46 protein-coding genes (2 of these 46 cut by a window edge) are annotated in these 57,453 nt (G+C 72.1%); 21 read left to right on the forward strand and 25 right to left on the reverse strand.

The features are described from left to right. The 3 genes from DN051_RS05165 to DN051_RS44915 form a co-directional block, all read left to right on the forward strand. A protein-coding gene (locus DN051_RS05165; RefSeq protein ID WP_112438097.1) for a LacI family DNA-binding transcriptional regulator crosses the window boundary here: on the forward strand, positions 1-312 show its 3' end. 708 nt of this gene lie to the left of the window's left edge; the window shows 312 of its 1,020 coding nt (coding positions 709-1,020); its start codon lies off the left edge, out of view; it ends in the stop codon at positions 310-312. 485 nt (positions 313-797) lie between these two features. Then, positions 798-1,559, forward strand: coding sequence for a hypothetical protein (locus tag DN051_RS05170; protein WP_112438098.1), 762 nt, complete (start codon positions 798-800; stop codon positions 1,557-1,559). Between the two features lie 209 nt (positions 1,560-1,768). Beyond that, on the forward strand, positions 1,769-1,918 hold the full coding sequence (locus DN051_RS44915) for a hypothetical protein (RefSeq protein WP_159053869.1): 150 nt from the start codon (positions 1,769-1,771) through the stop codon (positions 1,916-1,918). Between the two features lie 523 nt (positions 1,919-2,441). On the opposite strand, the gene DN051_RS05180 is transcribed toward DN051_RS44915, so the two are convergent. The 6 genes from DN051_RS05180 to DN051_RS05205 all read right to left on the reverse strand — a co-directional run bounded on the left by DN051_RS05180 (position 2,442) and on the right by DN051_RS05205 (position 8,762). Next, positions 2,442-3,092, reverse strand: a complete 651-nt coding sequence (locus tag DN051_RS05180; protein ID WP_053756160.1) for a DUF4360 domain-containing protein — start codon at positions 3,090-3,092, stop codon at positions 2,442-2,444. A gap of 421 nt (positions 3,093-3,513) precedes the next feature. Beyond that, a complete protein-coding gene (locus DN051_RS05185) occupies positions 3,514-4,767 on the reverse strand; it encodes a vanadium-dependent haloperoxidase (RefSeq protein ID WP_112438100.1) in 1,254 nt (417 codons plus the stop codon). Then, complete coding sequence (locus DN051_RS05190; protein ID WP_112438101.1) at positions 4,764-6,101, reverse strand: LLM class flavin-dependent oxidoreductase; 1,338 nt, start codon at positions 6,099-6,101, stop codon at positions 4,764-4,766. Before DN051_RS05190 ends, DN051_RS05185 begins: the two co-directional genes overlap by 4 nt. Further along, on the reverse strand, positions 6,098-6,856 hold the full coding sequence (locus DN051_RS05195; protein WP_053756157.1) for an ABC transporter ATP-binding protein: 759 nt from the start codon (positions 6,854-6,856) through the stop codon (positions 6,098-6,100). Before DN051_RS05195 ends, DN051_RS05190 begins: the two co-directional genes overlap by 4 nt. Then, positions 6,832-7,689, reverse strand: a complete 858-nt coding sequence (locus DN051_RS05200; protein ID WP_053756156.1) for an ABC transporter permease — start codon at positions 7,687-7,689, stop codon at positions 6,832-6,834. Before DN051_RS05200 ends, DN051_RS05195 begins: the two co-directional genes overlap by 25 nt. After that, positions 7,686-8,762: an ABC transporter substrate-binding protein gene (locus DN051_RS05205; protein ID WP_112442078.1), complete on the reverse strand. Its 1,077-nt coding sequence runs from the start codon at positions 8,760-8,762 to the stop codon at positions 7,686-7,688. Before DN051_RS05205 ends, DN051_RS05200 begins: the two co-directional genes overlap by 4 nt. Before the next feature lie 369 nt (positions 8,763-9,131). On the opposite strand from DN051_RS05205, the gene DN051_RS05210 reads away from it, so the two are divergent. Both DN051_RS05210 and DN051_RS05215 read left to right on the forward strand, forming a co-directional pair. After that, positions 9,132-9,980 (forward strand): DUF817 domain-containing protein, encoded by an 849-nt coding sequence (locus DN051_RS05210; RefSeq protein ID WP_112438102.1) that lies wholly within the window; start codon positions 9,132-9,134, stop codon positions 9,978-9,980. A 75-nt stretch (positions 9,981-10,055) separates the two neighbouring features. Continuing rightward, positions 10,056-10,361 (forward strand): hypothetical protein, encoded by a 306-nt coding sequence (locus tag DN051_RS05215; protein WP_159053868.1) that lies wholly within the window; start codon positions 10,056-10,058, stop codon positions 10,359-10,361. Positions 10,362-10,459: 98 nt separating this feature from the next. On the opposite strand, the gene DN051_RS05220 is transcribed toward DN051_RS05215, so the two are convergent. The 5 genes from DN051_RS05220 to DN051_RS05240 all read right to left on the reverse strand — a co-directional run bounded on the left by DN051_RS05220 (position 10,460) and on the right by DN051_RS05240 (position 18,243). Then, the gene (locus DN051_RS05220) at positions 10,460-11,833 is read right to left on the reverse strand and encodes a cryptochrome/photolyase family protein (RefSeq protein ID WP_112438103.1); all 1,374 of its coding nucleotides are present in this window, start codon (positions 11,831-11,833) and stop codon (positions 10,460-10,462) included. A 95-nt stretch (positions 11,834-11,928) separates the two neighbouring features. Beyond that, positions 11,929-13,515: an SDR family oxidoreductase gene (locus DN051_RS05225; RefSeq protein WP_112438104.1), complete on the reverse strand. Its 1,587-nt coding sequence runs from the start codon at positions 13,513-13,515 to the stop codon at positions 11,929-11,931. Positions 13,516-13,868: 353 nt separating this feature from the next. Next, a complete protein-coding gene (locus tag DN051_RS05230) occupies positions 13,869-14,474 on the reverse strand; it encodes a DUF998 domain-containing protein (RefSeq protein WP_112442079.1) in 606 nt (201 codons plus the stop codon). A 122-nt stretch (positions 14,475-14,596) separates the two neighbouring features. Next, entirely contained in the window at positions 14,597-15,673 is a 1,077-nt protein-coding gene (locus DN051_RS05235; RefSeq protein ID WP_112438105.1) for a substrate-binding domain-containing protein, read from the reverse strand. Next, positions 15,670-18,243, reverse strand: a complete 2,574-nt coding sequence (locus DN051_RS05240) for a SpoIIE family protein phosphatase (protein WP_112438106.1) — start codon at positions 18,241-18,243, stop codon at positions 15,670-15,672. Before DN051_RS05240 ends, DN051_RS05235 begins: the two co-directional genes overlap by 4 nt. 744 nt (positions 18,244-18,987) lie before the next feature. Here DN051_RS05240 and DN051_RS05245 point away from each other — a divergent pair. From DN051_RS05245 to DN051_RS05255, 3 genes are read left to right on the forward strand one after another with little or no spacing between them, the layout of a single operon-like run. Next, positions 18,988-20,076, forward strand: coding sequence for a sugar ABC transporter substrate-binding protein (locus DN051_RS05245; protein WP_053756151.1), 1,089 nt, complete (start codon positions 18,988-18,990; stop codon positions 20,074-20,076). Between the two features lie 41 nt (positions 20,077-20,117). Then, on the forward strand, positions 20,118-20,888 hold the full coding sequence (locus tag DN051_RS05250; RefSeq protein WP_053756150.1) for an ATP-binding cassette domain-containing protein: 771 nt from the start codon (positions 20,118-20,120) through the stop codon (positions 20,886-20,888). A gap of 14 nt (positions 20,889-20,902) precedes the next feature. Continuing rightward, on the forward strand, positions 20,903-22,165 hold the full coding sequence (locus DN051_RS05255) for a sugar ABC transporter permease (RefSeq protein WP_053756149.1): 1,263 nt from the start codon (positions 20,903-20,905) through the stop codon (positions 22,163-22,165). 37 nt (positions 22,166-22,202) lie between these two features. Here the strand turns inward: DN051_RS05255 and DN051_RS05260 are convergent, their stop codons facing one another. After that, entirely contained in the window at positions 22,203-22,676 is a 474-nt protein-coding gene (locus DN051_RS05260) for a hypothetical protein (RefSeq protein WP_112442080.1), read from the reverse strand. A 253-nt stretch (positions 22,677-22,929) separates the two neighbouring features. Between DN051_RS05260 and DN051_RS05265 the strand changes: the two genes are divergently transcribed. The 3 genes from DN051_RS05265 (at position 22,930) to DN051_RS05275 (ending at position 26,150) form a co-directional block, all read left to right on the forward strand. Further along, positions 22,930-23,376, forward strand: coding sequence for an SRPBCC family protein (locus DN051_RS05265; RefSeq protein ID WP_112442081.1), 447 nt, complete (start codon positions 22,930-22,932; stop codon positions 23,374-23,376). Positions 23,377-23,479: 103 nt separating this feature from the next. Beyond that, positions 23,480-24,511, forward strand: coding sequence for an endonuclease/exonuclease/phosphatase family protein (locus DN051_RS05270; RefSeq protein ID WP_162624859.1), 1,032 nt, complete (start codon positions 23,480-23,482; stop codon positions 24,509-24,511). Positions 24,512-24,671: 160 nt separating this feature from the next. Then, on the forward strand, positions 24,672-26,150 hold the full coding sequence (locus tag DN051_RS05275; protein ID WP_112438107.1) for a glutamate-cysteine ligase family protein: 1,479 nt from the start codon (positions 24,672-24,674) through the stop codon (positions 26,148-26,150). A gap of 26 nt (positions 26,151-26,176) precedes the next feature. Here DN051_RS05275 and DN051_RS05280 read toward each other — a convergent pair whose 3' ends face one another. From DN051_RS05280 to DN051_RS05290, 3 genes are all read right to left on the reverse strand, one after another. Then, positions 26,177-26,794 carry a GOLPH3/VPS74 family protein gene (locus DN051_RS05280; protein WP_053756147.1) on the reverse strand — a complete coding sequence of 206 codons (618 nt, stop codon included), beginning with the start codon at positions 26,792-26,794 and terminating at the stop codon, positions 26,177-26,179. 267 nt (positions 26,795-27,061) lie between these two features. Beyond that, on the reverse strand, positions 27,062-27,433 hold the full coding sequence (locus DN051_RS44920; RefSeq protein WP_162624708.1) for a hypothetical protein: 372 nt from the start codon (positions 27,431-27,433) through the stop codon (positions 27,062-27,064). A 1,273-nt stretch (positions 27,434-28,706) separates the two neighbouring features. Next, complete coding sequence (locus DN051_RS05290) at positions 28,707-29,399, reverse strand: CAP domain-containing protein (protein WP_425471730.1); 693 nt, start codon at positions 29,397-29,399, stop codon at positions 28,707-28,709. 745 nt (positions 29,400-30,144) lie between these two features. On the opposite strand from DN051_RS05290, the gene DN051_RS05295 reads away from it, so the two are divergent. Both DN051_RS05295 and DN051_RS05300 read left to right on the forward strand, forming a co-directional pair. Then, positions 30,145-31,653 carry a M1 family metallopeptidase gene (locus tag DN051_RS05295; RefSeq protein WP_234388585.1) on the forward strand — a complete coding sequence of 503 codons (1,509 nt, stop codon included), beginning with the start codon at positions 30,145-30,147 and terminating at the stop codon, positions 31,651-31,653. Positions 31,654-31,881: 228 nt separating this feature from the next. Then, positions 31,882-33,867: an N-acetylmuramoyl-L-alanine amidase gene (locus tag DN051_RS05300; protein WP_079000239.1), complete on the forward strand. Its 1,986-nt coding sequence runs from the start codon at positions 31,882-31,884 to the stop codon at positions 33,865-33,867. Positions 33,868-34,071: 204 nt separating this feature from the next. On the opposite strand, the gene DN051_RS45735 is transcribed toward DN051_RS05300, so the two are convergent. Together DN051_RS45735 and DN051_RS05305 are read right to left on the reverse strand one after the other, a co-directional pair. Then, positions 34,072-34,248, reverse strand: coding sequence for a hypothetical protein (locus tag DN051_RS45735; RefSeq protein ID WP_199314893.1), 177 nt, complete (start codon positions 34,246-34,248; stop codon positions 34,072-34,074). A gap of 72 nt (positions 34,249-34,320) precedes the next feature. After that, complete coding sequence (locus tag DN051_RS05305) at positions 34,321-35,193, reverse strand: hypothetical protein (RefSeq protein WP_112438109.1); 873 nt, start codon at positions 35,191-35,193, stop codon at positions 34,321-34,323. Positions 35,194-35,675: 482 nt separating this feature from the next. Here DN051_RS05305 and DN051_RS05310 point away from each other — a divergent pair, with 482 nt between their 5' ends. Next, complete coding sequence (locus DN051_RS05310; RefSeq protein WP_063797202.1) at positions 35,676-36,209, forward strand: hypothetical protein; 534 nt, start codon at positions 35,676-35,678, stop codon at positions 36,207-36,209. A 665-nt stretch (positions 36,210-36,874) separates the two neighbouring features. Here the strand turns inward: DN051_RS05310 and DN051_RS05315 are convergent. Beyond that, on the reverse strand, positions 36,875-39,334 hold the full coding sequence (locus DN051_RS05315; RefSeq protein WP_112438110.1) for a SpoIIE family protein phosphatase: 2,460 nt from the start codon (positions 39,332-39,334) through the stop codon (positions 36,875-36,877). Positions 39,335-39,646: 312 nt separating this feature from the next. On the opposite strand from DN051_RS05315, the gene DN051_RS05320 reads away from it, so the two are divergent. From DN051_RS05320 to DN051_RS05330, 3 genes are all read left to right on the forward strand, one after another. Next, positions 39,647-41,755, forward strand: a complete 2,109-nt coding sequence (locus DN051_RS05320) for a SpoIIE family protein phosphatase (RefSeq protein WP_112438111.1) — start codon at positions 39,647-39,649, stop codon at positions 41,753-41,755. A 189-nt stretch (positions 41,756-41,944) separates the two neighbouring features. Further along, positions 41,945-42,667, forward strand: coding sequence for an FAD binding domain-containing protein (locus tag DN051_RS05325; RefSeq protein ID WP_112438112.1), 723 nt, complete (start codon positions 41,945-41,947; stop codon positions 42,665-42,667). Positions 42,668-42,804: 137 nt separating this feature from the next. Then, the gene (locus DN051_RS05330; RefSeq protein ID WP_053756284.1) at positions 42,805-43,950 is read left to right on the forward strand and encodes an amidinotransferase; all 1,146 of its coding nucleotides are present in this window, start codon (positions 42,805-42,807) and stop codon (positions 43,948-43,950) included. 69 nt (positions 43,951-44,019) lie between these two features. Here the strand turns inward: DN051_RS05330 and DN051_RS05335 are convergent, their stop codons facing one another. The 5 genes from DN051_RS05335 to DN051_RS05355 all read right to left on the reverse strand — a co-directional run bounded on the left by DN051_RS05335 (position 44,020) and on the right by DN051_RS05355 (position 51,160). Next, on the reverse strand, positions 44,020-47,394 hold the full coding sequence (locus DN051_RS05335; protein ID WP_053756139.1) for a pyruvate carboxylase: 3,375 nt from the start codon (positions 47,392-47,394) through the stop codon (positions 44,020-44,022). A 286-nt stretch (positions 47,395-47,680) separates the two neighbouring features. Then, complete coding sequence (locus DN051_RS05340; protein WP_112438113.1) at positions 47,681-48,922, reverse strand: cytochrome P450 family protein; 1,242 nt, start codon at positions 48,920-48,922, stop codon at positions 47,681-47,683. Next, complete coding sequence (locus tag DN051_RS05345) at positions 48,919-49,941, reverse strand: amidohydrolase family protein (RefSeq protein WP_112438114.1); 1,023 nt, start codon at positions 49,939-49,941, stop codon at positions 48,919-48,921. The genes DN051_RS05340 and DN051_RS05345 overlap by 4 nt, the downstream gene beginning before the upstream one ends. Next, on the reverse strand, positions 49,938-50,825 hold the full coding sequence (locus DN051_RS05350; RefSeq protein ID WP_053756136.1) for an NAD(P)-dependent oxidoreductase: 888 nt from the start codon (positions 50,823-50,825) through the stop codon (positions 49,938-49,940). Before DN051_RS05350 ends, DN051_RS05345 begins: the two co-directional genes overlap by 4 nt. Further along, a complete protein-coding gene (locus DN051_RS05355; protein WP_053756135.1) occupies positions 50,822-51,160 on the reverse strand; it encodes an antibiotic biosynthesis monooxygenase family protein in 339 nt (112 codons plus the stop codon). Before DN051_RS05355 ends, DN051_RS05350 begins: the two co-directional genes overlap by 4 nt. Before the next feature lie 418 nt (positions 51,161-51,578). Here DN051_RS05355 and DN051_RS05360 point away from each other — a divergent pair, with 418 nt between their 5' ends. Further along, complete coding sequence (locus tag DN051_RS05360) at positions 51,579-52,493, forward strand: UTP--glucose-1-phosphate uridylyltransferase (protein ID WP_053756283.1); 915 nt, start codon at positions 51,579-51,581, stop codon at positions 52,491-52,493. A 184-nt stretch (positions 52,494-52,677) separates the two neighbouring features. Next, a complete protein-coding gene (locus DN051_RS05365; RefSeq protein WP_053756134.1) occupies positions 52,678-53,256 on the forward strand; it encodes an AMIN-like domain-containing (lipo)protein in 579 nt (192 codons plus the stop codon). 110 nt (positions 53,257-53,366) lie between these two features. On the opposite strand, the gene DN051_RS05370 is transcribed toward DN051_RS05365, so the two are convergent. Both DN051_RS05370 and DN051_RS05375 read right to left on the reverse strand, forming a co-directional pair. After that, entirely contained in the window at positions 53,367-54,728 is a 1,362-nt protein-coding gene (locus DN051_RS05370) for a M28 family peptidase (protein ID WP_112438115.1), read from the reverse strand. A gap of 249 nt (positions 54,729-54,977) precedes the next feature. Beyond that, positions 54,978-55,295 carry a hypothetical protein gene (locus tag DN051_RS05375; RefSeq protein WP_053756132.1) on the reverse strand — a complete coding sequence of 106 codons (318 nt, stop codon included), beginning with the start codon at positions 55,293-55,295 and terminating at the stop codon, positions 54,978-54,980. Between the two features lie 277 nt (positions 55,296-55,572). Between DN051_RS05375 and DN051_RS05380 the strand changes: the two genes are divergently transcribed. Continuing rightward, positions 55,573-57,297 carry a hydrogenase maturation protein gene (locus DN051_RS05380; protein ID WP_053756131.1) on the forward strand — a complete coding sequence of 575 codons (1,725 nt, stop codon included), beginning with the start codon at positions 55,573-55,575 and terminating at the stop codon, positions 57,295-57,297. A 54-nt stretch (positions 57,298-57,351) separates the two neighbouring features. Continuing rightward, a protein-coding gene (locus DN051_RS05385) for an NADH-quinone oxidoreductase subunit B family protein (protein WP_053756130.1) crosses the window boundary here: on the forward strand, positions 57,352-57,453 show its start. The gene runs 987 nt beyond the window's last position; 102 of the gene's 1,089 nt are visible here — the first part of the coding sequence; it begins with the start codon at positions 57,352-57,354; its stop codon lies beyond the right edge, outside the window.

The raw sequence follows: 57,453 nt of genomic DNA on the forward strand, positions 1-57,453 counted from the left end.
GCGATGGCCCGGCTGCTGCGGGAGCACCCCGGGCTCGACGGGGTGTTCGCCGCGAACGACCTGATGGCGCTGGGCGCCTGCCAGTACCTGCGGGAGCGCGGGGTGTCGGTGCCCGGTGACATCGCCGTGGTGGGCTTCGACGACTCCAGCGCCGCGACGGAGTGCGGTCCCCCGCTGACGACCGTGCGCCAGCCCGTGGAACACATGGCGGCGGCCATGGCGCGGCTGCTCGTCGAACAACTCCAAGGCGTCGGTGCGACATGCTCATCGGAGATGTTCGAGCCGCTATTGGTGGTGCGCGAGTCGGCCTGATCGGCGGCACATGATCCGGTCGGTGACGTATCGGAACCCATGTGCGGTTCATCTCATCGAAGCGGGGCACGAATCGTGACTCGGGATGTTGTGAAGTCCGCTCCGGCACGGCCGGGAAGTCAATCCAGCAGGTCCTTCCAGCACGGGAATCCCAGCACGCAATCCAATCCCTTTGGCAGGCTGGGGCTTTACGCGATTGACTCCGCTTCCCCGGTTCGACATCGCCTTTCAGCCGCGTCGCCGGGCCTGTCGTTCAGCCGCTCCACCGCCCCGCGGAGCGACTCCGGAACAGCACCGCCAAACAACTGAACAGCGCTCAAGGTGAACAATTGGCGCCAGACAACCGTAGTATCGCTGTCCACCACCCTCCTGGGTGCAGGTGTGGCCAAGACACACACGGCGCGAGCCCGAGCCAAATCGTTCTCCGGTTCGCCCACGGGACTGCACGGGACGGTCGAAGGCAGAACCACAGAAAGGTCAGCACAATGTCCGACAACACCACGGCCACCGGCGACTTGGCGGCCCAGTACGCCGCCCAAGTGATCGGCGATCTGGAACGCAACATCAAGGAGCAGGAGCGTATCGGCGCGGAAATCGTCACTCTTCAAGAGCAGTTGGCCACGCTTCAGCAGGACCACTCGGTGCTGGTGAACATGCAGCAGGCACTCGGTATCAACGCCGCGGACGCCCAGCCCACCCCGGCCGCCGCTCCTGCCGCTACCGCCGTTCCCGCGCCGCGCGGCAAGGCCGCACCCGGCTCGGGCGAGAAGAAGACGCGAGCCAGGAAGCCGGCCGCCGCACCGAAGAAGTCCACCGTCACCGCGAAGAAGTCCGCGGCCGCGGCCGCGCCCAAGAAGTCCACCACAGCGCCGGGCCGCCAGAAGGCCGCCAAGGTCACCGCGGACAAGCCCCAGCCCAAGGCGGCGGCGGCCGACAAGGCCGCGCAGCCCACCCTGGTCGACCTCGTCCACGACCACCTGAGCGCGCAGCGCGAACCGCGGTCCGCCGCGGAGATCACCACCACCCTCGACCAGGCACATCCGGATCGGCGCATCAAGACCACCGTCGTGCGCACCACGCTGGAGAACCTCGTGGCCAAGGGCCGCGCCCAGCGCAGCAAGCAGGGCAGTTCCGTCTTCTACACCACTCCCGACCGGGCGCCCGGGGCCGAGGCCCGGTCCGAGGCGAAGTCCGACACCGGTGCCGAGGCGCAGTCCGAGCCGGCGGGGCAGAACGCCGCGGGTTGACGACACACTCCCGCGTCGCACCGACAGGGCGCGTATGTGTGTCGCTCAGGGACGTGCGGGCGGTCCGTCACGGCGATCCGGTGACGGGCACGTCCGGCATCCCGGCCGTGGTGGCGGACGGGCCGCGCGCCGGTGCCCGCGCGTGTCCCGGGTCGGCGGTGGTTCCGGCACCGGTGGCGTCAACCCGGCGCCCGTCGTCGGGGGGTGAGATGTGCCGACGCCGGCTGACGGTGCGCGATGCCGTCCCCTCCGGCGGCGCGCACCTGGCGCCCGTGCCGGCGGCGGGGCGGGACAGGCCGCCGGAACTCTTCGCGGAGGTCGGCCATGTCGACGACCGGGTGGGCGGGGCCGGGGCGTAACCCACGGTGCCGTGGGACGCCACCCGCCGGGTGGGTGTCGACCTCATGTGTCGGTGGTCCACCGGTGCGAAGGTGCCGGGCGCGTGGGGATGAGGTCGCCCCTGGCAGCGCTCGGTGGGGCCGGTCCATGGGCGGCGTTCCACCGGACGGCGGCCGATGTCGCACCACACACCGGATCCGATGCCGGCCGCACAGATTCCGACCGCGACCACACAACCCGCTCGCCCCCAGCGGGCCGACGGCCGTCCGGACCCGCACCGTCGCGAGCGGACGGCGTTCCAGCGGTTCCACTTCGACTTCGCCGTCACGTTTCCCGACCGGGCGCGCAGCCCCTTCCAGGAACCTGCGCGGACAGGCGGGGCGACCAGCCGTGTCGGCACCGTTCGCGGGTCCCGACCGAGCCGTCCGGGCGTCCTCTCCGCCCGGCATGGGGCTGACGACTTCGCGCCCCGGTGGCGACATGTGTCGCCACCGGGGCCGAATTCGTTCCCCGGTCACGGGGTTGCCCGGGCGCCGGTGGGCGTCAGGACTCGGGGCACTCCTTCCATGCGAGTTGGTAGACGGTGCTGATGTCCCCGTCGGTCGAGTCCATCGTCATGAAGCTGCTCTTGGTGGGGTCGGACGTGCCCGCGCCGACCCGGATCTCGGTGTTGATGTTGAAGTTGCGCTGGACACCGCACGGCGACCAGACCAGTTGGGCCCACTCGGTGGTGTCGGTGGCCTGCCAGTTGTCGCTGTAGGGGCCGCGGAAGGGGTGGTTCTTGAAGACGGTGTTCGAGGAGCCCTGGAAGTAGTACGACGCCCGCTGAACGGCGTTGGCACCGGGCTGGAGCGAGGCGAAACCCCGGTAGTCCGCGCTGGCGATGGCGTAGGTGAAGCCCTGCGGCACGTGGACGATCAGATTGAGCTGACAGTTCTTGCGGAACGCCGTGGGGTCGGCGTTGCCGCCGATCTGGGCGAGGTAGTCGCTGTAGGTCACGGTGAACGCCGTGTTGTCCGGCGACACGGCGACGGCGGCGGTGCCCTGCGGGCAGCCGGATCCGTTCACCGTGGCGATCTTGATGACGATCCGGTCCGGGGGCGGGTCGACGATCCCGGTCGACGGGTCCGTCGCGGGGACCGCGGTGGCGAACAGAGCGGCGATCGCACTGCTCAGCAGCAGACCAGCAGCCATGGTTCTCCCTTCTGGTGCTTCCATGCGGGGGGGGTGGCGACCATGCACTCCAGGCATGCACATGCCAATCCACACATGACGATCCAGACAGCCTGACTCGTCCGGATCTCACGGAGAAACCGTGGACATTCTGTGAACACCTCGAGCGCTCGCAGCGTACGGACCCCCGCGTGGACGGACCAGAGCGATGTCCGGCCATTCCCGGGACGGGTGCGAAAGTGGAAAGGGTGCGACATCGGGACATCGGAAGGGTGCGACATCGGGACATCGGGACGAGCGGAACGCGGGAAAGGGCGCGACACCGGAAGGACCGGGACACGGCAACGGGTACGACGCCGCAACGACCAGGACATCGGAAAGGGCGGGACATCGGAACGGGCGTGCCGCCGTCCCGGTGTCCCGCCCCGCGGGCGGACGCCGCTCAGACGGGCCCGCGGGCGAACAGCTCCCGTTGGTGTTCCAGTGCGAACCGGGCCACTCGCGCGCCCAGTTCGATGCCCGCCTCGTCGGCCGACCGGGTGTGGATGCCGGACAGGACGCGCGCCTCGACGTTCTCGTCGGACAGCTGCCGCCAGGCGGTGTAGGTCCTGGTCACGCCCGGCGCGGTCGGGCTGGTCAGGTCGAACGGGGCGGTGCGGGCACCGAAGAACGCCGCCAGGACGACCTCCGCCGCCCCCGAGTAGGTGTTGTGGCCGCTCGGGTGGTCGGGGTGGGCCGGCGTCGTGTGCAGCGGTGTCCAGTCCGGGTCGGGGTCGATGGAACCGGTACGGATGGCGGTGACCGGGCGCCACCGCTCATGGGCGTACTTGCTGTCCGAGGTCGCCACCTGTGTATCGACCAGCGCGACATGGAACACGGCGACATCCCGCGCCAGCTCGGCCGTTGTGTGCCGCGAGCGGAACAGCGCCACCCGTAGCGGCTCGGTGTAGAGGGTCAGGGAGGAGCCGTACCAGAAGTCGGCCGTCTCCGTCTGGTGCGGGCTGCGCACCGTGCTGTCCACGGCGCCGTAGGCACGTACCTCGGCGAGATCGGCGGCGTAGCGGCGGGAGTCGAGAGCCGGCGGCGGACCCGGTCTCAACTGGCTCGGGGAGCGGAGCAGGAACGGCCTGGCGAGCCGGTTGCCGTACTGCGCGGCGGGCGCGAAGGACGGTGGTGTCGGCTGCCACACACCGGGGGCGGGGGCCGGGACCGGATAGGGCGCGTTGACGGAGGCGGGGTCGAGACCGTCGCCCTGCCGGTGGGCGAGGACGTGCCCGGCCCGGCGCCGTCCGGCCGCGACCCCGAGGTCCCGTGCCCGTCCGGGAGGCAGCGAGGCGAGGGTCTGCCGCAGCGTCGTGTCCAGCTGCTCGGCTCGGCTCGGCACCAGGGAGACCAGCACGTGGTGCACCGCCGCGGCGAGCGCCGCCTCCTGGTGGGTGGCCCGGTGGACGCCGGCGGGCACGTCTCGGGTGGCGCGGGCCGCCGCGAGCCAGGCGATGGCCCAGGTGCGGCTGTTGGTGACCTGTGTGGTGGCGCCGGCCACGGCGATGGTCTCGGCCGTGGCGTCGTACCAGGTGAGGACCGTGGACGGGCGTGCGGCCGCGGCCCGCGGGGCGATGCCGAACGCGGTGGCGGCGGTGGCCGCGCCGACGGCGAGAAGGCTGCGGCGGGCGGGCCGGGATTCTGGCGGGGTCACGCGTACTCCTTGGACGAGGCGGGGGCGGAGGCGGGGCGTGGCAGTCCGTAGTGCTCGCGCAGGGTGGTGCCGTCGTACGCCGTGCGGAACAGGCCGCGTGCGCGCAGGATCGGCACCACCTGGTCGACGAAGACGTCGAAGCCGCCGGGCAGCCAGGGCGGCATGACGTTGAAGCCGTCGGCGGCGCCGTGCTCGAACCACTCCTGGATCTGGTCGGCGACCTGCTCGGGGGTGCCGGTGACGACACGGTGTCCGCGGGCTCCCGCAAGACGGTGCAGAAGCTGTCGGACGGTGGGCTGTTCGCGGTCGATGATGTCGAGGACGAGCTGGAAGCGGCTGCCGTTGCCGCGCTCGCCGCCGGTCTCGATGAGCCGGCGCGGCACGGGTCCGTCGAGTTCCTCGGCGGTGAGCCTGAGGCCCAGCAGGCGGTGGAGGAGTTGGAGGGAGTACTCGGGCTGGGTGAGTTCGTCGAACTCCTCGTGCAGTGCGCGTGCCTCCGCCTCGGTGGAGCCGATGAAGGGGCTGATTCCGGGCAGGATCAGGATCCGGTCGGGGTTGCGGCCGAGGGTCGCGGCGCGGGCCTTGAGGTCGGCGTAGAAGTCCTGGCCGCTGCGCAGCGTCTGGTGGGCGGTGAACACGGCCTCGGCATGCGCCACCGCGAAGGCCCGGCCGTCCTGGGAGGATCCCGCCTGCACGTAGACGGGGCGGCCCTGCGGTGAGCGAGGCAGGTTGAGCGGTCCCCGCACCTTCAGGTGCCGCCCGACGTGGTTGATCTCGTGGATGCGGTCGGTGTCGGCGAACAGCCCGCTCTTCTGGTCGGCGACCAGGGCCTCGTCCTCCCAGCTGTCCCACAGCCTGGTCACGACGTCGACGAACTCCCGGGCCCGCTCGTAGCGTTCGGCGTGCACCGGGTGTGCGTCGAGGCCGAAGTTGCCGGCTGCCTGCGGAGCACCGGTGGTGACGATGTTCCACCCGGCGCGTCCCCCGCTGAGGTGGTCCAGCGACGCGAACAGCCGTGCCAGGTTGTACGGCTCGGTGTAGGTGGTGGAGGCGGTGGCGATCAGCCCGATCCGCCGGGTGGCGGCGGCCACGGCGGACAGCCAGGTGAACGGCTCCAGCCGGAACCGGCTGGCGTAGCGCACGTTGTCGGCCAGGGACGGGCCGTCGGCGAAGAACACGGCGTCGAACGCGGCCTGTTCGGCCCGGCGAGCGAGGTCCTGGTAGAAGCCGATGTCCAGGAGGTGGCCGGGATCGGTGCCGTGGTGGCGCCAGGCGGCCTCGTGGTGGCCGCCCGGGTAGACGAACAGGTTCAGGTGCAGCTTGCGGGCGCTCATGCGGCGCTGTCCTCCTCCACGAGGTCCACTCCGAGTTGCACGAGCAGCCGGTCGCGCAGGGACGCGTACTCGGTGCTGCCGTGGCGGCGCGGTGCGGGCAGCACCACGGGGATGTCCGCGGCGATCCGGCCGCGGTCGAGCACGACGACCCGGTCCGCGAGCACGATCGCCTCGTCCACGTCGTGCGTGACCAGGAGCACGGCCGGCCGGTGCCGCTCGCACAGGCGCTTGAGCAGTGTGTGCATCCTGATCCGGGTGAGCGCGTCCAGCGCGCCGAAGGGCTCGTCGGCGAGCAGCAGCTGCGGTTCGCGCACCAGGGAGCGCGCGAGGGAGACCCGCTGCTGTTCGCCGCCCGACAACTCGACCGGCCAGGCCTGCTCGCGGCCCGCGAGGCCGACCTCGTCGAGGGCCGCCCTGCCGCGCTCCTCGGCGAGCGGTCCGTCCAGCCCGAGGACGACATTGTCGAGCAGCCGCTTCCAGGGCAGCAGCCGGGCGTCCTGGAAGACGACGGACACATGCTCGGGGGAGGTGAGGTCGCCACTGCCCGCCACGTCGTGGTCGAGTCCGGCCAGCGCGCGCAGCAGCGTGCTCTTGCCCGATCCGCTGCGTCCGAGCAGGGCCACGAACTCTCCGGGCGCGATGGTCAGGTCGAGGCCGTCGAGCACCGTGCGCTGCCCGAAGGAGCGCACCACGTTCCGGATCCGGACCGCCGCGGCGCCTTCGGCCTCGGTCAGCCCGCCAGAGTGCGTCGCCATGACAGGGCCCTCCTCTCCACGAGCCGGACGAGGGTGTCGGAGACGAGGCCGAGCAGACCGTAGACGACGAGTCCGACGATGATGATGTCGGTCTGTCCGTAGGTGCGGGCGAGCTCCATCATGTAGCCGATGCCGCTGGTGGCGTTGACCTGTTCGACGACGACCAGCGCGAGCCAGGCGGCGGTCACCGCGAACCGCATGCCGAGCAGGAAGCCGGGAAGGGCCCCGGGCAGCACGACGTGGCGGACGAAGCCGAGCCTGCTCAGCCGTACAGTCTCGGCGAGTTCCGCGTAGCGGTTGTCGATGGTGCGCAGACCGTTGTGCGTGTGGATGTAGACGGGCACGAAGACGCCCAGCGCGATCGTGATCACCTTCATCGTCTCGCCGATGCCGAACCAGAGGATCAGCAGCGGGATCAACGCCAGTGACGGAATGGCCCGCTTGATCTGGACCGGGCCGTCGATGACCGCCTCGCCGAGTCGGCTGAGCCCGGACACGAGGGCGAGGGCCAGCCCGGCGACCACTCCGAAGAAGAGGCCGAGCAGGGCGCGTCGGGCGGAGGTGGTGAGGTGGGACTGGAGCCGCCCGTCGGCGATGAGGTCGCCGGTGGTGCCTGCGATGGTCCACGGTGCGGGAAGGCTGCGGGCGTCGATCAGGCCGAGGCCGGAACCGGCCGCCCAGAGGGCGAGCAGCAGCAGCGGGCCGATCGCCCAGCCGTAGGGCAGGGCCCTGCCCGGGCCGAGCCGTTTCCGGCCGGTGCGCCGGCGCCGTACGGCGGGGGCCGGGGTGTGCACGGCCGGCACCGCCTGCCGGTCCACGGCGGTGCTGCTCATGACGACGTCCCTTCCGCGGCGACGGCCTCGGCGGCCACCGACTCGTAGCGGCGGTCGAACAGCAGGTCCGCCTCGAAGGCCTCCCGGCTCTGCTCCTCGGCGAGCAGGTCGATGGTCTGCTGCTGCCTGCGGATGGCGGCCGTCCAGTCCGCGGGGATGTCCGGGTGGCCGACGCGCGTGACGAGGTATTCGCCGTCCTCGCGGCTCAGCCCCTGGTCCTCGACGTAGTAGCCCTCGACCCATTCGTCGGGGTGCCGGTCGACCCAGATCTGCGCCCGCGCCCAGAACTTGATGAGTTCCCTGATCGCGGCCGACTTCTGCGCGTCGCTGACGGATTCGGTGAGCGCCCACAGGTGTGCGGGGTCGTCCCGCAGCCCGTGCTTGATCGTCGTGGCGCCGTCCTTTCCGTATTTGGTCAGATAGCGCTTGATGTTGACGTCAGCGATGGGAGCGGCATCGACCTGGCGGTTTCCGAGGGCGGTGGGATAGACGTCGCCGGTGCTGGCGATTTCGACGAGTTGCACATCCTTCTGGGTGAGACCGGCCTTCTCGAGGATGCGCAGTACGAGGGCGCCCTGGGCCTGTCCCGGGCTGTAGGCGATCTTCTTTCCGCGCAGGTCCGCGATGGTGTCGACCTCCGCGCCCGGGGCGATTCCCAATTCGTATATCGGGTTCTTGACGGGGTCCTTGCGGAATTTCGCCGCCACCAGTTTGGTGTCGAGTCCCGTCCAGTGGGCGTTGATCGACGGGATCTCGGCGGCGGAGCAGATGTCGAGCGCGTCGGCGCGGAAGGCCTCGGAGCACTGCGGGCCACCGCTGATGTTGGCCCACGTCACCTTGAAGGGCAGCTTGTCGATCTGGCCCGAGAGCTCCAGGGCGACCTTGAGGTCCGGCGCGCCGACGGTGAGGGTGGTGTCGGGGGAGACCTTCGCCGGGATCCGCTCGGCGGAGACGTCCTTGCTGCTCGCCGCGGTCTGCGCACCGTCCACGCACGAGGTGAGCAGAAGTGGGAGAAGCAGAGCGGTCGCGACGGTCGGGCGCCGAAATCCGGGCATGCGCATACGAATGGTCATGATGGCCTTCACAGAGAGTGGAGAAACCGCCCTGGAAAACGGATCGCGACACCGGAAACGGTGCGACGGAAAACGGAGACGGGCGGGACGGGCAGTGGGACGCGGTTCAGCTACACACCGCGGTGGCGACGCGCATCAGATCGATGGCTCGCCTCTTTCGGAACTGCCGGGACTTCCGCATGGCGACGAAGCTAGCCGTACGTCAAAAACCGGTCAAGAAGCGAGTGTTGCCACGGGCCTCACTGCAATGACAGCTTCGTGGGCGCGCCATATGTGCGTAACAAAGCGGCCCCGCCCGATGCCTGCCGGGCGCGGATCGGTGGGCGGGCGGCAACCGAACCGGCCTCGGACGGACTCCTACAGGGCACCATGGCCACCTCGAACACGCTCCGCCCCTGGGGCTCGCCGCTGCGCCAGTTGCTGAGTTTCGCCTGGGCGCAGACCCGGGCCTGCGCCTTCGCCATCGCGCTGTTGTCGGGTGTGGCGGTGTCCGCCGCGCTGCCCCCGCTGCCGCTCGCGCGCTACGACCTCCTCGTCGCCTACGGTGTGCTCCTCACCACGGTGTTCTGGCTGCGGGGCTGGGAGAGCGGGCGGGACGTCGCCGTCATCGCCGTGTGCCACGTCATCGGCCTGGCCTTCGAGCTGGTGAAGGTCTCGCTGGACTCGTGGAGCTACCCGGAACCGGCGGTCCTGAAATTCGCCGGCGTGCCGTTGTACGGGGGCTTCCTGTACGCGGCCGTGGGCAGTTACGTCTGCCGGGCCTGGCGCCTGTTCGACCTGGAGCTGGTCGGCTACCGTCCCCGCCGCACGGCGGCGGTGGCCGCGGCCGTCTACCTCAACTTCTTCAGCCATCACTGGCTGCCCGACGCCCGCCTGCCGCTCGCCGGGCTCCTGCTGGCCGCCACCGCGGGCACCTGGGTGCGGTACACCGTGCTCGGTGTACGCCGGCGCATGCCGCTGGCGCTGTCGTTCGCGCTGATCGGCTTCTTCCTGTGGGTGGCGGAGAACCTCGCCACTTACCTCGGCGCATGGCGCTACCCGTACCAGCTCGACGGCTGGCAGCCCGTCAGCATCCACAAATTCGGTGCCTGGGCGCTGCTCATCAGTGTCACCTTCGTCCTGGCCGCCGCCACCCGGCCCGCGCCGCGGGCGGCCGGGGAGTCCGCCGGTGCGGCGGGGCCGCGGCACACCGGCGCCGACGGCCTCGCCGGGCGATAGCACGAACGGGTTGAGTTGTCCGTCGAAGGTGCTGTCAGCCTTCCTCCCGGCGCCCCCTCCGCACACAGTGTGATCATGAAGATTTCATCCATGCACCGTCTGCCGCGATCCATCGCGCACTCGGCCGCTGCCGCCGTCGTCTGCCTGGCGGCAGCCCTGACCTCAGCCTCTCCCGCACTGGCCGACACGGCACCGCCGCCCGACCTCAAGGGGGTCGCGGACTCGCAGTGCGTGGTCCGGGTGGAGAAGAAGCAGGGTCTCGACGGAATCATCTGGACCCTGATGTTCGGGACCGAGTCGACGCGGCAGGAGAACTGCTCGGCCGAGGCCGAGGCCGAGGCCCAGGACCCGTCGGTCGCGGACGTGGCACGGATGCCTTGATTCGCGGGGGCCGGCCGTGAAGGCCGGCCCCAACCGGCCCGTCAGGGCCTGCCCCCTCGCGTTCACCGTCACCCGCTCCAGGGGCGCGCGGCCGGCCGTCAGTCCCCGCCCCGTGCCCGCCGGAAGCGGTCGAGTCCGTCGGCCAGGGACACGATCGGATCGGGGTAGCCGCGTGCGGCCCGTTCCTCGCCGGACAGCCGCCACGGCTCGTGGACCTCCGGCGCCCCGAGCCCGGCGAGTTCGGGCACCCAGCGACGGACGTAGGCGCCGTCGTGGTCGTAGCGCTTCGCCTGGATCAGCGGGTTGAGGACCCGGTTGGGCCGGGTGTCCGTGCCGGTGCCCGCGACCCACTGCCAGTTCAGCTGGTTGTTGGCGACGTCGCCGTCCACGAGGAGGGCGAGGAAGTGCCGGGCCCCCTCACGCCAGTCGAGGTACAGCGTCTTGGTCAGGAACGAGGCGGTCAGCAGACGGCCCCGGTTGTGCATCCAGCCCTCGTGCGCGAGCTGACGCATCGCGGCGTCCACGACCGGATACCCGGTACGGCCCTCCCGCCAGGCCCGCAGGTCCCGCTCGGCACCGGCCCCGCGCCGCCAGCGGTCGTGCCGCGGCCGGTAGTCCTCGGTGGCGGCCTCGGGGCGCGCGGAGAGCACCTGCTGGTGGAAGTCCCGCCAGCACAACTGCCGTACGAACGCCTCGGCGCCGGCGCCGCCCTTCGCCCGTGCCCGGTGCACCACCTCGCTCGCCGACAGGGCTCCGAAGTGCAGATACGGCGACAGCCGCGAGGTCGCGTCGGCGGCGAGGTCGTCGTGGCCCTCCTCGTACGACGCGGCGTACCGGGACAGCCAGTTCGTCAGCCGGCGGCGGGCGGCCCGCTCACCGCCGGCGGCCAGGCCCTCGGACACGGACGCCACCTCGGCCCGCGTGGGCAGCGGCTCGCTGCCGACGGTGTCCGGCACACGCACCGTGCGCGGCGCGGCGAGCGGTGTGCGCACCGACCGGGCGGCCCAGCGCCGGTGGTACGGCGTGAACACGGCGAAGTGGTCCGAACCGCTGGGCGTCACCTCACCGGCGGGCACGACGGTGGCCACCGCGTCGTGCACCCGCAGCCGGCGCCCGTCGGCCTCCAGGGCCCGCCGCAGCCGTTCCTCGCGGGCGCGCGCGTAGGCGCTGTGACCGGCCGCCATGTGCACTTCGGCCGCGTCCGTCCGCCGGACCACGGCCAGGACCTCGCCGGCGGTGTCGCCCGTCCGTACGACGAGGCGGCCGCCGCGCTGCCGCAGACCCTCGTCCAGGTCGGCCAGACAGTCGGCGAGGAAGGCGAGCCGGTTCGGCGCGGCGAAGCCCGCGCGGTCGACGGCCGGATCCCGGACGAACAGCGGCACGATCTCGTCCGCGGCCCGCAGCGCGGCCCGCAGGGGCGGGTGGTCGTGGAGCCGTAGATCCGAGGTGAACAGGACTACCGAGACGTTCACGGAACCCTTTCTGGCGATCGGTCACCCGGGGCGCCGCGTCGGACGACCGGGGAACCGCTGCGTGGTGCGGCGGTCTTCATGGCCTCGTGGGCGCGTCACTGGTGGCGTGCGCCGGCCCGGTGCAGTCCGGGCGCCGCTCCCCCGGCCGCACTCCGGCCGTCGGGGCCGGTCGACTTCTCGGCGGTCCGCGCGATCCTGCGGGCCATGCCGCCGAAGACGACCGCGTGGAACGGCGCGACGCTCCACCAGTAGAAGTGCCCGGCCAGGCCTCGGGGGTGGAAGAGGGCCCGCTGCCGGTAACGCGTCCGCGGGGCACCGTACGGTCCGGACCCGTCCGGCTCGGCGTACATCTCCAGCCAGGCGAGACCCGGCAGCCGCATCTCGGCGCGCAGCCGCAGCAGCCTGCCGTGCTCGATCTCCTCGACCCGCCAGAAGTCCAGCGCGTCACCGGCCCGGAGCCGGGTGGCGTCCCGGCGGCCCCGGCGCAGGCCGACGCCGCCGACGAGCCGGTCCAGCCAGCCCCGTACGGCCCAGGCGAGGGGGAAGGAGTACCAGCCGTTCTCGCCGCCGATGCCCTCGATGACCCGCCAGAGCGCCTGCGGGCTCGCCTCGACGATCCGCTCCCGCTCGTCCGTGTAGAGGCTGCCGCCCGCCCAGTCCGGGTCGGTGGGCAGCGGGTCGCTGGGTGCGCCGCGCACCGAGGCGTTGGACCAGCGGGTCGTGACGTTCGCGTCGCGGACGCGCTGAACGGCCAGCGCGAGGGCCCGGTCGAAGGGCAGGGGGGCACCGGGCGGGTCGGGGACGTGCGCGGCGATGTCGTGTTCGCCGCAGACGACCTCGTGGCGCAGGGACTGCGCGAGCGGTCGCGCCAGGCCCGCCGGTACGGGCGTGACCAGCCCGATCCAGAGGCTGGACAGACGCGGGGTGAGCATCGGCACGGGCACGATGAGCCGCCGCGGCAGTCCGGCGACGGCCGCGTAGCGCATCATCATGTCGCGGTAGGTGAGGATGTCCGGTCCGCCGATGTCGAAGGTCCGGTTGACGTCGGGCGGCATCCGCGCGCTGCCGACCAGGTAGCGCAGCACGTCGCGTACGGCGATGGGCTGGACGCGGGTGTGCACCCAGCTCGGGGTGACCATGACGGGCAGCCGCTCGGTGAGGTAGCGCAGCATCTCGAAGGAGGCGGAACCGGAGCCGATCACGACGGCGGCGCGCAGCACGGTGGTGGGGACACCTGAACGCAGGAGGATATGGCCCACCTCGGCGCGGGAGCGCAGATGCGGGGAGAGCCGCTCGGCGGGGACGTCGCGCGGGGTGAGCCCGCCGAGGTAGACGATGCGCCCGACGCCCGCGGCCCTGGCCTCGTCGGCGAAGATGTGCGCCGCCCGGCGGTCGGTCTGCTCGATGTCGCGCCCGGAGCCCAGGGAGTGCACCAGGTAGTAGGCCACGTCCACGTCCCGCAGCGCGGGGCGCAGGCTCGCGGCGTCGGTGACGTCCCCGCGCACGATCTCGACCCGCTCCGACCAGGGCAGGTCACGGAGGTTGGCGGGGGTGCGGGCGAGGCAGCGCACCCGGTGCCCGGCGTCCAGCAGTTCGGGTACCAGGCGGCCCCCGATGTACCCGCCGGCGCCGGTGACCAGGCAGCGCGGCGCGGAGGTCGGCTCGGCTGAGGAGGTCGCCATGGGCGGATGCTCCGTTTCCGCCCCCGAGGGGGCGCTGTCGCGACGGATCGCGGTGGACTTGCTACTGGTCATTCCCCGTTCGGGGTCGGTGCGGATGCACGGGGCAGGGGGCACGGTCGGGGCGGGTGGGGCGCGCACCCCGGGGCGCGCGGCCGACCGGCCCGTGGAGATCCCTCCGATACAACGTGCCACGGGAACGGCATCGCCTCATGTCGGCGCGGCGCCCCGCCGCCGGACGGACCCGTGCGGGCGGCGGGCGAGGCGCGGTGGGTGAGGGCGTGGAGGGTCGGTGGATCGAGGGCCCGGCGGGTGAGGGCGCGACGGGCGCGGGCCCGTTGGGGTGGGTCGAACGGTCACGGTGACGGGGCCGGCGCGGCGTCCTCGGCGTGCCGGAAGCAGGAGGCGACGACCACGAAGGGCCACAGGGACTGCATGGACGTCACGAAGCGTTCGGCGATGCCGGGGGCACCGCCCTGGCCCACTTCGTACACGAACCATGCCGCGCCCAGGCACATCAGCGCGGTCGCCAGGATCGAGGGCAGCGGGCGCAGTCCCCACGGCGCGGTCCCACCGCGAACGGTGGCCAGCACCGGCCACGCGGCCAGGAGAGTGAAGCCGACCGCGACCGCCGAACCGTGGCGCAGGGAGCCTCCGCTGCTCGGCGCCGGGACCAGGACCACCACGAAGGCCGACAGCCCCCCGGCGGCCAGCGCGGCGCGCCCGGGCAACGCGGCCGGGCGCAGCCCCCAGGCGGTGAGGAGATGGCAGATGCCCAGGGCGAGCAGCGCCGCGGTCATCACCCAGAAGCCCTCGGCCCCGTGGGCCGCCAGCACGCTGATCGTCTGGGCGGAGGCGTCGTACGAGGGCCCTTCGAGCCGTGCCGCGATCGCCCAGCCGGCGATCATCAGAACAGGCGCACACCCCGACGAGAGCAAGGCCCACCTGGGCACAATTCGCATCAAACCACCGTAGGACATGTGATCATCCCGCCCTCGCGCACACGCGGAGGAGCCGCTGCCCGAACGGGGCGGTGGGTGACGCCCGGCCGGACGCCGAACGCTCGGCGTCCGGCGTCCGACCGCTACGGAAGTCCGGCCCTGTCGCAGGCGGACCGGATGTCGGGGGTGCAGATCTGGTCGACGGTGAACACGCCGTCCTTCACGAGCGTCGGCTCGATGTTGCCGACCGTGACCGCCTCCGGGGTCAGCAGCACCGACGGGACACGCTTCGTGGTGGGGCTGTCGGTCGCCGTCTCGGCGATGTCGCCGACGTCCTCGCCGCGCCCCAGGGCGACGGCCATGGCGACGGCCGCGGCGGCCTCCGACCTGAACGGTTTGTACACCGTCATGTACTGCTCGCCGGTGACGATGCGCTGCACCGCTTCGAGGTCGGCGTCCTGACCGGTGACGGGAGGCAGCTCCCGGACCCCCGCGCTCTTGAAGGCGGAGACGGCGCCCGCGGCGATCGCGTCGTTGGCCGCCAGGACACCGCCGATCCGGTCCGGCCCCAGGGCGGAGATGGCGGCGGACATGTTGGCGTGGGCGTTGTCCGTGCTCCACCCCCGGATCTCGTACGACTTGCCGATCTTGGCCCTGCCCTTGAGCACGGACAGTGCGCCGCTGCGGTACCAGGCCGCGTTGGGGCTGGTCGGATCGCCGTTGAGCATGACGACGTAGTCCTTCTCGGCCTCGGGGCCCATTGCCTTCAGGAGCGCCTCGCCCTGGAGGCGGCCGACCTCGGCGCCGTCGAAGCTGACATAGCCCGAGATCGGGCCTTCGGCGAGCCGGTCGTAGGCGATGACCGGGACGCCGGCCTCGCGCGCCTCCTGGATCGAGGAGCGCAGCGCCTTGGTGTCGGCGGCGTCCAGGATCATGACCCGGACCCCGTTGGCGATCATGGACATCATCTGCTGCTGCTGTCGGGCGGCGTCGTTCTCGGCGTTGGCGTACTCCAGGGAGCAGTCCGGGCACAGCTCCTTCAGCCGCTTCTCGATCAAGGGCCTGTCGGAGTGTTCCCAGCGGGGGACGGCTCGGCTGGGGAGCAGCAGACCGACCGTGAAACTGTCGCCGCCCGTGTCGTCCCGGGCCCCGCAGGCGGCGGACATGGTCATGAGGCCGGCGGCGAGCGCCGCGGAGACCTGCCGTGCACGGGTGCTCATGGCGGTCCCTCTCGTTCCGTGCCGGGCTCCGCGTCCCCGGGAACCGGTTCGGACCGCCGTACGACGATCTCGCACCACACCTGCTTGCCGCCGGCCACCGGCACGGTGCCGAACGATTCCGACACCGCCTCGACCAGCAGCAGGCCGCGCCCACCGGTCGACTCCCAGTCCACGATCACCGGTTTGGCGGGGGCGCGCGGCGAGGAGTCGGTGACGCTGACCCGCAGCCGGTCGCCGCTCAGCACAAGGTCGACGCGGACCTCGCCGGGGGTGTGGATCAGGGCGTTGGTGACCAGTTCGGACACGACCAGCAGCACCGCGTCGGCTCCGTCCTCGACCTGCCACCGGCGCAGCGTGCGCGCGGTGAACCGGCGGGCGTGCATGACGGCGTCGGGCAGCCGCCACACCGCCCAGCCGGCCCGCGTCGGGCGGCTCGCCATCCCGTCGTAGCGCAGCAGCAGCAACGCCACGTCGTCCTCACGGCGGCCGGCGTCGCCGAGCAGCGCGTCGGCCATCCTGCCCGGGTCCGACGGATCGGCGGCGGCGAGCGCCGCGCCCGTACGGCGCATGCCCTCGTCCAGCGGCAGTTCGGCGGACTCGACCAGTCCGTCGGTGACGAGCGCGAGCACCGCGCCGGGAGCCAGTTCGAAGGCGGTCATGGGGTACTCCGCGTCGGCGAGGACACCCAGCGGCGGCCCGCCTTCCACCTGCACCTCCTCGGTACGGCCCTCCGGGAGGCGCACCAGCGGCGAGAGGTGCCCCGCCCGGACGAACAGGACGTTGCCCTCCTCCATGTCCAGTTCGGCGTAGCAGCAGGTGGCGAACAGGTCGGTCTCCATGCCGACGAGGAGGCGGTTGGCGTGCGAGACCACCACGTCGGGCGGGTGCCCCTCCACCGCGTAGGCCCGGACGGCGGTGCGCATCTGGCCCATGATCGTGGCGGCTCCGGCGCTGTGTCCCTGGACGTCGCCGATGACCAGCGCCACCCGTTCCGCCGAGAGGTCGATGACGTCGTACCAGTCACCGCCGACCTGGAGCCCGCTCCGGGCGGGGACGTAGCGCGCGACGGCGGTCCCGCCGGGCAGTTCGGGCAGTCGCCGCGGCAGCAGGCTGCGCTGGAGCATCGTCGCGAGTTCCTGCTCCGCGTCGTGGGCGTGCGCCCGCTTCAGGGCCTGACCGGCGAGTGCCGCGACGGCGGTCAGCAGGGACCGCTCCTCGGGGAGGAAGGCGTGCGGCCGGTCCCAGCCCACCAGGCACACCCCGGCCACGCTCCCCCGGGCCGGCAGCGGGAGGACGGCGAGACCTCCGGTGCCGACCCCGGTCAGTTCGGGTTCGAGGGAGCTGCCTGCGGGCCACAGGTCCATGCGCCCGTTCCGCACCGCCAGCTGGACGCTGGGCAGCGCGCCGACGGGCGCGTCGGGCCACTCCGATCGCCACTGCGAACGCCACGCGGCCGGCCAGACGGAGGGCTGCGGCGGGTCGAGCACGGTGACCATGAGCCGGTCGTCCTGCAGTACGGCCAGCGCCACCCGGTCGGCGCCCAGCGACTCGCGCAGCGCGGTGACCATGACCCGGCTGACGTCGCGCACGGTCGTGACATCGTCGAGTGCCGCCGTGAGCCACTGGATCCTGGACACGTCGTCGGTGCAGCGCAACCGGACCGAGGTGGCCGACACCACGCCCAGCACCTGCTCCGGCCGGCCGTCGGTGCCGGCCAGCACCCGGCTGCTCAGGCTCAGCCAGCGCAACTCCCCCGTGGGACAGCGGACCCGGAACTGGAGTTCCCGTCGTCCGGTCCACCGGGCGGACGGCTCCAGGACCGACATCAGCGCGTGCATGTCGTCGGGGTAGGCGTGCGCCAGCAAGGTCTCCGCCCTGCCGTCGAAGTCTTCGGGCGTGATGCCGACCAGCGTCAGCAGGGTCTCGTCGCCGTCGATCAGTCCGGTGTCGGGGACCAGGACGAAGGAGCCGACGCGCAGCCTGCGCAGGGCGCGGCTGAGCAGCGACGACGGTGTACGCCGGCCGGAACCGTCCTGGCGCGTGCGGGAACCGTCCTGGCGCGTGCCGGAGCCGTCCTGGAGCGTGCCGGCGACCACCTCGGCGAAACGCTCCAGGAAGTGCTGCTGGTCGGCCTCGAAGCCGTCCGCGGACGTCCCCACCACGACGAGGCAGCCGTGCCGTCCTCCGCCGGTCCGCAGCGGCAGCGCGCCGAGCGAGGTGTCCGCGCCGCGCGGGGTGGGGCCGCCCTCGGGGTAATGGGCGAGTGCCGCGGAGTCCAGCCACAGCGGCCGGTCCGTGCGGAAGACGTCGGTGGCGGGCGAACCACCGGAGCCGGGCAGATGCTCCGGCAGCGTGAACCGGGCGGTGCCGCTTCCGGCGCTGTCCACCAGGCGGAGCCCGCCGTTCGCGGTGTCGGGCACGTAGACCGCCGCGAGTGCCGCCCCGGCGAACGTCAGGGCCCGGTCGCTCACGGCGGCTTCCGGCACCGGCGGCGAACCCCACACCGGGGCGCCGGACCCGTCCGCCCGCAGCTTCGTGTCGCCGGACCGGGCACGGCCGTCATGAGGCATGTGGGCCACCTACCTCCCGTCCATGCCGCAGATACCGACAGGTTCGGGCCACGTCATTACCAGCGTCGCATACGGGGACCGACCCGACAGGAACCTGTCGGCGCCGTCGGATCCACCCCCGCGAAGGGCGCCCTGACCGGCCGCGGCGCTGCGTTCGCAGATCACGGCAGCCGGTGTCAGACTGGCGGCGTGGTCGCCTCGCCGCCACCACGCCGTCCGTTCCGGGCGGAGGTTCGGCCCCGTCGACGTGACCGTCCGACGGACACCGCACTCCAGCCGGACCGAACGCGGGGGCGGGGTGAGGAGGCCCGGATTCGTGCTGCTCGAAAAGGTGGCCACCGGTGCCGGAGCGCTCGGGCCGCGGTCCCGGTTCGACGTGGCCGGCGACATCGCACCGCGACCGCCGCGGCCACGACCGGGCCGGGACGTGCCCGCCGACTCCCCCTGGTGCCACCCGGCTCGTTCCGACGCCCGGCGCCGTCCGTGCGCCACGGGCCCCGGCCGGACCGCGCACGAACGGCCGCGCCACCAAGCACCTTCCCTGTCCTCTCACCCAGGTCGAGCGTCCGCCCCGTCCACAGTGAGCGACCGACCGGTCCCCGCCGGTCCCGCGTCACCCGGCCGTCGACGACGGGCACGGGGCCAGGAGGCGGGGACGACGGGACCCCGCACCCCGTTGCGGACGCGTCGCGGACCCGCGAGGGCGCCCCACCGCGCCGGGTGAAGGACAAGGAGGTCCCTCGGATGAAGACCGGCACACGGGGCGCGGCTGTCGTCATGGCGGCCGTCGCCCTGGTCCTCGCTCTCGCGGCCTGCGGTGGGGAGACCGGGAACGGCCCCGGAGGCGGAGGCGGTCCGACGATCGGGCTGCTCCTGCCGGACGCCGTCACGGCTCGCTGGGAGACACAGGACCGGCCTTTGTTCGAGCAGCGGATCAGAGCCCTGTGCGACGACTGCCGGGTCGAACACGCCAACGCCGACGGCAGCGTGGCCGCTCAGCAGCAGCAGGTGGATGTCATGATCACCACGGGGGTGGACGCGCTCGTCCTCGTGGCCGTGAACGCCAGGTCGCTCAGCACGGCCGTCGACAAGGCCGCCGCCGCGGGCATCCCCGTGATCGCCTACGACCGTCTGGCGGAGGGACCGATCTCCGGTTACGTCAGCTTCGACGGTGTGCAGGTCGGCCGGCTCCAGGGCACCGCGCTGCTCCGCGCGATGGGCGACCGGGCGGACGGCGGGCAGATCGTCATGATGAACGGCGACCCCACCGACCCCAACACGGCCCTGTTCAAGGAGGGCGCGCTGTCCGTGCTCGACGGCAGGGTGCGGATCGGCAAGTCGTACGACACCTACCAGTGGCGCACCGAGACGGCGAACGCCAACATGTCGGGCGCCATCGCCGCCCTCGGCCCCGGCAACATCAACGGGGTCTACGCCGCCAACGACAGCCTCGCCGCCGGCAGCATCTCCGCGCTCAAGGCGAACAAGGTCAAGCCGTTGCCGCCGGTCACCGGGCAGGACGCCGAACTCGGGGCGCTGCGCCGCATCGTCGGCGGCGATCAGTACATGACGGTCTACAAACCCTTCGGTCCCGAAGCGTCCGCCGGCGCCGACATGGCCCTGGCCGCGGCACGCGGCGAAAACCTCGACCGGACGGCCCCGGACAGGGTGCGGGCCAGCGACGGGCAGCCGGTCCCGGCCGTGATGCTGACCCCGGTGTCGGTGACCGCCGGCACCATCAAGGACACGCTCGTGAAGGACGGCGTCTACACCGTCCGGCAGATCTGCACCCCGCAACTCAGGGCCGCCTGCCACGAGGTGGGACTGACCTGACGCACCGGTCCCCACCGGGCCCCGCGAAGGAGGTGGTTTCGGTGCCCGCTCCGTTGCTGGCGCTGCACGGGGTGTGCAAGCGCTACGGCGTCGTCGACGTCCTGACCGACATCGAGCTGGAGATCCACGCCGGTCAGGTCGTCGCGCTGCTCGGTGACAACGGGGCCGGCAAGTCCACCCTCGTCAAGGTGATCTCCGGCGTGGCCCCCGCGGACAGGGGCACCATCCGGTGGCGGGGCGGGACGGTGCAGATCAGACGCCCGCACGACGCCCGGGACCTCGGCATCGCCACCGTCTACCAGGATCTGGCGCTGTGCGGAAACCTCGACGTCGTCGGCAACCTGTTCCTCGGACGGGAGATCCGCAGGCTGGGGTTCCTCGACGAGATGGAGATGGAGCGCCGCACCCGGGAACTGCTGGAACGCCTGACCAACAGCGTGCCCGATCTGCGCGCCCCCGTCGTCTCGCTGTCCAGCGGCCAGCGGCAGACGGTCGCCATAGCCCGCTCGCTGCTGGGCGGACCACGGGTCCTGCTCCTGGACGAACCGACCGCGGCGCTGGGCTTCGAACAGGCCGCCGAGGTGCTCGACCTCGTCGACCGACTGCGCGACGCGGGCGTGGGAGTGCTGCTGATCAGCCACAACCTCGGCGACGTCAAAGCCCTCGCGGACCGCGCCGCCGTACTCAGACTCGGACGCAACAACGGCTTCTTCGACGTGAACACCGCGTCCCAGGAACAGATCATCTCGTCCATCACCGGCGCCACCGAGAACGTGCCCCGCCGGCCGGCCCCGCGGGAGGCGAGGTGGTGAAAGGACCGCACACCATGGCGGACAACAGCCCGGCACGGACCACCGCACCGGGCACCGAGTCCCGTCAGCCGCCGCACCGGCAGGCCGTCGCCCGGGTCCTGGAGGGGTGGGGCCTCCTCTTCCGGCACAAACTGAGCGCCGGTGAACTGGGCGCCCTCCCGGTCGTCCTGGTCCTCGCCGCGGTCTGGATCGTCTTCCAGTGCCTCAACGAGAACTTCCTCTCCCCCCGGAACCTGTCGAACCTCAGCGTGGACATCGTGGGGACGGGGCTGATCGCGGTCGGCATCGTCTTCGTGCTGCTGCTCGGCGAACTCGACCTGTCGGTCGGCTCGATCAGCGGTCTCGCCGCGGCCGTGTTCGCCGTCCTGAACGTCAACAACGGGGTGCCTGAGTGGCTCGCCCTGATCGTGGCCGTACTCGCCGGCACGGCGGCCGGCACCGTGCAGGGCTACTCGTTCGCCAGAACCCGGGTGCCCGCCTTCGTCGTCACCCTGGCGGGGCTGCTCACCTGGAACGGCCTGATGCTCTACATCCTCGGTACCAGCGGCACCGTCAACCTCAACGAACGCGGCCTCGTCGCCAGGCTGACCAGTTACTACTTCCACGACGACGCCGCCGCGTACGCCGCGGCCGCGGTCAGCGTGGGCACCGTCTTCCTGGTGTCGTATCTGGCCAGACGGCGCCGCCGGTCCGTCGGCATGCCGCACCGCTCCCTGCGGGCCGTCGCACTGCGCACGGGCGTCGTTGCGGTGATCGCGTTCGCGACGGCGTACCTGCTCAACCGGTTCCAAGGGCTGCCCCTCGCCCTGCTGATCTTCCTGGTCGTGGTGGCCGGGCTCGACATCGTCCTTCGGCACACCCGCTACGGGCGGCAGGTCTACGCGCTCGGCGGCGGTGTGGAGGCGGCCCGCCGCGCCAGTCTCAGGGTGACCAGGGTGCAGACCGCGGTGCTCGCCGTCTCGGGGACCATGGCGGCGATCGGCGGCCTGTTCCTGGCCTCGCGCATCACCTCGGTGAGCCAGAGCTCGGGGTCGGGCGTGCTGCTGCTCAACGCCGTCGCGGCGGCCGTGATCGGGGGCACCAGCCTGTTCGGCGGACGGGGTACGACCTGGTCGGCGGTGCTCGGCATGCTGGTGATCCAGTCGATCGCGTCCGGCATGGCGATCACGGACACCCCCGCCGCCGTCCAGTTCATGATCACCGGCGGTGTGCTGTTCGCCGCGGTGGTGATCGACTCGCTGGCGCGGCGCTCGCAGGAGGCACACGGACGGGCCTGACGCTCCTCTCCCCCGGCCGGTGTGCCCCCTCGCACGGTCAGGTCGCGGCGGGGTCCGCGGGAACGGCCGGATCCGCCGGAACGGCGGGGTCCGCGGGAACGGCAGCATCCGTGGCAACGGTGGGGTCCGCAGGAGCGGGGCGGCGCTGTCCGTCGTAGCGGAGAGCCGCGCCCGTCGCCAGCGCGCCGAGTCCCTCCCACACCCCGACGCCGAGGAAGCAGGACGGCGCGCGGCCGCCGAGGACGGCGAGTGTGAAGACCGTGCAGGTCAGCAGGCGGAAGGGGACGGTCCAGCGGAAGAACGCGGTCCAGTCGGAGAGGGAGGCCAGCACGTAGTAGACGCCCATGTTCAGTGCCGCCATGGAGGAGGCCGTCACGAACACCGGCGTGTGGTCGCCCTCGGCGCGACGGGAACCCGTCACCGGGGTGAAGCCCATCACGGCGAGCAGCGCGTCCGGGGCGATCAGCCCCACCACGCCCATGACGGCGGCGAGCACACCGAACACCGCCATGGTCCAGCCGGACAGGGAGCGGGGCAGCAACTGCACGAAGTCCTCCGTGAGTCAGGGGAGTCGAGACCTGTCGTACCCCTGCATACCGTGCCGGCCCGTCCCCGCGTCCCCTCGGGTCTCCGATCGGTCTCCCCGGCGCCGTACCGTGCGGGCCCCACCCGTACGGACCTGTTCCGACTGCGCGCGCGGTGCGGTCGCCGCGACGCTTGGGGGCATCCCCTGTCCCCGTGCCCCACCGAAGGACGTGACCAGCGTGGCCCGCAACCGCCGTCTGATCCTGAGTTCGCCGTCCGAGGTCTGGGAGCTGCTGTCCGACGGCCACCGCTACGGGGAGTGGGTGACGGGAACCCGGCAGGTCCTCGCCGCCGACCCGCACTGGCCGCAGGTCGGCGCCCGCCTGAAGGTCCGGGTCGGCGCCGGCCGCCTGACCCTCGACGACACATGTGTGGTGCGTGTCTGCGAACCAGGGCGCCGGCTGGAGCTGGAAGCGAAGGCCGACCCCTTCGGCGCGGCCCGCATCGCCATGAACCTCCTCCCCTGGGGTGAGCACACCCTCTTCGTCCTCGACTGGCATCCGCTCCGCGGCCCCGGCACGCGCATGCACGGGCTGCCCGTGGACTACGTCGTCGCGGTCCGCAACGGCATGATGCTCACCAAGCTGGCCCGCATCGCCGTGCGCGAGCACAACGTGCACGCCTGACGCGTCGTCACCGTCGCCGGTGGTACCGAACCCGCCGTGGACCCGGCAGAACCGCGAGCGCCGGGTGTCCGTCCCTGTGGGGGAGGTCGAACGGACGGGAGCCATGACGGATCAGGTGGACAGCGGCGCGGCGGCGCCGGCGAAGGCGGCGGCGCCGAGCTGGGCCGTACGGCGGACTTCGAACGGGAAAGGACAGCGGGACGCCGCGTCGCCGTGGCGGCGGGGACGCGCGCTCGCCGCGATCGCCGTCCTCACAGCGGGGCTGCTGGCCTTCCCTCGCGCCGTGCCCAACATCGCGGGTCGCCCCGGGAGTTTGCTGGAGTCGTTCCTGCCGTGGCTCGGGGCGGTGGTCGTCGTGCTGCTCGGATCGGCGCTGTGGCGCCGCTCGGCGATCGCGCTGCTCGCCCTGCTGCTGCCGGTGGCGGCCTGGACGTACCAGTTCGGCGGGCTGCTGCCGCCCGGCGCGACGGGCGGTGCGCGCGGCCTCGTCGTGGTGCAGCACAACGTGAGCGACACGAACACCGACCCGGCGGGCACGGCCAGGGCCCTCGCCGACGCGGAGCCCGACCTCATCGCGCTGGCGGAACTGGTGCCCCCGGCGCTTCCGGTCTACGCGGCGGCCCTCGCCCCGGAGTACCCCCACCACGTCGTCCGGGGCACCGTCGGACTCTGGTCGAAGTACCCGCTGACCGGGACCCGGCTGCTCGACATCAAACCCCGGGGGATCACGGAGGCCTGGAGTCGCGGGCTGCGGACCGTGGTGAGCACACCGCACGGCGACATCGCCGCGTACGTCGCGCACCTGCCCTCGATCCGCGTCTCGGCAACCGGGCTCCGGTCCGCCCGGCGTGACGAGAGCGCCGTGCTGCTGGGCGAGGCCGTCGCCGCCGAACGGCTCGGCACGGTGATCCTCCTCGGCGACCTCAACGGCACGGTCGACGACCGCGGTCTGATCCCGCTGACCTCGCAACTGAACGTGGCCGAACGGGGCTTCGCCTTCAGTTTCCCGGCGCCCTTCCCGGTGGCCCGGATCGACCAGGTCATGGCCCGCTCGGCGACCGTCGACCACATCCGCACGCTGCCCGCCACAGGCAGCGACCATCTCCCGGTCGCGGCCCGGATCACCCTGGGCTGAGTCCGCGGTGCCGTACGCGACCGCCCGGCCGGCGAGCCCGCGCGCCGCGGTCCCGACCGGGCCCCGGCCCACCGGCGGCCCGGATCCCGCCTGGTCAGGGTCGCCCGGTGGTGCGACGCTGGTGTGGAGAGGTGTCCGAGGAGGGAACCCGGGAGGGCCGATGGGACGGGACGTCCCGGCGCAGGTCTTCACCCGCGAGGACCGCCGCCGGTACCGGATCAAGATGCAGGAATGCCTCGACACGTTCGCGCAGATGCTGCGCGAGTCACGGTTCGAGTCCGAGCGGCCCCAGGTCGGGCTGGAGATCGAGCTGAACCTGGTCGACGACGCCGCCGAACCGACCATGCGCAACGTGGATGTCCTGGAGGCGATCGCGGACCCGGCCTGGTCCACCGAGCTGGGCCGCTTCAACCTGGAGATCAACGTCCCGCCCCGCCGGCTGACCGCGGGCGGTCCCGACGCCTGGGAGTCGGAGATCCGTCGCGCCTTGAACCACGCGGAAGAACGCGCCAGGTCGGTCGACACACGTCTGATCATGGTCGGCACGCTGCCCACGCTGCGGCCCGACGACGTCGGCGAGGCGGCGCTGTCCGAGAACCCCCGCTACCGACTCCTGAACGACCAGATCTTCATGGCTCGCGGCGAGGACCTGCGCATCGACGTGGACGGCGTCGACCGGCTGCGGACCTACGCGGACACGATCACCCCGGAGGCCGCCTGCACCAGCACCCAGTTCCACCTCCAGGTCTCCCCGGAGGAGTTCGCCGGCTACTGGAACGCGGCGCAGGCGATCGCCGGTGTCCAGGTCGCCCTGGCGGCCAATTCGCCCTTCCTGTTCGGCAAGGAGCTGTGGCACGAGACCCGTATCCCGCTGTTCGAGCAGGCCACCGACACCCGTCCGCAGGAGATCAAGGTGCAGGGGGTGCGGCCCCGGGTGTGGTTCGGAGAGCGATGGATCAACAGTGTCTTCGACCTGTTCGAGGAGAATCTGCGCTACTTCCCGGCGTTGCTGCCCCTGTGCGACGAGCAGGACCCGGCGCAGATGCTGGACTCCGGCGACATCCCGGAACTGGCCGAGCTCACCCTGCACAACGGCACCATCTACCGCTGGAACCGTCCCGTCTACGCCGTCGCGAACGACAAGCCCCACGTGCGGGTGGAGAACCGTGTGCTGCCGGCCGGCCCGACCGTCGCCGACACCCTCGCCAACGGCGCCTTCTACTACGGGCTCACCCGCGCCCTGGTGGAGGAGGACCGGCCGGTGTGGTCACGTATGTCGTTCGCCGCCGCCGAGGACAATCTGCACACCGCGGCGCGGCACGGCATGGAGGCACGGCTGTACTGGCCCGGGATGGGCGAAGTTCCGGTGCCCGAGCTGGTACTGCGGCGTCTGCTGCCGCTGGCGCACCAGGGTCTGGAGCAGTCCGGGATGGACGACGCCTGGCGCGAGCCGCTGCTCGGCATCATCGAGCAGCGGTGTGTCACCGGGCGCAACGGCGCGATCTGGCAGAAGGAGATGTTCCACCACATCGACGCCTCCAGCCACGCCGGCCGTCATGAGGCGCTGCGCCGGATGACGCAGCTGTACATCGACTACATGCACCTCAACGCCCCCGCGCACACCTGGCCGGTGGACTGACCCGGGGGCGAGTGCGCACCGACGTCCTATTCACCCCGCCAGATGTTGTCGAAGGCCGCCTGCTCGATGGCGCGCCGCTGCCGGATGGCGTCCAGTTCCGTCAGCGCTTCGTGGACGGCGGCGACGACGGTGTCCACGGTGTCGTCTCCGGTGCTGCGTGAGTCCTCCTCGTCGTCCCCGCCCGGGCCCGGGATCCCGACGGCCGTCGCCAGGGCCACCAGAGTGGGCTCGGCGGACGCCCAGCGGCTCGCCGCCGCACGATGGTCCGCGGAGTCGGTCAGCACGGCGGGGCCGGACCGGAAGGACAGCCCTCGGCGGGACTGCCTGGTCAGTTGCCCTTCTGCCTTGAAGGCCGCCACATAAGTGCTGGACAGGTCGCGGCCCCGGCGCCAGAGCCATGCGTCGACCGATTCGTAGGGCGCCTGGCGGACCAGTGACGACGCGGCCTGTTCCAGCAGGGAATCGGAGGTACTCGGCTGGTCACCCGGCACGACGCGTTCGTCGTCCAGGGTGACGGTCCGTGCGGCGAGGAGGTCGATCAACTCGGCCCCCGCGAGGGCGAGGGACAGATCGCCCCGGTCGACCGGCCGGTCGGGCGCCTCGTCCTCCATGGCGATGATCATCAGATGCCGTGCTGTGGTCATGGATCCATAGTGCCCTGAAGCGGCACGCCCGGCCGGGGGCGCCCCTCGGCCGGGCGCTCCGTACGGCCGATGCCCGACGGCTCTTGAACGTCCGGCAGGAACCGGGCCGACATCGCACGGCAGGCAGGTCGACCCGTCGGCCGCGGGTCCCGAAGCCCACGTGGGTTTCCGCCACCCGTCGGTCCGCGCGATGCGCGGCTCCTGGGGCAGGAGCCGCGCACGCGGTGTTGCTTCTGTGACTTTCAGAGGGGGTGTACCCCGGCTGTGTCAGTGGCCGCCCCCACCGCCGCCACCGCCGTGACCGCCGCCGCCACCGCCGTGACCGCCACCACCGCCGCCGTGGCCTCCGCCACCGCCGCCGTGCCCGCCGCCATTGCCGTGGCCGCCGCCACCGTCGTGGCCGTTGCCGCCGTAGCCACCGCCGTCGTGGCCGTTGCCGTAGCCGCCGCCGCCGTAGCCATCGTCGTCGTCGTCATCGTCGTAGCCGTTGTAGCCCCAACCGTCGTCGTCATCGTCCCAGTCGTCCGACCAGCCGTCGTCGCTGTAACTGAAGTCGTGGTTGGTGGGAACGGCCGAAGACGCCGTGCCCGCTGTGCCGATCGCGGCGCCACCCGCCATCAGAACGGTGGTGGCTGACATCGCGATGAGGCGCCTCGCGCGATGTGATCGCATAGGTATACCTTTCCTTCCATCTGTCTCGCGCGTCTGACACACGAGATGGATGGCCGCGGCTACAAATGTGTGAACGTGCAGCGCGGTCATAGGCGTCGCCGCATGACTATGAGAAGCACTCTCGGCCGCCGGCGCCGCTGCTCTGCTGCCACGCGATTTCGCGTGGGCGCGGCGCTACGGTCACGGAGCTCGCTGTGCAGGAACTTCGCCAGCCGGGGCGTGCCCCCGGTTGCGGCTCTCACTTGTAGACACTAGTCGCGCACCCGGGATGCGGCATCTTGAAACGAACAGCTCCGGCGGCACCCGGTGAAGTGCCCGCGCCGCGCACGACTCCGAGGCACCGATTTCTGAGCGCCGGATCAGCGCGAGTACCGCACCTGCGCCGCGTCGCCGACCCGGCCCCGCAACCAGGGAGCCGCCGCTGGTGACCTCAACTCCCCTGCGTCTCACCATTTCTGACAAGGCGTCGGGCACGGCGGGGAAACCTCGGCCCGCAGGACCCATGGCCGCACACCCGGCACGGCGGGTGGCACGTCCAGGGGCCGCCGGACCGACCGCACCTGCCCACGGCACAGTCCGCGGTACACACGGCCGAGGTTCCCGGCGTCCCCGTTCGCGGCGTTCACACATGGGGGCGGTACAGCTCTACCGGCGGCCGTCGCGGCGCACACATCCCCCGGATGGAGCATGCCGCCCGCTCCGGCTTGCCGCCGCAGCACGGCGGGGTCCCGACCTGCGCGGATCCGACCTGCACACGTCCGATTTGCACGTGCCCGACCGGTGCGTGTCCGACCTGCACATGTCCGACCGGTGCGTGTCCGACCGGTGCGGCTCGGCACCCGGGAGCCGGCGGCCCGCCGGTCTCCGCGGCCCCACCGGGGTCCAGGGCCGCTGCCGCACCGAGCGGGCCCGCCGCGGATCGCTCCCTGTATCCGGCACGAAGGACCGGGTCGCCCCTGCCGGCCCCGGTGACCGCGTGACCACGCCGCGCGCCCGGACCGCGCCGCCCCTGCCGGTACGCGGCGAGGCGGCCACGCTGTGTGCGCGCCGTCCCGCCCCCAGCCGGGCCTGTGCGAGCCGCCCTCAGCGGGCTCGCCCGCGCCCCCCCCCCCCCCCCCCCCCGCCGATCCGCACCGTCACAGCACCCGTCCGCCCCACCCTCGGGCGCGGAGCCGAGGACGGGGCGGACGGACCTGTGGACGTGGCACCACGTCCCGGGCGCGGAGGACCGGCCGGTCGGTCAGCGGGCGGTGCCGAAGTTCTGCGTCCAGTAGTTACCGGGCTGCGCGAGCCCGACACCTATCTCCTTGAATGCACAGTTCAAGATGTTGCGCTTGTGGCCGGGGCTGGACATCCAGCCCGCCATGACCTGCTCGGGGCTGGAGTAGCCGTAGGCGACGTTCTCCCCGTAGGTCTGCCACTGGTAGCCGGCCCGCGTGATCCGCTCGCCCGGGTCCGAACCGTCGGAGCCCGTGTGCGACATGTTCCGCTGGGCGGCCATGTCCGCGCTGTGGTCCTGGGCGGCCTTGGACAGCTTCGCGTTCAGCTTCACCGGTGAGCAACCGGCCTTGCCGCGCTCGCTGTTGACCAGGTTCACGATGCTCGCCACGGCGCCGGACGCCGGGGCCGCCGCGCCGTCGGTGCCCGGGGAAGCGGCGGGAGCATCGGGCTCGGCGGCCTCCGGCGAGGCCGGCTGGGCGGGTGCTTCAGGGGCCGGCGGAGCGGGGTCCTCGGAAGCCGGCGGAGCCGGTGCCTGCGAGGCCGGCGGCGCGGTCCGCTCACCGCCCTTCCACCGCTCCTTCGACGCCGCGTTCTTCCACTGCCCCCACTGGCCGGGGGACGACGGGGCGGCCTCGGCGCTCGGATCGTCGAAACAGGCCATGGCGGCGGTCGGTACTGCCAGCGCGCTCAGCGCGACGGCAGCGATGGCCATGTGCCGATGGCGGGTCTTCCGGCGGTGCTTCCTCATGTGGACCTCGCTCGGTCGTCGCGGTGGGTCTCCGACGGGCTCGGCGCTGCCTGAATGCTGGGCCTGACCTGCGGGGACGCCTTCGGGGGCCGTCATTGTTAAAACCTGAGTGAGCAGCGGGCAACGAGCACCACTACTACCCGGCCTCGTAGTCACCGAAGGCTCTTGAAGCGGGCGCGCGAGTGTGCCGACCCGGCTCACCGGAGCGCGGCGTGAGCTGACAGCCCCTCAGGACGCCCCGGAGGAAGGGCGTACGGCATCAACGCACCGGGCGGCCCGCACACCCTCGAACGATGTGCACCATTTGCCTGGTTCAATGCGGCAAGTCCCGCAATATCACCCAGAGATCAAGTACTACCGAGCCACGTTGACGCCCGAAGCGCACGTGACGGATGCCACTTCGATCCCTTGCAACCATTTCCAGAACGGGGGTCGCCAAGCAGAGGACGGCGGTCACGTAACGGACGACTCCCCGCACTTCCGCCACCCCGGCGAGGCCGCCACCTGCCCCACTAGCCCGAGCGGGCGGGACACAACGGGACATACAACACGATGAGCTGACTTACTGTCATAGTGCGGTCATGAAGATCACGACTGCCGGCAGCCGGGACGCCTTCCGGCCCTCGCGGTGACGGCGCCCTTCACGCGCCCACCGCGGGAGCCGGCGCGGACGGAGCGCCCCCCACGTGGGCTCCGCACGCGCCGGACCGTGCTCGCCGTCGCCGTCACCGGTGTCGTCGCGATCACCGGGGCCGTCGTGATCTCCGGAGCCCTCTCGCACGAGGGCGGACGGTCCCCCGCGCACCGCGGCACCGGTGCCCCGGGGCCGTCCGGCGCCTCGTCGGGCCCCGCCCCGTCCCCCGGTGCCGCGGGCATCGGGGACCCGCTCGTGCCGCTCGACGGCAACGGCGGCTACACGGTCCGCCACTACACGCTCGACTTCGACTGGAAGGCACCCAGGACACCCTTCGACGCCCGCACCACCATCAGCGCGACCGCCACACACGCCCTGTCCCGCTTCAACCTCGACTTCGCCGGCAACACCCTTCGCACGGTCACCGTCGACGGCGCACCGGCGACCGCCGTACGCGACGGCGACGAACTCGTCATCACCCCCGACCAGCCCATCCCGCACGGCCGGACCTTCACCGTCCAGGTCGCCTACACCGCCGACCCCACGCAGCAGCGGCAGCGCAGCGACGCGATCCAGACGTACGGCTGGGTGCCGACGCCCGACGGCACCGTGCTCTGCCTCCAGCCCAATGGCGCCAAGATGGTCTTCCCGGCCAACGATCACCCCAGCCTGCGGGCGCCGGTCACCTTCCGCATCACCACCCCACCGGGTCTCAGCGCGGTCGCCAACGGCCGGCTCGTCGAGCGCCTCGGGCAGCCCGGCGGACGGGTCCGGTGGACGTACGACTCCGAGAACGCGATCGCCGCCCAGCTGCTCCAGGTCGCGATCGGAAAGTTCACCTTCGTGGACAGCACCGGCCCCCGCGGGCTGCCCGTCCGGGACGTGGTCCCCGGCGGCCTGGTCGGCGGCACCGAGTCGTACCGCGCCCTGACCGCCGAGCACCTGGCCTGGCTGGAGCAGCGGCTCGGCCCGTACCCCTTCCGCCGCTACGGCGTCCTGGTCGGGGACACCGACCTGCCGGTGGCCCTGGAGACCCAGTCGCTGTCCGTCGTACCGAGGGCGAACCTGCTGGGCGACAAGGTCTACGCGGAACGCGACCTGGTGCACGAGCTGGCCCACCAGTGGACCGGCAACAGTGTCGCCCTCCGGCGCTGGTCGGACCTGTGGCTGAGCGAGGGACACGCCCGCTTCTACGAACGTCTCTACTCCGACACGCACGGCGGGGACAGCTTCGAGGCCGCGATGCGGGCGGCGTACCAGCAGCACGACCAGTGGCGCCACGACGACGGGGCGCCCGCCGAACCCGGCGAGCAGACCCTGTTCAAGCGGATGCGGTACGACGGTTCGGCGCTGGTGCTCTACGCCCTGCGGGAGAAGGTCGGCGAGAAGACCTTCGACAAGATCGAACGGACCTGGGTGACGAAGTACCGCGGCCGGGCCGCCGGCACCCGCGACTTCATCACGCTCGCGTCGGCGGTGGCCGGGCAGGACCTGACCCCGTTCCTCACCCCGTGGCTGCACGGGCAGCGCACACCGCCCATGCCGGGGCACCCCGATTGGCAGGTGGACCCCGTCGAGGACTGAGCCGTCACACCGCCGGTGCGAGGACGCACCGTGCGGTGCTTCGCCGTGCGCCGACACACCGTCACCGAAGCCCGCGGACTGCCGCCGACCGGGTGGCCTCTGCCGCGCCGCTGGTCCAGGCCGGTGACGCTCGGCGCGACGTGGCGTGTCGGGCACGGAAACGTACGAGGGGTGTGAAGGGCAACTCCGTTGTCCTGGTTGCGACGAGCGTGCTCGGAGGCCCCTGCCATGAACAAACGTGCCGCCCCCCGTATCCCCGACGCCCTGCGCGGGCACCGCCCGGTCATCTGCGCGACGGCGTCGGCTGCGCTGATGGTGTCGCTGCTCGTGCCGCTCCTCAGCGGCCCGTCGGCCGACGAGACGGCGGACGAACGGCGCCTCCAGGAAGCGTTCAAGGACGCCGCGCGGGAGTATCACGTACCGCCCAACGTCCTCATGGGCGTGTCCTACCTCCAGTCCCGCTGGGACTCCCATCCCGGCGCGCCGAGCGTCGTCGGCGGCTACGGACCGATGCACCTGGTGGACGCCCACCCGCCCAAGAACACGGCCGCACCGCGCGACGGCGACACGAGCGCGTACGCGGGTCCGCCGGCCTCCCGCGGGGCGAAGGCCGACGGCGGCCGCGCGGATGCCACCCTGCAACGCGCCGCCCGGCTGACCGGTGTGCCGGCGGAGAAGCTGCGCACGGACGTCACCGCCAATGTGCGCGGCGGCGCGGCACTCCTCGCGGCCGCGCAGCGACAGCTCGGCAAACCGCTCAGCGCCGACCCGACCGACTGGTTCGAGGCGGTGTCGCGCTTCCCCGGCACCGACGACACGGCGTCGGCCAGAACGTACGCGAACGACGTCTTCTCGGTGATCCACCGGGGAGCGCGCCGCACCACCGACGCGGGGCAGCTCGTCTTCCTGCCCGCCAGCCCGAAGGTGCTGCCGCGCCCGCAGGAGCCGCGGCGCCCGAAGGAGGTCGAGTGCCCGAAGGAGCTGGCCTGCTCGTGGCTCGCCGCGCCCTACGTCGAGATCGGTGACGACGAGTACGGCAACTACGACCCGTCGGACCGGCCCGAGGACCAGAAGATCGACTACATCGTCATCCACGACACGGAGGCGCGGCTGGCCTCCATGCTGCAGACCGTCCAGGAGCCGACGGAACCGTCGTGGCACTACTCGATCCGCTCCAAGGACGGTCACATCACACAGCACGTCAGGACCAAGGACGCGGCCCGCCATTCCGGCAGCCAGTTCGTCAACGCCCGCTCGATCGGCATCGAGCATGAAGGTTTCCTCACCCAGCCCGACACCTGGTACACGGAGCAGATGTACCAGTCGTCGGCCCGTCTGGTGCGCTACCTGGCGAAGAAGTACGACATCCCGCTCGACCGGCAGCACATCTTCGGCCACGACAACGTCCCGTCCCCGACCGCCTCGACCATCCCCCACATGCACGACGACCCCGGCCCGTTCTGGGACTGGCAGCACTACTTCGAACTCCTCGGCGCCCCGCTGCGCGCGACGGCCGGTCAGAACAGCGACATGGTGACCGTGCTGCCCGACTTCCACAGCCACAAGCCCCTGTTCACGGGCTGCACCGACAGTGGCGCACGGTGCGCCGCGCACGGCTCCAGCGCGGTCCGCCTGCACACCGAGCCGCGCGACGACGCCGACCTCATCCAGGACCCGGGCCGGCGCCCCGACGGCGAGGACTCCACGGAGGACGTCAACGACCTGGGGTCGCGCGTCTCCACCGGCCAGAGCTTCGCGGTCGCCGAGCGCCGGGGCGACTGGACGGCGATCTGGTACCTGGGCAACAAGGCCTGGTTCAAGAACCCCAAGAACAGCCCGACGGCCGTCGGCGCGTCGGGCCGGATGGTGACGCCGAAGGAGGGCTCGGGCGAGATCGCGGTCTACGGCCGCGCCCACCCGGAGGGCGACGCCTACCCCGACGACGTGTCGGAGCCGCCCATCTCCCCGCTCCCGTACAGCTTCCCGGAGGGCCAGCGGTACGTGACGCAGGACCGCATCGTCGGCTCCTACGTCGAGAAGGCGGCCGCGAACGACGGAGGCAATCTCGTGGTGGAGGGCGACGACGAGTACTACGAGATCCAGTTCGGCCACCGGCTCGCCTACGTCCTGGCGAGCGAGGTGGACGTGGTGAACGTGACCGCCACCGCCGGAGCCCCGCCGTCGGCGCCGGCGGCGCGCGATCCGCTGCGCTGACCCCGTCCGGGCACCGGCGGGCCACCGCGGCCGCCGGTGCCGAACAGCCCGGGACACGGGCCTGGCCCGTCACCACGGGGGGAGTGACGGGCCAGGTCTGCGTCCACAGTGCCATACGCGCCCCGAACGCGCCCGGTTCGCGGGCGAATTCGTCATGTCCGTGAACATGTTCGCTGCCGGGCGTCCACGACGTCCGCGGATCGTTCAGCCTCCCGTCGAAACGTCGTCGATCCGCTCGCCCTCGGCCTGGGACGGTTCGGTCCTGGGCACATCGGGGTGCTGTTCCGCGCTGCGCTCGCCCGGTTCGTCGCGTTCACCCTCGGCCTGCGAGGGGGTGTGGGAGTAGACCCACTGATCAAAATCCGAGGCTCCGGATTGCATGACGGGCCTCCTTTGTCCGCTGTCCCCATCCTCCTCCCTGGGCCGTACGGGTGCGAGCCCTCGCCCAGGCCCTCAGGGGGACAGCCGATCGACCGCCGCCGCCGCGGTCCCGGCCTGCTTCCTGGCCTCGCGGACACGGCGGTCGGCGAACCTGACCCGTTCGCGTGCCTGGCCTTCGGCGGTCCGGGCCTGCCGGTGCTCCTCCTGCGCACGGCGCAGTTCCTCGGTGAGGTCGCGGACCCGCTGCTGAAGCCGCTCCACCCGCTGCCCGGCCTCCTCCGCCTCGTGGCCGACGCTCTCCGCCTCCTCCTCGGCGGCCCGCAGCGCTCGCTCGGCGTCCTGCCGGGCGCGGTCGAGCCGCCGCCTGCGCCGCTCGTCCGCCGCGCCGGCGCGCCGGGCCTCGGGCGAGGGCTTCTCCCGAGCCGTGGAGGCGGCAGCGGCGGTGGTGCGTCGCACGGCCGCCCGGTCCACGTCCGGAAATCCGACGGCCGCGGTCAGCGGCCTCACCAGCCGGCCGGTGGCCCACTCCTCGGCGGCCCCGGGATCGGCCAGCACGGCGTGCAGCGTGCTCTCGACCTCCCGCCGCGCCCCCTCGCCGATCGGGTGCCCGGCCTGAGAGGCGAGCTGTCCGGCCAGCTCGGACAACGTACGGATCAGCACCCGCTGCCTGCGGCCGAGCTCACGCAGCTGCGCGCCGTCGAGATCTCGATGCGCCTGCCGCAGCCCCTCCCCCAGCCTCAGCAGCGGCTCGACCTCACCGGGCCGCTCACGGACGAGGAGATTGCCGGCCCAGGCCGACAGGCTGGGGCGCCGCAGTGCGCCGATCGCCCCGGCGAGCGCGCGGTCCCCGGCCTTCCGGGCCGCCGCCGCACGTGCGTCGCGGACGGCGGTGAAGTCCTCGGGCCGCAGCCCGTACAACTCTTCGGCAACCGCATCCAGGTCCACCAGGACCCCTCTTCTCGCGCCGTCCCCGCGCTGTCGTAGCGCCGTCGCCGCGCCCTCGTGGCCACGGTCGCGCCCCGTGGCCTCGCCTCGGTGTTCGCACTTCACAGTGTTCGTGTGGCGGGGTGCTCCCGCCTCCCCGGAACCGGCGCCCGGCCCGCCGTCGGCGCCCGGCCGCATCCGTCAGTGCTCGTCAGCGCCGGTCGCGGACCCGTTCGCGCTCGTCAGCACCCGTCCGTCCCCGTCGCGTCCGTGCCTGCGTCCGCAGCCGCGCCGCGCGACGATCGGCGTGGCCTGCGGCGCCCGTTTGTCGCCCCTGGAACAGGGGTTCTCGGCGCACTTCTGCATATATCTGCGCCCTGCGTGCGCCCAGACACCGCGTCCCGTCCTTCACCGCCCTTCCCGCCCGTCCGGCCGAGGGCCAGGGTGGTCGCATCAGCCGTCGACCCGCGGCTCACAAAGCCCGCACGTGCAGGAGGTTCGCGATGGGACTGACCCAGTGGACGAAGGCGAACGAATGGCTGGCCGCCGCCGCGGAGGACCCGCACGCCTACAAGGGTGACTGGCAGCGTGGCGGTGCCGGGATCCATCTGCTGGCCGCCGGGCGTCTGTGGGACGTCCTGATCGTGCCCGCATGTCTGGGCCTGCGCGCCGCGGACATCCTCGACGATCTTCCGCGCACCGGTACGGGCCCCGTGCTCCTGGACGGCAGACGACGCGAGATCGGCTTCTTCCTGCCACCAGATCCGGCACCGACCTGGGTGGGCGACGCGAGCCGCTACATCACCCGGGGAGGCTGGATCGCCGCCCCGGCTCCCCACTGCCGGTGGGGCGACCTGCGCTGGCTCGTACCGCCCGACGGAAGCGGCGCGCTGACCACGGCAGACACCATGGAACTCGCCCTGTACCGGGCGACCCAGGAACTGGCCCACTGCCACGGCGCCCCCGCACACGCCTGCCGGCCGCCGCACCGGAGCACACCCGTCACCGCCGGCGCTCCGGTCCTCCGGGAGAGATGAACCGGCACCGCCGCGACGGCGGAGCCGACAGCGCGACGGGAGCGGTGCACCGCACGTCGTACGACTGGGGAACGGACCACCGCGCACGGCACGACGGCGGACCCAGCAGACCGACCCGAGCGATGCACCGCAGTCCGGACGAGTGAGGGACGGACCACCGCATCCCGGACGAGTGAGTGAGCGACGGACCGCCGCGCGCACCGGACGACCGGAGATGACCGCGGTCCCGTGCCACGGGCCCGTCGGCACCGGCGGGTCCTGGAGCGGTCGCCGCGCGGTGGCGACCGCTCCGGCAAGAGGCTCCCGCCGCCCGCGCCGGCGTCACCGGTCGGGCCCGGCGGGGCGGGGCGGCAGGCCCGGCGGGACGATCCAAGGGGCGGGCGAACCGTTTCCCCACGCCGATGCGCGGGCGATGCCCGCGTCGGCCACCCGCAACTGCGCACACCGGGGGCAGGTGTCCGCCTCGTGTTCCCGAGGAGCGGGCCCCTGCCCGTGATCACGCCCGTCGTCCCGAGTCGGGCTCGGAACAGGGCCGAAGGCATCCATGTCCGCCCCAACGACTCCGCCCCCCGTACGGGAACGCCGGTCCGGTCCGGGCAGCCGCATCATCACCCGTTCGCCGCAACGCCGCGGCCTCCGGGCGGCCCCTCACCGGTTCGCCGGGCTCAAGGGATCTCCAGCTCGGCCCAGATGATCTTTCCCTCGGCGGTGTGGCGCGCACCCCAGCGGTGGGCGAGCTGGGCCACCAGGAACAGTCCGCGTCCGCCCTCGTCCATGCTGCGGGCATGCCTCAGCCGCGGCGACGCCCTGCCGGCGTCGGCGACCTCGCAGGTCAGCCGGGAGTCGCGGAGCAGCCGCAGCCGGATCGGCGGTGCGGCGTACCGGATCGCGTTGGTGACCAGCTCGCTCACGATGAGTTCCGTCGTCATGGCCAGTTCGCCCAGGCCCCAGGCTTCCACGCAGCGCGTCGCACCGGTCCGCACGTCGGCGACCGCGGCGGGGTCGGAGGGAACGTCCCAGGAGGCGACATGGTCGGCGCCCAGCGAGTGGCAGCGGGCCAGGAGCAGCGCGATGTCGTCCGGCTGCGGCACGGGCACGAGCCGCCGGACCGCGGAGGTGCACAGCGTGCCGAGGTTGCGGCCCTGCCGGGCCAGCAGGTCGCCGAGCCGGGACATGCCCCGCTCCATGTCGCGGTCGTCGCCCTCCACGAGCCCGTCGGTGTAGAACCCGATCAGACTGTTGTCGGCGAGTTCGATCTCGGTGGACTCGAACCCCATCCCGCCCAGTCCGAGGGGAGGTCCGGGGGCGAGCTCCGGGAAGTAGAACCGCCCGTCGGGCGGGACGACCACGGGCGGCGGATGTCCGGCGCGTGCCATGGTGCAGCGCAGCGTGACGGGATCGTAGACGGCGTACAGGCAGGTCGCCCCGAGCAGGGCGGTCGTGCTCTGGTCGGCCTCGTCATCGGTCCTCTCCTCGCTGAGCCGCAGCACCAGGTCGTCGAGGTGGGCCAGCAGTTCGTCGGGCGGCAGTTCCATGTCGGCGAGGGTCTGCACCGCGGTGCGCAGGCGGCCCATCGTCGCCGCCGCGGTGAGGCCGTGGCCGACCACGTCGCCGACGACGAGGCCCATGCGGGCGCCGGACAGGGGGATCACGTCGAACCAGTCGCCGCCGACCCCTCCGGTCGGGTCGGCCGGCAGGTAGTACGAGACCACCTCCAGCGCGGTCCCTCCGGTCAGGGCCTGCGGCAGCAGGCTGCGCTGGAGGGTGACCGCCGCCGCGTGTTCGCGGGTGTAGCGGCGGGCGTTGTCCACGCACAGCGCCGCCCGTGCCACCAGTTCCCGCGCCAGCAGGACGTCGTCGGGCTGGAAGGCGACGGGGTTGAGCGACCGCAGGAACGTGGTGAGGCCCAGCACGGTGTTGCGCGCCCGCATCGGTACCGAGATCAGGGAGTGCAGTCCGAACTCGCGGATGCTCGCCGCCCGCTCGGGTTCCTCGGCCACCCACAGCTCGTCGGAGGGGTCGAGGACCGGGATGAGGACCGGCTCGCCGTGGATGAGCAGCGTCGCGTCGTGCGACGGGGGCAGGAAGTCCACCCGGTCCCCCACCCGCGCCACGGCCTCCGGGCAGCCTTCCCGTACGGAGCTCAGGCCGGCGCGGCGCATCGCCGGCCGGGCGGGGGCCGGCCCCGCGTCGGTCAGCCACGCCCCGTGTCCCTCGGTGCTCAGGACCGGCTCCAGGAGATCGACCATGACGAAGTCCGCGAAGCGGGGCACGGAGAAGTCGGCGAGTTCCTGCGCCGTCTCCATGACGTCGAGGGTCCGGCCGATGCTGGTCCCGACCTCGTTGACCAGGGTCAGCAGCCGGCGGGCGTTCCACCGCTCGGTGACGTCCAGGACCATGTAGCAGACCCCGCTGACCGACTTGCCGGACTGCACCAGGGGGAAGAAGGAGGTGGAGTAGGCGCGTTGGCGGTGCGGGTCGGCCCAACTCCACCCGACGTACTCGTAGTCGGTGACCGGGACTCCGGTCGCCAGCACCTTGCGCATCAGCGCTTCGAGAGCCTCGGCCTGCAACCCGGGCAGCAGCTCGCTCATACGGCGTCCGAGCCGCTGCTCGCGGGGCACACCGCCGAGGCGCTCAAGGGTGTCGTTCAGCCACACGTACCGCAGGTCCAGGTCGACCACCGCCATCCCCACCGGGGAACGTGTCAGGAACCCGTCGAGAACACTCCGCCCCATCGTCCACGGCTGCCGCCGTTCGCGCGCCGAGACCAGGAAGCACTCGTCCGCGCCCATGCGGAAGGCGGCGGACACCCGCAGATCGACCTCCCTGCGGCTGCCGTCGCGGTGCCGGACGAAGATCAGGCCGTTCCATCCCATGCCGGCGCGGCACCGTTCCGCGATCCGGGCCACCCGCTCCGGGTCCTCCGGCATGTCCAGCAGACGCGCCCCTCCGGCACCCATGATCTCCGGCGCCGGGTAGCCGAGGAGATCCTCGGCGCCTCGGGTCCAGCCGACGACCTCTCCGCGGCCGGAGAGCACGGCCGCCGCGTCGCTGGACGCGTCGAAGACCTCGCGCGGCCCTGCGGACGTGCGCGCGTCGGAGCCCTCTCGCGCGAAATCCATGCGTCCCATCCTCTACAGGACCATGTTCCTGCTACTCCGCCCGATGTGCACGGCTCGGCCCGGCGGCGGCCCGTGGCCCGGGGAAGACCGTGGCCGATCGTGCCGGACGCGCCGTCCGCAGCCGCGCCCGCGCGCCGGGGAGCCGCCCGCGGCGGCCGGGCGCGCCCCGGCGCCGGGGCGTGGGAGACGCTGCTCGCGCGGGCGCAGGCCCGGGGGGAGCATGGAAGAACCCGCATGCGGAGATCCGGGTGCACGACGGCGCCGGCGAACCCGGGTCGGCCCGTCCTGTCGGCCGGTCGAGGAGGATCAGGGATGACAGCCGAATCCCTCCAGCCCGACGGCGGCGGGTACGAAGCGCGCCCGCCCCGGCGGATCGCTCTGCTGGACATGCTGAGCGTGGCCGCGGTGGTCGTCGACGCCGAGGGCCGCATCGTGTTCTGGACCCCGCAGGCCGAGGAGCTGTTCGGCTACACCTCTGAGGAAGCCCTCGGCACGTCCGCTGCACGGCTGTTCATCCATCCCGAGAACCTCCAGGCCGTGGCGCGTCTGTTCGCGGAAGTGCTGGAGACCGGCCGCAGTTGGGCGGGGGCCTTCCCGATCCGGTGCAAGGACGGCAGCACCCGCCTGACCGAGTTCCGCAACATGCGGCTGCTGGACGACGTGGGTGACGTGTACGCCCTGGGGATCGCCGCCGACCACAGCCTGCTCCAGCGGGTAGAAACCGATCTGGCCCTGTGCGAACGGCTGATCAACCAGTCCCCGATCGGTCTGGCCCTGCTCGACTCGGATCTTCGATATCTCCTGGTCAACCCGGCGCTGGAGCGGATCGACGGGATACCCGCCGAGGACCACGTCGGGCGGCGTCTGCGGGAGACCATGCCGTTCGCCGACATCGACACCATCGAGTCCGCGTTGCGCCAGGTGCTCACCACCGGCAGCCCGCTGCTCGACCAGTACCACGTGGGGCGCACACCGGCCGACCCCGACCAGGAGCACGCCTGGTCGCTGTCCTTCTACCGGCTGGAGGACCCGGGTGGGCGGGTGCTGGGCGCGGTGACGTCGGTCGTGGACGTCACCGAACGGCACCGCGCGGCCGCCGAGGCGGACCGGGCCCGGCGGCGTCTGGCCCTCGTCGCCGAGGCCTCCACGCGCGTCGGCACCACGCTGGAGGTCGAGCAGACCGCCCACGAACTGGCCGACATCGCCACCGGCGCGCTCGCCGACGTGGTGGCCGTGGACGTCCTCGACTCCGCCCTGGCCTGCCGCCGTATGCGCAAACCGGACAACGGCCCGGAGCTGTTCCGCTCCCTCGCCCTGAAGGCGGCCTACCCCAGCGTGGCGCTGCGGGCCGCGGACCGACCCGGCGACCTGGCCGCCTACGACGGTGACCGGCTGGTCACCCTGTGCGTGCACACCGGCCGGCCGGTCCTCGTGCGCCATGTCGGGGACCGCGATCTGCCCCGTATCGCGCGCGACGCCCAGGGCACCGAGCTGCTCGCGCAGGCGGGCGTCCACTCGTATCTCGCCGTGCCGCTGATCGCCCACGGCGAGGTGCTGGGCGCCCTCGACCTCAAGCGCACCCGCAATCCGCTCCCCTTCGACCAGGACGACGTCGTGCTCGCCGGTGAGCTGGCCAGTCGTGCCGCAGTGGCGATCGACAACGCCCGCTGGTTCCAGAGCGTGCGCAACACCGCCCTCACCCTCCAGCGCAGTCTGCTGCCGGAGCACTCGCAGCACCACGCCGGTCTGGAACTCGCCTCCCGCTACCAGCCGGCCCAGGCCACCAGCGAGGTGGGCGGCGACTGGTACGACGTCATCGCGCTGACCGACGACAGGACCGCCCTGGTCGTCGGTGACGTCATGGGCAACGGCATCGACGCGGCCGCCACGATGGGCCGGCTGCGGACCGCCACCTGCGCGTACGCGGACCTCGATCTGGAGCCGGGCGCCGTGCTCCAGCACCTCGACAAGATCACCTGCGATCTGGAGCACTACATCGTCACCTGCCTGTACGCGGTGTACGACCCCCGCACCCGGCGGTGCCGTATCGCCAACGCGGGACACATGCCGCCCGCGCTGGTCCGGGCCGGGCGCTCCCCCGCGCTGCTCGACCTGCCTCCCGCCGCACCGCTCGGCGTCGGCGGCGTCCCCTTCGAGACGACGACGGTCGAGTTCGGCCCCGGTGACCTGCTGGTGCTCTACACCGACGGCCTCGTCGAGACCAGGCACCACCCCATCGACGACCGGCTGAACGTTCTGCTCGGCTATCTCGACGAACCCCGGCGCCCGCTCGAGGAGACGTGCGACCTCCTGCTGTACGGTCTGCGCCACCCGGACGACCACGACGACGTCGCCCTCCTCGTCGCCCGCGCGGTCGAGCGCCGCGGCACAGGCCGCCCGGCGGACCGCCGCGCCGGCTGAGTGCCGAAGGCCCTGCCGGTCCGTCAGCAACCCTGTGCGACCGCGCAGCAGGGGCGCACATTGTGCTGGATTGAGCCCTGTACGCGCCCCCGGGTACGCGGTGAGAATGCGCCATGACAGTGATCACGTGATTCAGGTGTCGTGGCCCCACACCCGCCGCCGCCTACCGGGGAAAGCAGGTCGGTTGCCGTGCAGTTGCGTTTGCCCACGTCGATATCCGAAGCACAGCAGTGCCTGGCCGACGGGGCCGTACCCATCGGCGGGGCGACGCTCGTGTGGGCCGCCTGGCAGCGGGACGGCTTCCCCGAGCAGGCGGTGTCCCTGCGCAACCTGCCGGAGGCCAACGTCGTGGAGCCCCGGGCCCTGGGCGCCGCCGTCCTGTTGAACCGCGTCGACCAGAGCGTGCCCGAGGTGCTGCATCTCGCGGCGGCGAGCGTGGGGACCGGCGCGGTCCGCCGGACGGCCACCGTCGGCGGCAACCTCGTCGGCAGCACACTGCGCTGCCTGTTGCCCGCGGCGTGCGTCCTGGACGCCCGCGCCACGGTGCTGGAACCGGACGGGGTCTACGAGACCGACCTCGCCGAGGTCGTGGCCAAGCGCCATCTGCTGCTCAGCCTCCGGTGGAGCGAACCGGTCGTCAGCGGGTACCGCAAGCTGGCGGGCGAGGCCGGCGGACCGCCGCCCTTCGTGATCGCCTCGGCCGTACACGCCGACGACGACGGGCGCAACCGCTTGCGCGTCGCCGTCCGCGACGGCTACGAGGTCCTCAGCGACAGCACGGTGTGCGAGGGCGACACCGAACAGGTGCTGGATGCCCTGCGGCGCACGGCCGTCGGCACGGTGGACGCCTCGGACTGGGAAGCGGTGCGCCGGCACGTGAGCGACCTCCTGACCCGCCTCGCCGACCGGTGAACCCGTGAACCCGCCGTCGTGACCGTCGGCTCCTCGGCCACCCGAACGCTCCCGCCGTGCCGCATCGAGACGGAAATGGTTACATTTGATGACTGGCATCTGTGATCGAAGGAACCCGTGATCGAAAGCGGATGAGCATGGCGGTAGACCAAGGACCCGGCATTCGGCCAGCGACGACGGAGACCGACGCCCGTGCGGATCTCCTGGTCTCGCCGGTCAGTTCGCACAACGAGTGGGATCCGCTGGAGGAGATCGTCGTCGGGCGGCTCGACGGCGCGACGATTCCCTCCGACCATCCGGTCGTCACCTGCAACATCCCGCCGTGGGCGCAGCGGCTCCAAGGCCTCGCCGCCGGGTTCAAGTACCCGCGCAGGCTCATCGAGTCGGCCCAGCGGGAGCTGGACGAGTTCATCGCACTGCTGGAATCCCTCGACGTCACCGTCAGGCGTCCGGACCCGGTCGACCACAGGCAGCGCTTCGGCACACCCGACTGGTCGTCACGCGGCTTCTGCAACACCTGTCCCCGCGACAGCATGCTCGTGATCGGCGACGAGATCATCGAGACCCCGATGGCGTGGCCGTGCCGGTACTTCGAGACGCACTCCTACCGGGCGCTCCTGAAGGACTACTTCCGGCGCGGTGCGCGCTGGACGGCGGCACCCCGGCCGCAGCTCACCGACGCGCTGTTCGAGCAGGACTTCAGCATCCCCGGCTCCGGCGAGCCGATGCGCTACATCCTGACCGAGTTCGAGCCGGTCTTCGACGCCGCGGACTTCGTCCGCGCGGGTCGCGACCTGTTCGTGACGCGGAGCAATGTCACCAACCGGATGGGCATCGACTGGCTGCGCCGCCATCTCGGTCCCGGCTTCCGTGTCCACGAGGTCGAGAGCAGTTGCCGGACACCGATGCACATCGACACCACGTTCCTCGTGCTGGCCCCCGGCAAGGTCCTGGTCAATCCCGAGTACATCGACGTCGACCGGCTGCCGGACGTGCTGAGTTCGTGGGACGTGCTCATCGCCCCGGAGCCCGATCCGATCGACGACCGGCTGCTCCGCCTCACCTCGATGTGCGGCAGATGGCTCAGCATGAACATCCTGATGGTCGACGAGAAGCGGGTGATCGCGGAGCGGCACCACACCGGCATGCTGCGCGCGCTGGAGAAGTGGGGCTTCGAGCCGATCCCGTGCAACCTGCTGCACTACGCGCCGTTCGGCGGCTCCTTCCACTGCGCGACGCTCGACATCCGACGCCGCGGCACGCTCGAGTCCTACTTCCCCTGAGCGCGGCAAGGCCGTCCCGGGCCCGGTCCCCCGCCGACGCGGAGGCCCGGGCCCGGGACGGTTGAGGAGTCAGGCGATCTCGACGAGGAGGTCTCCGCCCTCCACCTGCTGGATCTGATTGATCGCCAGCCTGGCCACCCGCCCCGCCTTCGGCGCCGTGATGGCGGCCTCCATCTTCATCGCCTCGATGGTGGCGACCGTGGCACCCGCCGCGACCTCGTCGCCCTCGGCGACCACGAGCGTCACCACCCCGCCGAACGGCGCCGCCACATGACCGGGGTCGGACCGGTCCGCCTTCTCGGTCACCGGGATGTCGGAGGCGGCCGCGGTGTCGCGCACCTGGATCGGACGCAACTGACCGTTCAGCGTGGACATCACGGTGCGCATCCCGCGCTCGTCCGCCTCGCCCACGGCCTCCAGCTCGATCAGGAGGCGCACCCCGGGTTCGAGGTCGACGGCGTACTCCGTGCCGGGCCGCAGCCCGTAGAAGAAGTCCTTGCTGTCCAGCACGCTGGTGTCGCCGAAGGCCTGCCGGTGCGCCTCGAAGTCGCGCGTCGGGCCCGGGAACAGCAGCCGGTTGAGCGTCGTACGCCGCTCCTTCGCCAGCCCCGTACGGTCCTCGGCCGTCAGTTCCTGCGGCGGCCTCGGGTCCGCCCTGCCCTCCAGCGCCCGGCTGCGGAACGGCTCCGGCCATCCGCCGGGCGGGTTGCCCAACTCACCGCGCAGGAAGCCGATGACGGAGTCGGGGATGTCGAACCTGTTCGGTGTCGCCTCGAAGTCCGTCGGCGACACCCCGGCACCGACCAGGTGCAGCGCGAGGTCCCCGACCACCTTCGACGACGGGGTGACCTTCACCAGGCGGCCGAGCATCCGGTCGGCGGCGGCGTACATCGCCTCGATCTCCTCGAAGCGTTCGCCCAGGCCCAGCGCGATGGCCTGGGTGCGCAGGTTGGAGAGCTGGCCGCCGGGGATCTCGTGGTGGTAGACGCGCCCCGTCGGCGAGGCCAGGCCCGCCTCGAAGGGGGCGTAGATCTTGCGGACGCTCTCCCAGTACGGTTCTAGGTCCCCGACGGCGCCGAGGTCGAGTCCGGTGGGCCGCTCGGAGTGGTCGGTCGCGGCCACGAGCGCCGACAGCGACGGCTGCGAGGTGGTGCCCGCCATCGAGGCCACCGCGCCGTCCACCGCGTCGGCGCCCGCCTGGATCGCGGCGAGATAGCTGGCGAGCTGGCCGCCGGCCGTGTCGTGGGTGTGCAGGTGCACCGGCAGGTCGAACTCCCGGCGCAGCGCCGACACGAGCGTCGCGGCGGCCGGCGCCCGCAGCAGGCCCGCCATGTCCTTGACGGCCAGCACGTGGGCGCCGGCGGCCACGATCTGCTCGGCCAGGCGGAGGTAGTAGTCCAGCGTGTACAACCGCTCGGACGGGTCGGACAGGTCGGAGGTGTAGCACAGGGCCACTTCCGCGACGGCCGTTCCGGTCTCGCGGACCGCGTCGATGGCGGGCCGCATCTGCGCGACGTCGTTGAGGGCGTCGAAGATGCGGAAGATGTCGATGCCGGTCGCCGCCGCCTCCTGCACGAAGGCGTCGGTCACCTCGGTCGGGTACGGCGTGTAGCCCACGGTGTTGCGCCCGCGCAGCAGCATCTGGAGGCAGATGTTCGGCACCGCCTCACGCAGTGCGGCCAGCCGCTCCCACGGATCCTCGGCGAGGAAGCGCAGCGCGACGTCGTAGGTGGCGCCGCCCCAGCACTCCAGGGACAGCAGCTGCGGCAGGGTGCGGGCCACCACCGGGGCCACGGCGAGCATGTCCTTGGTGCGGACCCTGGTGGCGAGCAGCGACTGGTGGGCGTCGCGGAACGTGGTGTCGGTGACGCCGATCGTCGGCGACGTGCGCAGCCATCCGGCGAATCCCTCCGGACCCAGCTCGGCGAGCCGCTGCCTGGACCCGGCGGGCGGCTCGCCCGCGGGCAGCGCGGGCAGTTTGGTGACCGGGTCGATCACCTCGGGCCGTTCGCCGTGCGGCCTGTTGACCGTGACGTCGGCGAGGTAGGTGAGCAACTTCGTGCCGCGGTCGGCCGAGTGACGCGACGTCAGCAGATGGGGGCGTTGCTCGATGAACGCGGTGGTGACCCGTCCGGCCTGGAAGTCCGGGTCGTCCAGTACGGCCTGGAGGAAGGGGATGTTGGTGGCCACCCCGCGGATGCGGAACTCGGCCACGGCACGCCGGGCCCGCCCGACGGCCGTCGGGAAGTCCCGCCCCCGGCAGGTGAGTTTGACCAGCATGGAATCGAAGTGGGCGCTGACCTCGGAACCGGCGTGGGTGGTGCCGCCGTCCAGTCGGATGCCCGACCCGCCGGGCGAGCGGTAGGCGCTGATCATGCCGGTGTCCGGGCGGAATCCGTTGGCCGGGTCCTCGGTGGTGATACGGCACTGGAGCGCGGCTCCCCGCAGGGTGACGGTCTCCTGGGCGAGGCCGAGGTCGGCCAGCGTCTCCCCGGCGGCGATACGCATCTGCGCCTGCACGAGGTCGACGTCGGTGACCTCCTCGGTCACCGTGTGCTCGACCTGGATGCGCGGGTTCATCTCGATGAAGACGTGGTTCCCGTCGCGGTCGAGCAGGAACTCCACGGTGCCCGCGTTGCGGTAGCCGATGTGCCGGGCGAAGCGCACCGCGTCCGCGCAGATCCGGTCCCGCAGCTCCGGATCGAGGTTCGGCGCGGGCGCCAGCTCGATCACCTTCTGGTGGCGCCGCTGGAGGGAGCAGTCGCGCTCGAACAGGTGGATGACGTGGCCGTCGCCGTCGGCCAGGATCTGCACCTCGATGTGGCGGGGGTCGACGACGGCCTTCTCCAGGAAGACGGTGGAGTCGCCGAAGGCGGACGCCGCCTCACGGGCGGCCGCCTCGATGGCCTCGCGCAGTTGGGCGGGTTCCTCGACCCGGCGCATGCCGCGCCCGCCGCCACCGGCGACCGCCTTGACGAACACCGGGAAGCCGATGTCCCCCGCGGCCCGCACCAGTTCGTCCACGTCGGCGGAGGGCGCCGAGGAGCCCAGCACGGGGACGCCGGCCTCGCGGGCGGCGGCCACCGCGCGCGCCTTGTTCCCGGTCAGTTCGAGGGTGGCCGCGGTCGGGCCGACGAAAGTGATGCCCGCCTCCTCGCAGGCGCGCGCGAGTTCGGGATTCTCGGACAGGAACCCGTAGCCCGGGTACACGGCGTCCGCTCCCGCCCGGCGCGCCGCGCGGACGATCTCCTCGACGGAGAGGTAGGCCCGCACCGGATGTCCGGGCTCGCCGATCTCGTACGCCTCGTCGGCCTTCATACGGTGCAGCGAGTTGCGGTCCTCGTAGGGGAAGACCGCGACGGTACGCGCGCCCAGTTCGTAGCCGGCACGAAACGCACGAATCGCGATCTCACCACGGTTCGCGACCAGCACCTTGCGGAACATGCTCGATCCCTTCAGCCTGCCGGTGGACGCGCTCTATGGTGTCGGCGACGCCTGCGCTGCGCCATGTGAGCCGGGCCACTCACCCGTCGGCGGATGCGCGCGAAGCGGTACGGCGGCCTCTCGCCGCCCGGAGATGTGCGTCGTCCGACGAACGCGTCCTCGGCGGGGCCGATGCCGAACGGGCCCCTCTGCCGAGGGGCCCGTTCGGCATGTCCGCGGGCGGTGGGTCAGCCGTCCGCGCCGGGCTCCACGAACCGCGCCGCGGTTCCGGAGCCCTCGCGCCCCGTCACCCGGCGGGGTCGAGCACGACCGGCAGCTCCGCGAGGCCGCGGAACGCGGGGAACGGAACCGCCATCCACTGCGGCCCGCTCGCGGGGTCGGCCAGCGTCAGCCGGGGGAAGCGGCCGAAAAGGGTGCTCAGCGCCAGCTGCGTCTCCAGCCGGGCCAGCGGGGCACCCAGGCAGTAGTGGCTGCCGTGCCCGAACCCGAGGTGGGCGTTCTGCGTGTTTCCCGGTCGCCGCACGTCGAAGTCGTCCGGGCGCTCGAACTTCTCCGGGTCGCGGTTGGCCGACGTGAGCGCGATCTGCACCAGGGCGCCCTTCGGGATCCGCGTCCCGCTGTACTCCACGTCCTCGGTGGCGTAGCGGAACGTCGCGCTCTCCACGGAACCCTCGTAGCGCACCAGTTCCTCCACCGCCGGACCGATCAGTTCCGGTTTCTCCTGCACGGCGCGGAGCTGCGCGGGACGGGCGAGGAAGTGGTAGACGGCGTTGCCGATGAGGTAGGCCGTCGTCTTGTGACCGGCGAACATCAGCAGGAACGCCGTGGAGACCAGCTCGTTCTCGCTGAGCCCGCCGTCGGTGTCCCGGACGGCGGTGAGGGCGCTCAGCATGTCGTCGGCCGGTTCCCTGCGCTTGCGCGCGATCAGCTCCGTGAAGTACGCGTGCAGGTCCTCCTCCGCCTTCTGCTGGGCCCGCTTGGACTCCGCGCTGAAGCCGGTCTGCGCCACCGTGGTGGACAGCTGCTGCATCTTCGAGCGCTCCTGCGGCGGCACCCCGAGCAGTTCGCAGATCACGGCGATCGGCACCGGGAACGCGAAGGCGGGGAGCAGGTCGAGGGGCTCGCGGGTGGGACAGTCGTCGAGGAGTGTCTCGACGATCTCCTGGATCCTCGGCCGCAGCGCCTCCACCCGGCGCGGGGTGAACGCGGTGTTGACCAGCTTGCGCAGCCGCGTGTGCTTGGGCGCGTCGGAGTTGAGCATGTTGTCGTCCAGCGCCACGGACGAGTCACCGAAGATCCTCCGGTAGGCGTCCATGGCGCCGTACATGTCCTTGCTCAACCGCGGGTCCGACAGGGCGTTGCGCGCGTCCTCGTACCGGGTGATCAGGTACGTCTCGTTGCCGTGCGGCGGTCTCATCGGGCAGACCGGAGCCGACTCGCGGAGCTGGGCGTAGACCGGGTGAGGGTTGCGCCGGTACTCCGGAGTGCACCGCTCGGCGGCGGCGACGGCGTCTTGCGTGGTGGTCACGGACGACTCCTCAGGTCGAAGAGGGCCTCGGCGTTGCCGCCGAGGATCCGCTGCTGGGACGCCTTGTCCACCGGCAGCTTCTCGATCATGCGGACGAAGTCCTCCAGCGGCGCCGCCATCGGCGGTGAGTCGGTGCCGAACAGCATCCGTTCGGGCCCGAGGACCTCCGCGTTGAGGCTCAGGTGCGCCGCGCTGAACGGGCTGGTGTCGACGTACATGCGCCGCAGTGCGGCGATCGGGTCGGCCGACGGCGCCATCGCCCCGTGCGACGCGGGCTTCGCCGCGCCGGCCGCGGGCGGGGCGGTGCCGGGCTTCCGGTCGGCGGGCCGCCCGGAGGGCGGCGCGCCCCCGGCCCAGTGCCGGGGGCGCGCCGCCGTCTGCAGGCGCTCCGGCAGCAGCGCCATCGCGCCGCCGCCGGTAGCGCCGATCAGTCGCAGACCGGGGTACTTGTCCAGCCATCCCGCGAACGCGATCATGGCCATGCCGACGGTGAGGTCGCCGAAGCGGCCGATCTGCTCCACGAAGCTGAAGTCGTCGACCCGTTCCGTGCCGACCGGTTCCGCCGGTGCGTGCACCAGCACCGGCACTCCCGCCTCCGCGGCCAGCGCGAAGAAGGAGTCGGCGCGCGGGGAGCCGAGCAGCTCCCCGTGGACGCTGGACGTGGTGATCAGGCCGACGAAGGCGGGATCCTGCAGCGTCTCCCGCACACCTTCGAGGTGGTCGTCGTCCCCGAACGGGTTGGCGTACACATAGCCGCGCAACTGGTCGGGGAACTTGGCGATCAGGCCTGACATCCAGGCGTGGAAGCCGCGCAGCCGGTCCCGTGGCTGCGCGTAGTTGTCGATGCCCGGGACCCGGGCCATCGCACCGGCGCCGACGGGGCTGCCGATGATGGTGAGATCGATCCCGGCCTGGGCGCGGGCGGCGAGCATGCCGTCGACGTCGGTCAGGCTGGGGGGCATGGGGAAGCGTTCGGCCGCTTCCGGTGGGGACAGATGCCCGTGGATGTCGATGATCATGTGCTGCTTCCCGGTTTCGGTGTGAGTGCACGGGTGACCGCGGCGCAGTCCTCGTCACCCAGTCCCTGCTCGGTGGCACGGACGTGGGTCTCGGCTGCGGCGGTCGCCAGCGGCAGACTCAGGCCGACCGCAGCAGCCTGCTTCGATGCGAGCATGAGGTCTTTGGCCATCAGCCGCAGCCTGAAGTCCGGCTTGCCGAAGTTGCCGGAGGCCAGTCGCTTGGACTTGAACGCCATCACCGGGGAGGCGAAGCCGCTGCCCGCGATCGTCTTGAGGACCTGCTGCCGGTTGAGCCCGGTGGCCGACGCCAGCTCGGTCGCCTCGGCCAGCGCCTGCACCTCGACCCCCATCAGGAGGTTGAGGAGCAGTTTCATCCGCATGCCGGAACCGAGTGCGCCCAGATGGACGACCTCCTTGCCCAGCATCTCCAGCAGCGGACGGCAGGCGTTGAAGACCCGTTCCTCACCGCCGGCGAACAGCCGCAGCTCGCCCTCGCGGGCGTGGTCGCGGTTGCCGAGCATGCCGACGTCCAGCACCGAGGGGACGTCGCCGGCGATCTGGACGACCTCTTCGGGAGCGACGGTGCTCGCACAGATCAGGGTGCCGGGGTAGGGGCCCTTCGTCAGCATTCCGTCGGTCCCGCGCAGCACCTCGCTGAGGGCCTCGCCGTCGGAGACGGTGCAGATGGTGTGGGTCGTGCCCTCGACGGCGTGGGCGGGACCGGCCGCCGCGAACGCGCCGGACCTGACGAGCGGTTCGGCCCGCTCCGGGGTCCGGTTCCAGACCCGGACGGGTATGCCCTGGTCGAGGAGGCGGGTGGCCAGCCCGCTGCCCATGAGGCCGAGGCCGAGGACGGCCACGGGGCCGTTGGTCGCACGTGTCATGACTTCGCCCCCACGGTCTCCTTGACGATCCGGAACCGCAGCGACTGCGTGGAGTCGACCCACTGGCGCAGCGGAGCCACCAGTTCGTTGTGGTCCTCGCTCTGCTGCCAGGCGAAGAAGTGCTCGGGTGTCTCCCACTCGCTGGTGATCACCCACTGACGTGAGTCGTCCACGGGTGCGCCGAGCTTCTCGACGATGTGGCCGGGGGTCTTGGCGACGGACTTCCGGATCTGGTCGTACAGATCCAGGAACCCCTGCTCGCCGCCCTCCTTCACACGGACCGTGAAAACGACGGACAGCTGCTCGGCCGAATGGCCCTTCTGCTTGGTGCCCATGTCTCCTCCTGAAGGTGAGATCCGGCAGGACACGACTCCACCGAGCCATGCCCCCCGTCCGGCCGCAACTCCGAATGGGGGACGGGCCAATGGGGACAAGGGCTCACGCTGAGTTCTTGGTCTGTTCGGGTGAGTGACGAGACGGTCCCTCGCGGTGCGTCCGGCCGCGCCCGGCGTCACACGAACGGGCCCCGGCGAACCCGTTGTGGCCGAGCCCCGCGAACGAACCCTCACGGGTGACCGGACGGGGGCCGCGGCGGCGGCACGACACCCGCTCGACGATCCCCCGGCGGCGGGCCGCGCCCCCGGTGTCGTGGGGGCAGGACCGGGGGCCGGGCGTGAGCGGTGGCGGGCGTTGATAGCGTCGAGGTGTGCCGTGCCGGTCGGCACGGTGCGCCGCTCGACCGAGAGAGATCTGATGTCCCCGACGATCCGCAGGGCGGTGATCCCCGCCGCCGGGCTCGGTTCCCGCCTGCTGCCCCTGACCAAGGCGACACCGAAGGAGATGCTTCCGGTCGGCGACAAGCCGGTCATCGAGCACACCGTGCGCGAGCTGGTGGACTCCGGCATCACCGACATCACCATCGTCGTGTCCGGCGGCAAGAGCCTCATCCAGGACCACTTCCGCCCCAATCCCGCCCTCGTCGCGCAGCTGCGCGAGGACGGCAAGACGGCGTACGCGGACGCGGTGGAGGAGGTCGCCGAGCTGGCCCGCAAGGGCCACATCACCTACCTCGACCAGTACGGCCCCTACGGCAACGGCACCCCCGTGCTGAACGCCGCCCGCTCCTTCGGCGACGAGCCCGTACTGGTGCTGTGGCCCGACGACGTGTTCGTGGCCGAGACCCCCCGGGCCCAGCAGCTGATCCGCGCCTACGAGCAGACCGGCTGCCCGGTGCTGGCCCTGCTGCCGATGGACCCCGCCCACTCCCAGCGCTACGGCGTGCCCGTCGTCAAGGAGGACCTGGGCGACGGCCAGCTGCGCATCACCGGCCTGGTCGAGAAGCCGAAACCGCAGGACGCGCCGTCGCCGTACGCGGCCATCGGCGGCTACGTCATCACCCCGGGCATCGTCGACGAACTGCGCGAGCAGACCCGCCGCTGGTACGAACACCGGACCGGCGAGGTGTACCTGACCGACGCCATCAACGCCTACGCCGCCACCCGGGCGGTCTACGGCCAGGTCATCCAGGGCCGTTGGTACGACACCGGCAATCCGGCCGACTACCTCGTCGCCCAGATGGCCTTCGCCCTCTCCCACCCCGAGTACGGGCCCCTGCTGCGCGGCCTGGTCGGTGAACTCGACGCCAGGGGCGACGACACCGGAGCCTGACGCAGCGGTACCGAGCGGGGAGCGGGAGACCGGCCGTCCGTCGAGGCCGTCACGCTCGGGGCCGCCGACACGGCCGGCACGAGGCGATCGAACGGCGTCGAGAAGGTGCCCCGAAGGACACAACCCTTTGGCTTTCCGGGTTGTCCTCCTTCATATCAGCACTATACGCACCTTGGGGTACACAATGGCGCGAATCAGGACAGTATGGGCTGCGCTCGCTCTCATGGGCACCGTGACAGCGGTGGCGGCCACCCCGGTCCAGGCCTCCCCGCTCTCCGTCGCACCGGCGACGGCGTGCCCGACAGGCTGGGGCAGCCTGGAGAAGAACGACTCGTCGGCCACGACGGCATCGGTGACGAACATCAGGACCGGCCGCCAGACCTGCTACGACCGCATGGTCGTCGACGTCCCGGGAGCGGGCACCGGTCTCGGCTACACCGTCGAGTACGTCGACCGCATCCGCCAGGACGGATCGGGACGGCCCGTCCCAGTCGGCGGCGGAGCCGTCCTCGAGGTACGGGTGGCGGCGCCCGCCTACGACCACGAGACCGGCGAAGCGACCTACCCCGGCCGGGCGGGCCGTCCGCTGCCCGGCGTGGATCTCACCGGATACCGCACCTTCAAGGACGCCAGGTTCGCCGGCAGCTTCGAGGGCGACACGCAGATCGGCCTCGGAGTGCGCGCGCGGCTGCCGTTCCGGGTGTTCGTGCTCGACGACCGGGTCGTGGTGGACGTGGCCCACAACTGGACCGGCACCCGCTGAGGGCGAGTCCGTCCGGTCGACGCCGTCGAACGCCGCGGGGCCCGGCGGGAGCGAGGTGCTCCGCGCCGGGCCCCGCGACGTCCGCGGTGGCGTGCGGCCGGACCGGTCCGTCAGAAGGTCAGCTTCCAGCTGTCGATGTAGCCCGTGTCCTGAGCGGCCACGTCCTGCACCCTGAGCCGCCAGTTCCCGTCGGCCGTCTCGCTCGACGCGTCGACGGTGTAGGTGGCGATCACGTTGTCCGCGGAGTCCGAACTGCTGGAGCTCTTCAGGCGGTACGCCGTGCCGTCCGGTGCGAGCAGGTCGACCACCAGGTCACCGCGCCAGGTGTGCTTGATGTCCACCCCCACCCGCAGCGCCGCGGGCGCGTTCCCGGTACGTCCGGAGACGGTGAGGGTCGAGGTCACCGCGGCGCCGTTGTCCGGGACGGCGACGTCGCCGGTGCTCTCGTACACCTCACCGGGCGGCAGCGGCTCCTCGGTGCCCAGGGTCCAGATCGCATGGGCCAGGGCGTCGCTGTTGCGGTCCAGCGCGGTGTCGTTGATGTTCGTCGTCGAGTCGCAGGACGAGTGGTAGCACCGGTCGAAGGCCTGGCCGGAGGTACCACCCCACTTGGCGGCCTGCGCCGCCGTCTTGGCCCTGCTCGCGCCCGTGAACAGACCTCCCACCGGAATGCCCACGTTCTTGAACGAGGCGTGGTCGGAGCGTCCGTCGCCCTCCGTCTCGATCTCGGTCGCGACGCCGATGCCCGCGTACCAGTCCTTGAAGACCTTCTCGATCGCCGGGTCGTCGTCGTAGACGAAGTAGCCCGGGTTCGGTGAGCCGACCATGTCGAGGTTGATGTATCCCGAGATCTTCGAACGGTCCGCGGCGGGAAGGTTGTTGACGTAGTACCGGGAGCCCACGAGTCCCAGCTCCTCGGCGCCCCACCAGGCGAACCGCAGGTGCTTGGTGGGCTGGAGCTGGGCACGGGAGACGGCGAGCGCCGTCTCCAGCACGGCGGCGGAGCCGGAGCCGTTGTCGTTGATCCCCGCTCCGGAGGAGACCGAGTCGAGGTGCGCGCCGGCCATCACGATCCGGTCGGCGTCGCCGCCCGGCCAGTCGGCGATCAGGTTGTACCCGGTCGAGCCGGAGGAGGTGAACTGCTGGACGGTGGTGGTGAAACCGGCCGCGTCCAGCTTCGCCTTCACGTAGTCGAGCGAGGCCCGGTAGCCGGGCCGGCCGTGCGCCCGGTTGCCGCCGTTGGCGGTGGCGATCGACTGGAACTGGGTCAGGTGCGCCTTGACGTTCGCCAGCGGGATGTCGGGCGCGGCCAGTGCCCGCGCCTCGCCGGACGCGGCCGTTCCCGCGCCGCCGGCGCCGTCCTCGGCCGATGTCGGGGAGCTGGCGGCCAGGAGGCCCGCCAGGGTGACGGCGACCAGAGCGGTCGTCCGTCTGAAGGTGGACTTGGGCAGGCTGAATCTCAGGTCGGTCATGTGGGGGGTCCGCACTTTCTCGTCGACGGGCTGTATCGATCGGAGCCTGGTGCTGTGGTGCCAGAGCTGTGCGGGTGCTGCGTGTGCCCGATGTTCAGCCAGATGTTGATGGCCCGTCAAGAGCCGTATCCGGTCAGAGGTGTTCGCTCAGCGGACGCCCCGAGGAATCGGGGCGTCCGCCGAGTCGTGTCTCTCCCTGTCCCCCCTCGCCCGTCGCCTCCCCGCCCCCGCTCCCCTCAGCCCCTCGCCTCAGAGTTCGGAATCGATGCCGGTGATCGCCGGCGGGCCCAGTGGCGCGCTGCCCTCGTCGAAACCGGCGGCGCGCAGCGCCGAGTCCGCGAGCAGGCGGGCGTCCGTCTCCGCGCGGGGGCCGCTGTCCGCGACGACGGTCAGGCGCAGGGTGAAGGTGCCGTCGTCGTTGACGGTGAGGACGTCCAGGTCCTCCTGGCTCCCCATCTGGGTGCGGTGGGGGTCCGCCGGGCGCAGGGCCCGGGCGAGTTCGGCCCGGGCACCGTCGTCGATGCCGTCGGTGAAGGTGCCCGGCACGGTGATGACGTAGGTGGTCATGACGCTCCTCCTTCGGGTGCCCCTTCGCATACCCCCGGTCCGGCCGGGGGATCCGGGGGATGCGGCCGACCGGACGACCTGCCCGTCCTCGTCGACGACGGCCGCGGCGCTTGCGCACGCCGCCCGACCATGTGGCGGGAACCATGACTCGTACGGGTGACGAACGGGGTTCGTGCTGACGCCCACGGCCCCTGATGCCCGACGATCTGAGTCGGCGGGTCGCCCCACCACGGACGGCCGTGCCGTCGACCGGCCGAGGATCCCCGGGAGAGGCGCCATGCGCATCCTGCTCATCGCCAGTGCCTACAACAGCCTCACGCAACGCGTCCACGCCGAACTGCGCGAGCGCGGGCACGCCGTCGCCGTGGAGGTGACCCCCGGCAGCGACGACGTGCGTGCGGCCGTGCAGCGGCACAGGGCCGACCTGATCGTGGCACCCCTGCTCAAGGCGGTCGTGCCGCGCGAGGTGTGGAGTGCGCGGACCTGCCTGATCGTGCACCCCGGGCCGGTCGGCGACCGTGGGCCCTCCTCGCTGGACTGGGCCATCCACGAGGACGTCCGCGAGTGGGGTGTCACCGTGCTCCAGGCCGACGAGGAGATGGACGCCGGCCCGGTGTGGGCGACGGCGCGCTTCCCCCTTCCTCCGGTCGGCAAGAGCGACCTGTACCGCAACGAGCTGTCCGACGCGGCCGTGGAAGCCGTCCTGCTGGCGGTGGAACGATTCGCCTCCGGGCGCTACGTCCCGGTGGACCAGAACTCCCTGCCCAGGCGCCCCCACGCGCGCACCCGGCCCGTGCTGCGCCAGGAGACGCGCCGGATCTCGTGGGCCGAGGACTCCACCGACACGGTGCTGCGCGCCCTGCGCGCCGCCGACTCCCAGCCCGGCGTCCTGGACGGACTGCTCGGCGGAGAATGGTTCCTGCACGGCGGCCACCCGGAGCACCGCCTCAGGGGGCGCCCGGGAGAGCTGCTGGCCACCCGGGCGGGCGCGGTCTGCCGCGCCACGGTGGACGGGGCGGTGTGGATCCCCGAACTGCGGGCGCGCACCGGCCCCGGCGTGCCCCGCGCCTGCAAACTGCCGGCCGTCACCGCCCTGGCCGGCCGGCTGTCCGGTCTGCCCGAGCGGCCCGCCCCGGCACTCACTGCACTCACTCCGATGGACGACACCGCCTGGTCCGACATCAGGTACCTGGAGGAGGGGCCCGTCGGCATACTGTCGTTCTCCTTTCCCGGCGGCGCGATGTCCACCGACCACTGCCGGAGACTGCTGGCCGCCTACCGCGCGGCCCGCGAACGGCCGACCGAGGTGCTGGTCCTCGGCGGGGCGCGCGACTTCTTCTCCAACGGCATCCACCTCGGCGTCATCGAGGCGGCGGCCGACCCCGCCGCCGAGTCCTGGGCCAACATCAACGCGATGGACGACCTGGTCGAGGCCGTCCTCGACACCACCGACCGGCTGGTGGTCGGCGCGATCGGCGGCAACGCCGCGGCCGGCGGGGTGATGCTGGCGCTGGCCGCCGACGAGGTGTGGTGCCGCTCGGGCTCGGTGCTCAACCCGCACTACCGGCTCATGGGCCTGTACGGCTCCGAGTACTGGACGTACACCCTGCCCCGCCGGGTCGGCCGGACCACCGCCGAGCGGCTCACCGAGGACGCCCTGCCCGTCACGGCCGCCAGAGCCCGGGACATCGGCCTGGTCGACCGGGTGGTGGAGTGCGCGCCGTCCCGGTTCACCGACGAGGTCCTGCTGCTGGCCGCCCGGCTGGCGGCCTCCCCGCTCACCCGGACGCGCCTCGCGGCCAAGAAGACCGAGACCGACCGGCGTGAGTCCGACACCCCGCTGGCGGCGGTCCGCGAGCGCGAACTGGCCAGAATGCGTGCCACCTTCTTCGACCCCGACGCGCCGTACCACGCCCTGCGCCGGGCGTTCGCACGCAAGGAACGCGCAACGGCGCATCGCGTCGCTGCGGATGCGGCGTCGGTCAGGTTGGCCGACTCTTAGCAGGAACACGGCCGATTCGTCGGCCATGCCGTTTTCCTCCCCAGGAGGCATGTGATGAACGCAGCATCGCCGACCACGGCTCAGGAGCCGGGCAGGGCCGGCGCACCCGGCACGGACGAGAAGCCGATCCACATCCTCTGGATCAACGCCGGTCTG

It is taken from the genome of Streptomyces cadmiisoli (genome assembly GCF_003261055.1).
GTDB lineage: Bacteria > Actinomycetota > Actinomycetes > Streptomycetales > Streptomycetaceae > Streptomyces > Streptomyces cadmiisoli.

What these genes read in the sequence shown, in the direction of transcription:
- DN051_RS05330 (WP_053756284.1), top strand. Translation starts at nt 42,805, where the DNA reads ATGGCGGTAGACCAAGGACCCGGCATTCGGCCAGCGACGACGGAGACC.
- DN051_RS05210 (WP_112438102.1), top strand. Translation starts at nt 9,132, where the DNA reads ATGGCCACCTCGAACACGCTCCGCCCCTGGGGCTCGCCGCTGCGCCAG.
- DN051_RS05190 (WP_112438101.1), bottom strand. Translation starts at nt 6,101, where the DNA reads ATGAGCGCCCGCAAGCTGCACCTGAACCTGTTCGTCTACCCGGGCGGC.
- DN051_RS05170 (WP_112438098.1), top strand. Translation starts at nt 798, where the DNA reads ATGTCCGACAACACCACGGCCACCGGCGACTTGGCGGCCCAGTACGCC.
- DN051_RS05280 (WP_053756147.1), bottom strand. Translation starts at nt 26,794, where the DNA reads ATGACCACAGCACGGCATCTGATGATCATCGCCATGGAGGACGAGGCG.
- DN051_RS05360 (WP_053756283.1), top strand. Translation starts at nt 51,579, where the DNA reads ATGTCCCCGACGATCCGCAGGGCGGTGATCCCCGCCGCCGGGCTCGGT.
- DN051_RS05205 (WP_112442078.1), bottom strand. Translation starts at nt 8,762, where the DNA reads ATGACCATTCGTATGCGCATGCCCGGATTTCGGCGCCCGACCGTCGCG.
- DN051_RS05370 (WP_112438115.1), bottom strand. Translation starts at nt 54,728, where the DNA reads ATGACCGACCTGAGATTCAGCCTGCCCAAGTCCACCTTCAGACGGACG.
- DN051_RS05365 (WP_053756134.1), top strand. Translation starts at nt 52,678, where the DNA reads ATGGCGCGAATCAGGACAGTATGGGCTGCGCTCGCTCTCATGGGCACC.
- DN051_RS05180 (WP_053756160.1), bottom strand. Translation starts at nt 3,092, where the DNA reads ATGGCTGCTGGTCTGCTGCTGAGCAGTGCGATCGCCGCTCTGTTCGCC.
- DN051_RS05200 (WP_053756156.1), bottom strand. Translation starts at nt 7,689, where the DNA reads ATGAGCAGCACCGCCGTGGACCGGCAGGCGGTGCCGGCCGTGCACACC.
- DN051_RS05240 (WP_112438106.1), bottom strand. Translation starts at nt 18,243, where the DNA reads ATGCCTCATGACGGCCGTGCCCGGTCCGGCGACACGAAGCTGCGGGCG.
- DN051_RS05230 (WP_112442079.1), bottom strand. Translation starts at nt 14,474, where the DNA reads ATGCGAATTGTGCCCAGGTGGGCCTTGCTCTCGTCGGGGTGTGCGCCT.
- DN051_RS05255 (WP_053756149.1), top strand. Translation starts at nt 20,903, where the DNA reads ATGGCGGACAACAGCCCGGCACGGACCACCGCACCGGGCACCGAGTCC.
- DN051_RS05300 (WP_079000239.1), top strand. Translation starts at nt 31,882, where the DNA reads ATGAACAAACGTGCCGCCCCCCGTATCCCCGACGCCCTGCGCGGGCAC.
- DN051_RS05195 (WP_053756157.1), bottom strand. Translation starts at nt 6,856, where the DNA reads ATGGCGACGCACTCTGGCGGGCTGACCGAGGCCGAAGGCGCCGCGGCG.
- DN051_RS05245 (WP_053756151.1), top strand. Translation starts at nt 18,988, where the DNA reads ATGAAGACCGGCACACGGGGCGCGGCTGTCGTCATGGCGGCCGTCGCC.
- DN051_RS05225 (WP_112438104.1), bottom strand. Translation starts at nt 13,515, where the DNA reads ATGGCGACCTCCTCAGCCGAGCCGACCTCCGCGCCGCGCTGCCTGGTC.
- DN051_RS05350 (WP_053756136.1), bottom strand. Translation starts at nt 50,825, where the DNA reads ATGACACGTGCGACCAACGGCCCCGTGGCCGTCCTCGGCCTCGGCCTC.
- DN051_RS05275 (WP_112438107.1), top strand. Translation starts at nt 24,672, where the DNA reads ATGGGACGGGACGTCCCGGCGCAGGTCTTCACCCGCGAGGACCGCCGC.
- DN051_RS45735 (WP_199314893.1), bottom strand. Translation starts at nt 34,248, where the DNA reads ATGCAATCCGGAGCCTCGGATTTTGATCAGTGGGTCTACTCCCACACC.
- DN051_RS05270 (WP_162624859.1), top strand. Translation starts at nt 23,480, where the DNA reads ATGACGGATCAGGTGGACAGCGGCGCGGCGGCGCCGGCGAAGGCGGCG.
- DN051_RS05355 (WP_053756135.1), bottom strand. Translation starts at nt 51,160, where the DNA reads ATGGGCACCAAGCAGAAGGGCCATTCGGCCGAGCAGCTGTCCGTCGTT.
- DN051_RS05380 (WP_053756131.1), top strand. Translation starts at nt 55,573, where the DNA reads ATGCGCATCCTGCTCATCGCCAGTGCCTACAACAGCCTCACGCAACGC.
- DN051_RS05235 (WP_112438105.1), bottom strand. Translation starts at nt 15,673, where the DNA reads ATGAGCACCCGTGCACGGCAGGTCTCCGCGGCGCTCGCCGCCGGCCTC.
- DN051_RS05215 (WP_159053868.1), top strand. Translation starts at nt 10,056, where the DNA reads ATGAAGATTTCATCCATGCACCGTCTGCCGCGATCCATCGCGCACTCG.
- DN051_RS05320 (WP_112438111.1), top strand. Translation starts at nt 39,647, where the DNA reads ATGACAGCCGAATCCCTCCAGCCCGACGGCGGCGGGTACGAAGCGCGC.
- DN051_RS05375 (WP_053756132.1), bottom strand. Translation starts at nt 55,295, where the DNA reads ATGACCACCTACGTCATCACCGTGCCGGGCACCTTCACCGACGGCATC.
- DN051_RS05310 (WP_063797202.1), top strand. Translation starts at nt 35,676, where the DNA reads ATGGGACTGACCCAGTGGACGAAGGCGAACGAATGGCTGGCCGCCGCC.
- DN051_RS05315 (WP_112438110.1), bottom strand. Translation starts at nt 39,334, where the DNA reads ATGGATTTCGCGCGAGAGGGCTCCGACGCGCGCACGTCCGCAGGGCCG.
- DN051_RS44915 (WP_159053869.1), top strand. Translation starts at nt 1,769, where the DNA reads ATGTGCCGACGCCGGCTGACGGTGCGCGATGCCGTCCCCTCCGGCGGC.
- DN051_RS44920 (WP_162624708.1), bottom strand. Translation starts at nt 27,433, where the DNA reads ATGTCAGCCACCACCGTTCTGATGGCGGGTGGCGCCGCGATCGGCACA.
- DN051_RS05290 (WP_425471730.1), bottom strand. Translation starts at nt 29,399, where the DNA reads ATGGCCATCGCTGCCGTCGCGCTGAGCGCGCTGGCAGTACCGACCGCC.
- DN051_RS05260 (WP_112442080.1), bottom strand. Translation starts at nt 22,676, where the DNA reads ATGGCGGTGTTCGGTGTGCTCGCCGCCGTCATGGGCGTGGTGGGGCTG.
- DN051_RS05335 (WP_053756139.1), bottom strand. Translation starts at nt 47,394, where the DNA reads ATGTTCCGCAAGGTGCTGGTCGCGAACCGTGGTGAGATCGCGATTCGT.
- DN051_RS05345 (WP_112438114.1), bottom strand. Translation starts at nt 49,941, where the DNA reads ATGATCATCGACATCCACGGGCATCTGTCCCCACCGGAAGCGGCCGAA.